The following is a 56,024-nucleotide window of genomic DNA, read 5'->3' as shown; positions in this document are numbered from 1 at the left end:
CATTCGACGACGATCTCCTCGAACGTGATCGTGACCGACTCGGTGGCCGGGGACGACTCGCCCGCCTTCAGGGAGGGGCCCTCCCACTTGGAGGCCCAGCCCTGCATCAGCTGGATGCGGCGGACGGTGTTGCCCTCGGTGTCCTTGATCTCGATGGTGAGGTTCTGCCGCGCGGTGTTGACGGCGCCGTTGTTCAGGGTCTCCTTGATCCACTGGGTGAACTCGCTGCTCTGGTCGAGTCCCCGCGTGATCGTGATCTCGCCGGCCTGCCGGGCACCCGGCTGCTTGCGGATGATCTGCTTGCCCTCCGCGGTGACCTGCTTGACCTCGACGACATCCTCTTCGACGGTGAACCCGCTGATCTCCTGGATCGACTCCACCAGGTACCCGCCGAGCTGCACGCCGAAGACGTGGGTGGAAAGAGCATCGCCCGTTGCCATGACTGTCTGTCAACCTTTCCTTGCGGACCCGCGGGTCACTCGTCGATGAGGCTGGTGGTGTCGGAGAACTGGGCCAGCCGGAAGACCACGAACTCGGCGGGCTTGACCGGCGAGACGCCGATCTCGCAGACGACCCGGCCCTGGTCGATGGACTCCTGCGGGTTGTTGTCGCGGTCGCACTTCACGTAGAACGCCTCGTCGGCGGTACGGCCGAACAGGGCGCCCCGGCGCCATTCCTCGGTGAGGAACGCGGTGACGTTGCGGCGGATGCTGGACCACAGCCGGTCGTCGTTGGGCTCGAACACGACCCACTGGGTGCCCAGGAGGATGGACTCCTCCAGGTAGTTGAACAGGCGGCGCACGTTCAGGTAGCGCCAGGCCGGGTCGGAGGAGAGCGTGCGGGCGCCCCAGATCCGGATGCCGCGGCCGGGGAAGGCCCGGATGCAGTTCACGCCGATCGGGTTCAGCAGGTCCTGCTCGCCCTTGCTGAGGCGGAGCTCCAGGTCGACCGCACCGCGGATCACCTCGTTGGCGGGCGCCTTGTGCACACCGCGCTCGGCGTCGCTGCGCGCCCACACACCGGCGACGTGACCGCTCGGCGGGACGGTGGTGTTGCGTCCGAGGGCCGGGTCGAAGACCCGCACCCACGGGTAGTAGAGGGTGGCGTACCGGGAGTCGTAGCCCGCCTCGTCGTTGCGCCAGGCGCGCACCTGCTGGGCGGACAGCCCGGGCGGGGCGTCGAGGACGGCCACGCGGTCGCCCATCTGCTCGCAGTGCGAGATGACGGCGAGCTGCACGGTGCGCACGCCCTCGGCGTCGATGTCGCCGCGCTGGTGGGCACCCATCAGATCGGGCACCGCGACCATGGTGATCTCGTCGATGGTCTCCAGGCCGCCGAACCCGGTACGGGCCGCCGCGTCACCCACGTACTCGGCGGGGTCGATGCGGGCCAGCTCCCCGGAGCCGTCGGAGGCGGGCACGCCGGCGGCGTCGGGGACCGCGAGGGTCTGGGCGACGGGCTTGGCCTGGGTGGCGCCGCGCTGCTCGGTGACCTCGATCAGCTGGGAGGCGCGGGCCTGGGTGACCAGGTATCCCTTGACGTTCTTGCGGGTGGAGGCGTCGTACGTCTCCACCACCTCGCCGCCGCGCCGGACCAGGAACTTGAAGCGGTCCTCCGGCGGGTTCTCGCCGTCCACGTCGGCGACCTCCACCGACACTCCGGTCACGCCGGGCCTGGCCGCGATCAGGAAGCCGCCGATCTCGACCGGTGCAGCCGCCTTCGGCTGCCGGCCGCCGCCGGCCGACGGGCCCGCGGGGGCCTCGGCGGTCCCGCCGATGCGCACCACGTAAGCGGCGCCGCCGCCGTTGGAGAAGTACCCGTAGAGCGCGTGGGCGAGATAGGTGCCCTCGGTGAAGCCGCCGAACACCTGGGAGTACTGGTCCCAGCTCGTGACCAGCGTCGGCGTGTGGAACGGCCCCTTCTCGGCGAAGCCGACGAACGCGGCGACGGCCGTGCCGACCCCTTCGATCGGTCGGGCACCGGACTGCACCTCCTCCACGTACACGCCCGGGGTGAGGTACGTCGGCATGCTCGCTCCTTAGCGTCCTTGCGGTCACCTGTGTCCAGGCCGAGTCTGCGCGGCGTGCCGGCGGAGCGGCAGGGACCTGCGGACCTGCCCGGGGGCAACACGTCTGCCTTTACGGACGCCCCGGGGTGACCGTCCCGGCGTCACCCGCCGTTGCCCTCGCGCTGCCCCTTCGGACCTGGACGCCCCGTCCGCCCCCGCGGTGAACTGGAGAGCCGCAGCATGGGCGCCGACGAGGAGGCAGCAGGTGCAGACTTCCAAGCCGCGCACCGGCCGGAGCGAGGACCGGGAACCGGAGCGCGGCCAGGCCGGCGCCCGACGGGAGACGTCCGGGAACGGCGCCGCCGCACCGCCCCCGCTCACGGCCGACGCGCTCCGGGCCGCCCAGGTCGCCGCGGGCAACGCCGCGGTGACCGGCATGATCGCCCGCCGCGCGCGCACCACGCAGGCCCCGGAGCAGCCCGGCACCGAGGTGCACGACGTCCTGCGCTCGGCCGGCAAACCGCTCGCCGGGCCGGTGCGCCGGGAGATGGAGTCCCGGTTCGACACCGACTTCTCCGGCGTACGGCTGCACACCGGCGCCGCGGCCGCCCGCTCGGCCCGTGCCATCGGGGCGCGCGCCTACACCTCCGGCAGCCACGTCGTCCTCGGCGACGGCGGCGCCGACAAGCACACCCTCGCCCATGAACTCACCCACGTCGTGCAGCAGCGGCAGGGTCCGGTCGCGGGCACGGACCACGGCAACGGCCTGCGCGTGTCCGATCCCTCGGACCGCTTCGAACGGGAGGCCGAGGCGAACGCGCACCGCGTCATGGCGGGCCCCGCGCCCGTGCAACGGGCCGAGGAGGACACGGCGGCGCCCGCGTCCTCCGGTGCGGCGGTGATCCAGCGCAAGGGCACGGAGGAACTCTCGGGCCAGCTGCCGGCCGCCGAGGCCGGCGGCAAGTCCCTGTCGTCCTTCCTCAAGTCCTTCTCGCGCGCTCCCGCGCAGGAGTCCCCGGAGCTGGCGGAGATCCGCCAGGCCATCGCGGAGTACGACCGGGATCCCAAACGTGACCCCATGTACTGCGCGCAGCAGGTGGTCGGCATGCTGCTGGCGGTCAGCAGCGCCGAGGAGAACCTCGAGGGGAGGCCCGAACGGGAGACCGCGTCCGCCAGGAACTTCCTGACCGCGGCCCGCACGGCCCTGAAGGCCGAGAACGACCGGGTGACCGAACAGATCGGCCGGGACGCCGACTTCCCCGCGGAGGCCCGCGCCCCCTTCGAGGCGATGACCGCGAACGGCATGCTCTGGAACGAGGAGGCCTGGGCCGACAGCGCCCTGGCGTTCGCCATGAGCGGGCCGAGCTACTTCCGCGAGCTGTCCGAGCTGAACCGGGCCGGCATGGCCAACGAGATCAGGACCCGTGGGCGCAAGGACTGGATGAGCGGCGTCGAGCAGGCGCTGGGCACCGCGCTGCGGCAGAGCGTGCTGGTCCACTACACCAAGGACGAGGAACGCGCAGAGCAGTTGAAGCAGGCGGGCCACATCAAGTCGAAGACGGAGCTGCTGAAGGCGGACCCCAAGGCGCCCAACAACTCCGAGGGCTACGACACCCACGTCCTCGCGAACGAGGGCTTCGTCTTCTTCTTCCTGGAGGCGCCGGGCAGCGAGTTCCGCGACACCCGGTTCGGGAAGGTCCGTTTCGAGATCCCGCTCGCGGACTCGCCCCTGGAGTCGCAGGGCTGGCTGATGCTCAGCGACTTCGCCCAGCGGGAGTACCCGACGATCAACGCCAAGCCCGCCGACCCCGCGGCCACCAAGAGCGAGCTGGCCACCCGCCCGGAGAAGATGCCCGCCGAGTTCTCCCTGCCCGTGCGGAACTTCGACCTCGGAGCCGCCAAGGCGGCGATGGACGACGACAAGTTCATGGAGCGGCACGCCAACGAGCAGGACCCGAACCGGGCGAGCCAGATCCTCTTCTCCATGACCCAGGCCGCGGCGGACGAGCACAGCACGATGACCTACGGCTCCGGCGACCGGAAGAAGCAGTACAAGGAGCGGCTGCGCTCCAACACGCTGAGGGGCAGGGACATCATTCCCGGTCTGGTGGACCGTGCGGTGCTGGAGATCATGCGCATCGAGGAGGTCAACCCCGCGCTGGCGGAGCGGCTGAAGAACATGTCCGGTGCGGAACTGATGAGGTTCCTCCTCAAGGACCTCCTGCGTCCGCAGGCGATGCTGCCCAACAGCGTGGACCTCAGCAACGCCACGATGCGGGTCAAGTCCTGACGGGCCGGCGGGACGCCGCCGGCCCTACGCGCCGGTGGCGTCCGTCAGGTACGGCCCGAACTCGCCCTCCAGGACCAGGCGTCCGAGCTTGCGGTACTCCTGGGCGATCGCGGTGACCGTCTGCCGCATGGTGAGCGGCTCGCCGGACTCGGCCGCGAGGTAGGCCGCGGTGACCGCGCAGGCGCGGATCGAGCCGCCGGCGAGTTCGAAGCGGTCGGCGCAGAAGGCGAGGTCCAGGTCGTCGCCCCGGGGCAGCCGGTCGCCCAGGCACCGGTCCCACAGGGCGAGACGCTGGCCGGCGTCCGGCACCGGGAAGTCCGCGACCACGTCCAGGCGGCGGGTGAACGCCTCGTCCAGGTTGGCCCGCAGGTTGGTGGTCAGCACCGCGATCCCGTCGAACGACTCCATGCGCTGGAGCAGGTACGCCGATTCGATGTTGGCGTGCCGGTCGTGGGCGTCCTTCACCTCCGAGCGCTTGCCGAAGATCGCGTCGGCCTCGTCGAAGAGCAGGACCGCGTTGACCGCCGACGCCTCGGTGAAGATCCGCTCCAGGTTCTTCTCGGTCTCCCCGACGTACTTGTCGACGACCGTGGACAGGTCCACCACGTACAGGTCCATGCCCAGGTCGGCGGCGACGACCTCGGCGGACATGGTCTTCCCGGTCCCCGACTCGCCGGCGAACAGCGCGATGACCCCGCGCCCCCGGCCGCCGCCGGGCCGCATCCCCCAGCCCCCGAGCACCTGCTCACGGTGGCGGGCCCGCAGCGCGAGCTCCCTCAGCCGGCGGTGCGTGGTCGGCGGCAGCACCAGATCGTCCCACCCGACCCCCGGCTCCACCCGCCGGGCGAGCCGGTCGAGCCCCGCACCGTTCTGCGCCCGTACGGCGCTCCGCAGGTCGTCGGGCCCCACCGGCCGTCCGTCGAGGGCGGCCGTCCGCACCGCCGCGTCGGCGGCCCGCCGCAACTGCCCCGAGTCCAGCCGGTGCGCGGCGACGGCCCGGGCGAGTTCCTCGACGTCACCGGTGACGGCGTCCCCGGCGGCCCGGTCGAGCGCGTGCCGCCACCGCTCGGCCTGTCGTTCCACGGAGGGCGCCTCGACGTCCAGCACGACCGGGGTGTCGGCCGCCCACGCCGGGTCCCAGCCGATCGTGCCGTGGGTGAACAGGGGGATGCCGCGCAGTCCGGCGCACAGCGACGAGAGCGTACGGGCCCGTTCGGCGGGTTCGCCGGGCAGCGCCGTCAGCGGGCCGAGGACCACACCGGCGCCGGTCAGCCGGGCTTCGCGGGCGAGCACCCGGGCGAGTGCCGGCACGTCGGCCGCGCGCCGGGCGAGCGCCGCCGTGTCCAGGACGAGCGGGCGCAGACCGGCCGCGTGCAGGGCGGCGGCGGCCAGCCCCTCGGCGTCACCGCCCCGGGCGCGCAGGTGGACGTGACCGGCGCCGGTACCGGCCGCGGCCGCCGCGCGGTGGACGTCCGCGGCATCGGCGGTCGGGTCCTCCCGCACCTCGCCGAGCACCCCGGCCAGCCGGGCGTCGGGCCGCGTGTCCCCGAGAAGGTGCGCGGTGACCCGGTCGGGCACGACCAGGACACGGGACAGCGGCGGCCGTTCCGGTTCGCTGACCTCCACCAGACCGTGGTCGATCAGCGGCGCTCCGGGCGCGAGACGGAACCGGGCGCGCGAGGCGCCGCCGAGTCCGCACAGCTCCAGCGCGAGCCCCACCGTGGGCCGACGGCGGGTCAGGTCGTCGTTGAGATAGCCGTAGAGCCGCTCGAACCGCGCGTCCAGGTCGGGTGCCGTCGCGACCAGCAGCAGATCCAGGTCGAGCGGGGACAGCCCGAACCGCCCTGCGAGACCGTCCAGCACGGACCCGGCCGGCGGCTGCCAGGCCTCCTGGGCGGGCACGTCGAGCCCACCCGGCTCGTCCAGGATCCGCACCGCCGCCTCGGGGGTGAGGTACTGGCCACGGTAGGGATCGTCCGGATCGGGATCGAGGGCGCGCCGCACCGCCACGGCTTCCCGCACCCGCGCCTCCACGACCCCGAGCCGCGCCCACAGAGGATCCACTCCCGTGTCCTCGACCACGGGTTCCACGGTGTCCGTCACGCCTGTCGGTCCCCCCTGCGCCGCCGTCGGGCCGGAGCCGGCGGCCGTTCACGGGGCCCGGTGAACCCGTCGCGGCCGGGGTCGGTGACCTCCGTGTAGCGCAGCCGGCGGCCCGGGGTCGCCTCCTCGCCCCCGCGGGCGGCGGTGCGGACGACGAGGCCTTCGGTGACGGGCGGCGCGGCGGCCCGGGTCACGCCGGCGAGCGGCGCCCGCACGCGCACGCCGAGGGACGCCTTCAGCTCGCCGCCGAGCGCCGACCAGACGTCCGCGGCGGCCGGCGCGTCCGTGCCCGTCCCGGCGGTCTCCAGGCCCACGGTCAGGCCGAGTCCGGCGAGCGAGCCGGTGAGCAGTCCGGCGGGCAGCGTGTCGTGGGCGACCAGCTCGCCGAGCACCTGGGACAGCAGCCGGTGCTCGTCCTGCGGGCGGCTCGCCCACGCCGTGACCAGGTAGGTCAGGTGGAACCAGCGCGGCGGGGAGCGCCGGGCGACGAGGTGTCCGTCCTCGTCGTACACCTCCCCGGCACCGGTGCCGCGTCGTACGGCGTCCTCGCGGATGTCGTACAGGAAGACGCAGACCGTCGGGGCGCTGCGGCGGGCCGCCCAGTCCCGGGTGGGGGCGTCGAAGACCACCTCGACGCCCGACGCCTCCAGACCGCTCTCGGCGAGCAGCCGCCGCAGTCCCTCGTCGACCTCGTGGATCACCGGCGGGTCACCTCGTCCGGCGGCTGCACACTGCCGTTGACGACCAGGAAGTCGGTCTTCACCGGGGAGAATCCGGGTCCGCGGGCGGTGATGGTGCGCGGCCCGGTCTGGTCCTTGGCGAGGATGAGCAGCTGGCCGATGAACGTGCCGTCGCTCTTCGGGATCGTCGGCGCGGCCGCCGCGGTGATCCCCGGGTTCCACGTGAACCTCACCGGCACTCCCGGCGGGAAGTCCTTGCCGCGCACGGAGGTGACGAAGCCGGGCTTGCCGATGTCCGGCACCGCGACGATGCGCGGCTGGAGGATGCGCAGCCGCTCCTCGGCCGTGTTGTCGTTCCTGTCCGCGTCCGTGCCGGTGGTGGTGAGCACTCCGGTGACCCGGCCGGTCATCGCCTTCTTCGGGCTGAGCACGACCCGTACGACGGTGCTCGCGCCCGGCGTGAGGTCGGGCAGCGCGCACACCCAGTCCCGGTCGCAGCCCTCGGGCGGCCCGCTGTCGGGCAGGCCCGGGGGCAGGCCGATCCTCAGCCGCAGTCCGGTGGCCAGCGCGTTGCGGCCGTTGCTGACGGTGTACGTCACCACGACGCGCCCGCCGACATAGCCGGGGTTCGGCTGGGCCGTGACCCGCACACCGGGCCCGGCCTCCGGCTCCTCGGGCGCCGGGGGCACCGTGGGGGTCGGGGCGGGCGTGGTCGGGGTCGGGGGCGGCGTGGGGGCCGGGGGCGGGGTCGGCGTGGGAGGCGGGGTCGGCGTGGGAGGCGGGGTCGCCTCGCGCACCGGCACCACGGTCCGGCCCGCGTTGTCGCCGGGCTGCGGATCGAGGACCGTGCCGGTGACCGACCAGTCGACCGGGGCGTCGCCGGGGGTGAGTCCGGTGAGCGTGACGTCCACCGGCACGGTGGTGCCGGGTTCCACCACGCCCAGGCCGCACTGGAGCGAGGAGGCGTCGCAGGTGCCGCCGGGCCGGCTGATCCGGGTGACCTGCACGCCGGTCGGCGGCACGACGGTCAGACGGGTGCCGGGCGAGGCGGCGGGGCCGTTGTTGACCACGTCGACGCGGACCGTGGTGGAGTCGCCGACGGTGACCTCCGGCGTGGTGCCGGGCGCCCGGACGGCGAGGTCCACGGACTGCTGGACGGTGGGTTCCTTCTGCCGGCCCGCGAGTTCGGTGGTGAGCGGGGTGATGCCGCCGGAGGCGACGTCCAGGATGCTCAGCTTCTCGGGGCTGTTGACCGCGGCCCCGGTGCGGGAGCTGAACAGCAGGCTCCGGCCGTCGGCGGTCCAGGCGGCGTCGCGCGGCTGGTGCGGCCCGGTGGCCGTGGTGTCCGGCAGTTCCCGGCCGCAGGCGCCGGACCGGCCGCGGGCGGCGGCGGGCAGCAGCACCTGGCAGTCGTCGCCGGACACGGACGTCAGGAGGATGCCGTTCTCCTCGTCGATCCGGCCGGCGCCGTTCTTGCGGTTGAAGGCGATGCTGCGCCCGTCCGGGGAGAACGCCGGGCTGTCGTCGATGACCTCGCAGTCGCCCGGGCAGTCGGTGTCGCTCAGGTCGTGCTGCCGCGTCAGGTCGTTCACCGGCACGGTCCACACGTGCTTGTTGCCGCCGCCCCCGTTGATCACCATGTTGCGGGTGAAGGCCAGGGTGGTGCCGTCGGACGACCAGGTGGGCTGGGCGTCCTGGCCCTGGAGCTGTCCGGCCGGCGGCACGATCTCGCCGGTGATCGCGCCGGTGGCGACCTCAGCGACGAGGATGCGGCTGGCGCCGGCGGCGTCGCCGACGCCGCCCGGCGAGGTCCGGGTGAAGGCGAGGTACTTGCCGTCCGGGGAGAACGTCGGGTCGGTGTCCCAGTCGTTCGCGCCGCGTCCCGCGAGCGGCAGCGGCGCCGCGCCGGAGCCGTCGGCGTCGGCCATCCAGATCCGCTCGATGCGTCCGTCGGCGCCGTCCTCGAAGCGGGTGAGGACGATCCGGCGCCCGTCGGGCGTGTAGTTCTGCCGCTCGGTCCACGGGTCGTGGCCGGCCGCGGGCCGGAACAGCGGGTCCTTGGCGGGGTCGGTGTTGGTGTCGGCCGCGGGATCCTCCTCGAGGATCGTCAGCCCCAGGTCGCGCGGGTCGGAGCCGTCCGTGCGGGCGTCCTGGAGCGTCACCACGTGCGGGCCGGCCGCCGAGGTGCGCTCCACCACCGCCCCGCCGCCGTCCGGGGAGCCGAGCCAGGTGGGCGAGAGGACGTCCCGGTCCTCGTTGAGCACCAGCCGGGGGACCTGGTCGGAGTGGGCGGTCGAGCGGAACACGTGGTCCCAGTCGCCCTCGCACTCACAGGTGATCTCGGGGCTCAGGAACAGCACGCCGTCCCCGTCGGGCAGCCACGCTGCCCCGTGGGCCCGCCAGGTTGCCCGCGCGCCCCCGAACAGCGGCTCGTCGGCGGTCCCGTTCGTGATCCGCAGCCGGGTCACGGACTGCCCGTAGACGGTCGTGGTGGCGGTGTACGCGATCCAGTCGCGGTTGACGTCGTCGTCGACCGGGTTCCAGGCCGGCTCCGAAGCCGTGCCGTTGGCAGGGCCGGTGATCCGGGTGGCCGTTCCGCCGCCGAGCGCCCGCACGTAGATCTGCCGGCCGACCAGCGGGTCGCCGTCGTCGGCGTACGCGATGCGCCGCCCGTCGGGGGAGACCGTCGGGTCCTCCTCGTTCGCGGACGTGTCGGTCAGCCGGGTGAGGCCGGTGCCGTCGGTGCGCACCAGCCACAGGTCGCGCTGGGTCCCGCCGCCCGGTCCCGCGGACCCGGCCGCGTCGAACACCACCGACCGGCCGTCGGGGGTCAGCTGGGGGTGCGCCGCGTCCATGCCGCTGGTGAGCCGTCGTACCGAACCGTCGGCGGCCCGCAGATAGATCTGCGGGTCCTTCTCGTCGCGGCGGCCGGCGAAGACCATCTGGTCGCCGAGGGCGGACGGCTGCGTGTCGTAGTGGACCGGGCCGTCACCGAACAGCGGGGTGCTGGAGGTGGTGGAGGCGACCTCGCCGAGGCTGCGGTGGCCGGTGCCCGCGTACGCGACCCGGGTCTCCGCGGCGTCGGCGGCCGTCCCGGGCTCGGCGCTGCCCGGCCCGGCCGCCGCTGTCACCCCGAGCAGGGGGATCAGCAGCAGGAACGAGGCGCCGAGTCTCCCCAGGCGGTACCGCCCGCCGGGGCCAGCGGTTTCCATCACGGTCCCCTTCGCAGTCTGGTGCGGCATCTGGATGTGCCCCTGCCACCGTCCACCGGCCGCGTGCGGGACGGCAGGGCCCGGGGGCCGCACCCGGGGGAAGCGCGCGGTGTGCTTTCGGGCACCGCCGTCTTCCCCTCCGCCGTCGGGCGGTCCGTCGAAGGGACCTGTCAGATCAGTCCGTTGCGCAGCGCGTAGCCCACCGCGTGGGCCCGGTTGCGCAGTTGGAGCCGCGTGATGATCTCGTGCAGGACGTTCTTGACGGTCCTCTCGGAGTACGAGGTCTTGCGGGCGATCTCCGCGGTGTCCAGGCCCTCCGACACCAGGCGCAGCATGTCCGCCTCGCGCGTGGTGAGCGTGGACAGGGACAGGGCCCCGGGGTCGAGCCCCGAGCGCTGGAGACTGCCGACGTGGCCGAGCAGCTCACCGAGCAGATCGCCGGGCAGCACCCCCTCGCCGTTGGCCGTCGCCAGGACCAGCCGCACGAGCTGGTCCTGGTCGGCCTCGGCGCGGCGCAGCACCGCCGACACACCGCACTCGATGACGCGTTGCAGCCCGCCGCCCCCGAGGGTGCCTATCACCAGGCCGGTGCGGGTGGTGCTGTTGTACCGCAGCCGGTTCAGCAGGGCGGCCACGTCGTCGTCGATGCCGTCCACGACCACCAGCGAGACCTGGGCCCGCTCCGCGTCGACGTCGTCCACGAGTTCGATCTCGGGGCGCTGGCGTAATTGCTGGACGACGCCGGCCCGCAGCACCGGGTCGGCGGCGTAGACGGCCACGCTCGCCCGGGCCGGTCGACCGGAGCGAGAGGTGCGGTGGATCGAGCCGGTCCGGACGAGATCATGTGTCGTGGCGTCGGACATGACAGGACCGTTCTCCTCTGCGCGGAACATGGGACACCTGTTTTCATGAGTCGGTGGGGGGTTGGGTGATACAGCGGGAGGCGATCACAGGTCAGTGGTGCGCCGAAGACGGCTCGCCACAGTAAGAGGCCATCGTGACAAGTGAGTTGACGGTGGATTGCCGGGCAGCGTCACTGCCCGCGCATTGCCCTCCCGTCCCTCCCCGGCCGGTCGGGCTCCTCCTTACGGTGAGGGCGTGACGCCTTCCGCAGCCTCTTCCGGTCCCGGTGCGCCCGGCCTCGACATCCCGGCCGTGACCGTGACGCCGGGTGACATCGCCACCACCAGCCTGACCGTGCGCAACGACAGCGACATCGTCGAGGCGTACGACCTGAAGGTCGTCGGCGACTGCGCCGCCTGGACCACCGTGGAACCCGAGCGCGTCTCCCTCTACCCCGGCACCTCCGAGACGGTGACGCTCCGTCTGGCGCCGCCGCGCTCCCCGGAGGTCCGGGCCGGCGAGTCGCCCCTCGGCGTACGGGTCCTGCCGAACGAGCACCCCGAGTCGGTCAAGGTCCTCGAGACCACCGTGCACGTCGGGGAGTTCCACGAGCTGAAGACCGAGCTCGCCCCCCGCCGCCGGCGTGGCTGGCTGCGCGGCCGCTATCTGCTGGCCGTGCGCAACCAGGGCAACACCCCGGTGCAGGTGCGCTTCGCCCCCGGCCAGGCCGGCGAGGAACTGGGATTCGCCTTCGCCCCGGCGGAGCCGAAGCTGGAACCCGGGGAGTCGACGGAGGTCCGGCTGCGGGTCCGCACCGCCAAGCCGGTGTGGTTCGGCAACCCCGTGGTGTGGCCGTTCACCGTGGACACCCGCGAGACCGGCGAGCAGGAGGAGACGGCGGAGACCCGCTGGGACGAGTCCGTCGTCCGCTCGCCGCTGGACGCGGAGTTCGTCCAGATACCGGTCTTCCCGAAGTGGCTGCTCGCCGTGCTCGCCGCGCTGCTCGCGCTGTTGCTCGCCTGGTTCGCGCTGGTCCGTCCCGCGGTGCGCAGCGCCGCCAAGGAGGCGGCCACCGAGGCGGCGCAGGCGCGCACTCCCCCGGCCGGCGAGCAGGCGGGCGGGGAGTCCCCCGGCACCGGCACCGGTGCCGGTACGGGCAGCCGGCCCGGTGGCGGCCAGGAGTCGGGGGCGGCGACCGGACCGGGCGGAGGCGGCGGAGGCTCCTCGGCCGAGGGCGGCACCGCGGCCGGCGCCGGTCAGCAGAGCTCGGCGACCATCGACCTGAAGACGGGCACCGGGCAGACCAGGACCGGCACCTACGAGGTGCCCGCGGACAGCGTCTTCGGGGTCACGGACATCGTCGTCGCCAATTTCCAGGGCGACGAAGGGGTGATGACGATCACCTTCGGCGACCGCAAGATCACCACGATCGCGCTGGAGACGTTCCGCAACCAGGACTACCACTGGGTCACCCCCATCAAGATCCCCGAGAACGACACGGTGACCATCAACGTGACCTGCGCGAAGCCCGGTACACCGGCCACGGGCCGACAGGCGCAGGAATGCCACGAGGTCCTCAACGTGAGCGGAGTGCTCAGCCGCACCACCGAGTGAATCGGACGCTCCCTTTCCGACTCATTCTCGATCGCTGGCGACTACATCTGTAAAGCTCCGAAACCCTTTCGGCCTGAAATCGATAACCCGGGTCTCAAAAGCAGCACCCGACGGCTCCCGTCACACACACCGGATGTGGCACGACTCACTGACGGCGAGAACCCCAGGTCTCTGACCTGGGGTTCTCGCCGTCAGCGCCGCTCCTCGACGTCAGCGCCGCTCCTCGACGTCGGCGGGGGTGCGCGCGGAGGCGGGGGCGGGACCGGAAGGGGGTTGCCAGCCGAGGACCGTGTCCAGGGCCCTCATCGCGACCGCCCGCGGCGTGGCCCGTACCGCGAGGTTCCGGACGGACACGGCGAGGGGGTGGGAGATCCGGGCGAGCTCACCGGTGCGTCGGGAGCGGCGGCCGATACGGGTGGTTCGCCCGCGTCTTGCCTTCGTGTAGGCGGCGAGCGCGGCCGGTACGTCGGTGTCGCGCGGTGCGAGGAGGTGCGCCACGACGACCGCGTCCTCGATGGCCTGGCAGCCGCCCTGGCCCATGTTGGGCGTCATCGCGTGGGCGGCGTCACCGAGCAGGGCCACCCGGCCGGCGTGGAACCGGGGCAGGGGCGAGGCCAGTTCGTGGAAGTCGTGGTGGAGGATGCCGACCGGGTCGGGGTTCCGCCGGTCCAGCCGGTCCAGCAGCGCGGGTATCGGATCGTGCCACGCGCCGAAGCGCCGGGTCAGCTCCGCGTGGTGGTCGGCCGGCCGCGCGGCGGGGCCGGTGACGGCGGTGGCGTACACGTAGATCCTGCCGTCGACGAGGGGAACGACGCCGAACCGCTCGCCCGGGCCCCAGGTTTCGGCCGCCTGCTGGGGAGGCAGGCCGGCGCCGGGCACCACCGCCCGCCATCCGGCCTCACCGGCGTGCCGCAGTCCGGGGTGCCGGGGGAAGAGCTGTCCGCGGAGCACGCTGCGCATGCCGTCGGCCGCCACCACGACGTCGGCGTCCAGGTCGCCCGCCGTCGTGCGCACGACGACCGTGCCCTCGGCGTCGTCCACACCGGTCACCGACACGCCGAAGCGCACGACGCCCGGCGGAAGGGCGGCGGCGAGGGCGTCGATCAGGAAGCCGCGGTGCACGGCGCGCGCGGAGAGCCCGTAGCGGGCGGACAGAGCACCGCTGTCGGACCGGCTCAGCCACACGCCGTCGGGTGTGCGCAGCCCGACCGGACCGGGCAGGGCGTCACCCGCCCACGTCTCGGGGCCCAGGCCGATCGATTCCAGAGCGCGCAGTGCGTTGGGGGCGAGCACGATGCCGGCGCCGGCGCCCGTGAGGGCGGAAGCCCGTTCGCACACGGTCACGCGCCATCCGCGGCGGCTCAGGGCCACCGCCGCGGCCAGGCCCCCGACGCCGCCTCCGGCCACGACAGCATGACGAACACCCATGCCGAACGCCTCCCCACTCGCCGACGCGCTGCCTCTACAGGTGTAGAGGCCGATACCCCGCACTCTACACCTGTAGAGTGCGGGGGTGTCCCTCCCCGATCGCCGAGACCTGATCGCCGACGCCGCCATCAGCACCGTGGCCGCCGCCGGGCTGCGCGGGCTGACCCACCGCGCGGTCGACGCCGCCGCGGGGCTGCCGGCCGGCAGCACGTCGTACTACTTCCGCACGCGCAGTGCTCTGATCAGCGCCTGCTACCTCCGCCTGGCCGAACTGTCGGTCGCCGACGTGGACCGGTGGGAGGCGGAGCACGGGCGCCCGGACCCGGACTCCGCCGCGGAGGCGCTGGCCGCGCTGCTGCACCACTGGCTGACGGTGGAGCGGGACCGCCAGCTCGCCCGCTTCGAACTCAGCCTGGAGGCGACCCGCCGCCCGGAGCTGCGTGCCGACCTGCGGACCGCCGGCCTCGCGGCACGGTCCAGGGCAGCCGCCCTGCTCGCGGCGCTCGGCGCCCCCCGTCCGGCGCCGGCCGCGGATCTGCTCGTCGCCTGGACCGACGGCCTGCTGTACGACCGGCTCGCCGGCGCCACGGCCGCGACCCGCCCGGCGCCCGAGGTGACCGAGCTGACCCCGGTCGTCCGGCGGATGCTCGCCGCCGCGCTCTCCGTCTGACTGCCGCCCCTGCGCGTCGGCGCCCTGCCGCTCGACCGGGGCTCCAGCACGGCGGCCCCCAGGGGACGAGGCGCCCGTGATTCCTCGTTTCCGCCGAGCCCTGACGTGCGGCTCGGGTGACGGCCTCAGCGTGATCGACGGATGCCGGCGCATCCCGCGCAGCCGGGCTCGTCCGCGCTCGCGCGCACGCCCCCCGCACCTGCCGGCTGCCCAGGACGAGCGTCGTCCGTGCGTCACGAAGACACCGCGGCGGGGTGGCGCCGACCCGCGCATCGCCCCCGAACCCCAGGGAACCGCAGCCCGGACGGGGTCCTCCGCGGCCCCCTGCTGGACATCACGAGACAGGTCGAGACGCGTCGGCGCCCCTGCCTGACCGCGGGTCAGCGGCTCTTGCCCGCGGGCTCCAGGATCGCCACGCACTCCACGTGGTGCGTCATCGGAAAGATGTCCCGACAGGATGGATCTCGCACAACACCAGGTCAGGGGCCGTTTTCTGCTCCACCGAAGGGCCCTTCGTACGCACGGAGCGTCAAACGGGCGTCACGCCCAAGGGCCACGTCCTGGTCGGTCGTTGCCGGTGATTTCAGGACCCCTGCCAGTACAGCCGGCCGCTTGGCCTCCACGGCCCAGTGGCCAGACCACCCGATGAGCGAAGTGGTCAGTTGTCGGGTTTCTTCTTCGAGCGCCGAGGGGCGGCGGCCTGGGTGGGGCGAGCGCCGGCCTCGGTCTGCTGGGCGTACACGGCGTTCGTCACGAGCTCGCGCGCGTATGCGGCGTCCAGTCGGCCAGGACGGAAGAGGATGCGGTACATGATCGGCGCCACGACACGGTCGATCAGCAGTTCCGTCTCGGGCACCGGCTCCCCCCGCTGCACCGCACGGGCCAACACGACGTCGATCTGCTCTGCGGCATACGCCGAACACTGACCGGCATTGGTTCCGTCGGGGTCGCCGAGCAGGGCGTCCCGGATGTAGGCGCGCCCGGGCGGCGAGGCCATCTCGTCGAGGAACTGTTCCGCCCACGCGTCGAGATCGGCCCGCAGGCTTCCGAGATCGGCCGGATCCGTTTCCGGGCGCAGTCGTTCGACGGCCACGTCGGACAGGAGTTCCTGCAGGTCGCCCCAACGACGGTAGATCGTGGAGGGGGTCACGCCCGCCCGAGTGGCCACCATCGGGACCGTGAGCGCGTCGCGGCCCACCTCCTCTACGAGTTCACGTACCGCCGCATGGACGGACTCCTGTACGCGTGCGCTGCGCCCGCCGGGGCGAGCCATGGGCCTGGGACTCATGCGATCCACCTTAATGCGATTTCGTTGCTTCAAGGCGGTGGCCGGCGTCGGCGGCCCGCGGGGCCACGCATCCGGGCGCCCGAGCACGGCGGACGCCCCTGCAGCGACGCGACCGCGTGCCGGCCGGAACGTCCGCCTTCCCTCAGGCAGCGAGGGGAGCGAGCCGCCCCGCACCGGCCACCGACTCCTCGTAGACCCGGCCCACACGGAGCACCGTCGCGTCGTGGAAGGGGCGCGCCATCAGCTGCATACCGATCGGCAGTCCGGCGCGGTCGTGACCGACCGGCAGGGTGAGGGCCGGGACACCGGTGATGTTGGCCGGGGCACAGAGGCGGACGTAGCTGTCCGACACGGACTCGGTCGTGCCATCGGCCCACTCGACGGCTTCCTGCCCCGCCTCGGCGGCGGTCATCGGCACCGTCGGCGCGGCGAGGACGTCGATTCCGTCGAACATGCGAGCCCAGGCGTCCCGCATCATGGTGCGGGCCCGCTGGGCGCGGAGGTAGTCGCCCGCAGAGGTGAGTTCGCCGGCCTCCAGCAGGATGCGAACGTCCGCCGCGTACAGGTCGGGGGTGGCCCGCAGCGACCGCTCGTGGTAGGCGGTGGCCTCGGGAACCATCAGCCCCCACTGAACGGCCTGGATGTAACGCGCCATCGGGATCTCGACGTCGATGAGCTCCGCCCCCAGCTCCGCCAGCCGCTCGATCGCGCCGCGTACGGACTCCTCGACCTCGGGCGTGACCCGGTCGAAGTAGTGGTTCCGCGGTACGCCGACCTTCAGTCCCCGCAGGTCGCCTCCCGGGAAGCGGTCCGGCATCGGGCCGGACACGCTCGCCGGGTCGCGCGGGTCGTGGTCGGCGGTCGCCGACAGCACCAGCGCGACGTCCTGGACGGTGCGGGCGAGAGGGCCCACGTGGTCCAGGGACCAGGACAGCGAGGTCACGCCTGTGCGTGGGACCAGGCCGTAGGTCGGCTTGAGGCCCACCACGCCGTTCAGGGCCGCGGGGACCCGGATGGAACCGCCCGTGTCCGTGCCCATGGCGAACGTCGCCCCTCCGGCGGCGACAGCCACCGCCGAGCCGCCGCTCGATCCGCCCGCGACCCGGCTGTGGTCCCAGGCGTTGTTCGTCTGCGGGGTGGTCAGGCCGTAGGCGAACTCGTGCGTGTGCGTCTTGCCCAGGAGGACGGCCCCGGCGGCGCCCAGCCGTTCGGCCACCCGGCTGTCGCGTTCCGCCACGTGCCTTGCCCGGACGTGCGAGCTCGCCGTGGTGGGCATCCCCTCTGCGTCGATCAGATCCTTGAGCGCCATGGGGATCCCGTGCAGCGGCCCGCGCGGTCCGCTTCCGGAGATCTCCTGTTCGGCGCGGACCGCTGCGGCCAGGGCCGCGTCGGCGACGACGGTGACGTAGGCGCCCAGCCGTCCTTCGACGGCGGCGATACGGGCGAGCACCGATTCGGTGAGTTCGACGGGGGACAGCTCCCGTGCGCGCACCGCACGGGAGGCTTCGGTCAGCGACAGCTCAAACGGTTGCATCGGCGTTCCCCTGTCCGGCTCGGTAGGAGGACGCGGGAGGGGTCTCGCCGAAATCGAGCTCGCGCAACGTGCTGATCACGGAGTGGATGTGGTTGGCCGTCATGGCCACTCCTTCGTGTCGGTCGTCCCCGAGGGGGAGCCCCGCCCGTAGCGCCCCTCGGGCTGCCTCTCGGGGGGTGAGTTCGCTGGTCATGGCTTCCTTCCGGATCTGTGCGGCGCGACGGGGCCGGGTTGGTACAGGCCCCCCGACCACCGTAAAAGCGAATCGTTTGCTTTAGTCGATCGTAGGATCTACGGTGACTTAAAGCAAACCAATCGCTTTTAGCACGGGAAGGACCCTCATGCAGAGCGTCCCCGCGGGCCTCGCGCCTCCCCGCACCTCCCCATCCGGACGTCTGCCGTTCGCATTGCACGCCTCGATCCTGATCGCGCTGCTCGCCGCATCCAGCGCGCCGACCCCGCTGTATCCCCACTACCAGGCTCAGTGGCAGTTGTCGTCCCTCGGCATCACCGTGGTCTTCAGCGCCTACGCTCTGGCGCTCCTGATCACACTGCTGACGACCGGAACCCTTTCCGACCATGTCGGACGCCGCCCCGTGCTCCTGGGCGCGCTCGCGGTCCAGGTCGCCTCCATGGCACTGTTCGCGACGGCCGGCGGCCTGACCACCCTGATCGGCGCCCGCGTGCTGCAGGGCATCGCGACTGGCGCGGCGACCAGCGCGGCAGGTACGGCCCTCCTCGACCTGGAAGATCCCGCCCGGCCGGGTCGCCCCGCTCTGGCCAACAGCATCGCGCCGGTGACGGGCATGGCGGCCGGTGTCCTGGCAGCCACCCTCATGGTGCGCTTCGCCCCCGTCCCGACGATCACGGTGTACGCGGCCCTGATCGCCGTGTTCGCCGTGCAGGCCATCGCCCTTGTCTCGACGTCCGAGACCGTCCGCCGCCGTCCCGGAGCACTGCGCTCGATGCGGCCCCACCTGGCGCTGCCGTCGGCGGCCGCCCACGCTCTCCTGCGCAACGGCGCCGGCGTCGTCGCCGTCTGGGCACTCGGCGGCTTTTACTCGTCCCTGGGACCGGGCTTCACACGGCTCATCTCCCCCGGCGGACCCGAATACGCCGGCGGCATGGTCTTCTTCACGCTGACGGCCGTCGCCGCCCCGACGGTGTACTTCACGCGCAGGATGCGTGCCGACGTCTCCGCTCTCCTCGGGAGCTGCGCGGTGATTCCGGCGGCCGTCCTGACCCTGGGTGCCCTCCATCTCGCCGGCCCCGTACTTCTCTTCGCCGGGGCGGCGCTGGCCGGGTTCGGCTTCGGAGCCGTCTCCCAGGGTGCGCTGCGCGCGGTCGTCGACTCGGTCCCGGCCCGGAAGAAGGGCGGCACGCTCGCCTCCTATTACGTACTCAGCTACCTGGCGATGAGTCTGCCCGCCATCGGCGCCGGCGCCCTCACCGCCGGCTTCGGGCTGCGTGCGGCAGCACTGGCCCATGCCGGCTGCGTGGCCGTACTGGCGACCGTCGCAGTCGCGACGCTGACCGCGCCGCTGCGCAGTCGGCGCCGGACACCGTCCCCGGACGCCCACTCCCGCCCGGCAACGAGCAGCTGCACATCCGCCTCACCCGACACACCCGCTCCAGACGTCTCCGTCCTCGCGACCCACAACAGGTAAGGAAGATCGCCGTGTTCACCTCATCGCGAACGACCAAGTCCCCTACTCCCGCCGCCTCTTCCTGGACGGTGGGCAACCACACCGTACGACGCATCGACGAAGTGGTCCTGCCCGCCCAGACCGGTCCGTGGCTGCTGCCCGGGGCAACCACCGACCTCGTGAGCCGGACTCCCTGGCTGAGCCCCGAATTCGCCGACGAACAAGGCGTCCTGCGCCTGGCGAGTCACAGCTTCGCCGTCGAGGTGGACGGCATGCGGGTGCTGGTGGACACCGGCATCGGAAACGGGAAGCGGCGCGCCAACCCCGCCTGGCACAACCTGAACAGCGACTACGAAGCACGGCTACGGGCGGCGGGCTTCGCGCCGGAGAGCGTCGACGTCGTGGTCCTGACCCACCTCCACGCCGACCACGTGGGGTGGAACACGCGTGCCCAGGGCGACGACTGGGTGCCCACCTTCCCGAACGCGCGCTATCTCACCTCACGCACCGAGTGGGACTACTGGGCGGGTGTCGACATGGAGGAGGCGCGTCGGCAGATGTTCCGGGACTCGGTCCATCCCGTCCGGGAAGCAGGTCTGCTCGACCTCATCGATGTCGCGGACGAGGGCACGGACGTCGCGCCGGGCATCCGTCTGCTGCCCGCCCCCGGCCACACACCGGGGCAGGTAACGGTGGAACTGAGCAGCCGTGGCGAGACCGCATTGGTCACCGGCGACAGCATCCACCACCCGGTCCAGATGGCGCATCCGGAGCTCTGCAGCTGTGTGGACGTCGCTCCCGAACTCGCGGCCAGGACCCGGAACCAGGTGCTCGGCTCACTGGCCGGTACGTCGACTCTCCTGCTGGGGAGCCACTTCCCGCCGCCGACCGCCGGACACGTGCTACCCGAGGACGGCGGGTACCGACTGGTCCCGGCTCCCTCAGGGGTCACGCCCATCGGCGGCTGAAGCGGATCGGAGCACCCGGGACGTGCCGCGCACCGAGTCGCACCGAGTCCGTGCGGGTGACGTCCTGGGCGTCCGCGACCGGACGGCCCGGAGCGACTATGAGGCTCCTCCGGCATGCGTTCCGTCGTCACCGGAACTCTCGGCGTCCGCGACAGACAGCCGGCGCACGGTGGACAGCCGCATCAGCGGGGGAGTCCAGCACGGTCCTGTCACCCAGTCGGGCAGCGTTGCCGGGCTGACCTTCCACGTGGATCACGTCGATCGCCAGTAGCTCCAGTAGCTCCAGCACAGAGAGGGCACCGCGCGCTCCTGCACTCGGCCGACCCGTTCCCGCTCCGGCTCGGATGACGGGGGTGCCGTGGGCAACGCGAGTCGGCTGCCCCGGGGCAGCCGTGCCGCACAGCTACGCACGCCTGATGGTCACGGCACCCCGGAATCCATATCCGGCGAGGTCGACGTCGCGTCGAGCGACGGGGACCGGCAAGAGGTATGCGTCGACTCAGGTGTCCCCGTCGCCGCGTTGGCGCAGGGGGCGTCGATCGCATCGGCGCCGGGTACGTGACGCCGGGGTGAGGCACCCGGCGTCACCCGGTGACCCGAGCCAGGAACTCGAGCGGAAAGCCTGCGGCTGCGATCCGGTATCCCGCGTCTGAAGGGAGCCACGCCTTCCCGTGCACAGCGGCCCATTCCGACTTGACCTGAGCAGGTACGGACCGCGCGTGCCCTGCCCTCACGTCGTCGAACGTCAGGAAACGGGGAACCAGACCGCCAGGCGCTTGGCGATGACCGCTACATCGATGTTGTCCTGCGCGACGTCCTCGACGAACGGGCCGGCCACGGAGACGGGCGGCGGGACGATACTGGCACTGACGCCGTTGAACCGCAGGAAGACGCGCATGGCCAGCCAGGCAGTGCGCTTGTTGCCGTCGATGAGTGCGTGATTACGGGCGACGGAGTGCAGCAATGCCGCAGCCTTCTCGTGCAGCGTGGGATACAGCTCGGCTCCGAACACGTTCGTCCGGGGCCGCTCGATCGCTGACACCAGAAGGCCCATGTCACGCACACTGTGCTCCGTACCGTTGACCGTACGGGCGACGGCCAGGATCTCGTCGAGCTGGATGTAGCGCACATCGGTCACTTCAGGTAGTCCAGAATCTCCGCATCACTGTCCATGAGCTCGGCCAGAACGTCATCGACCTTCAGCTCGGCCCGGTTCTGGGCGTCACGGATGGCCTCGATGGCGAGTTCCTGCTTGCTGCGGCCCTCCCGACGAGCCCGCTCGGTGAGCTTCGCGTCAAGGTCGTCGGGGAGTCGAAGTGTCATCGCCATGCGACCATGATACCAGGCCGGTATCAACGGCGCTCTCGCTCCGTGAGCGCGGAACCAAGCGGTCGCCGGCACAACGTGAAGGCGCGGTGGAGACGCCGTCATGAGCGTCGTCCGAGCGTCAGAAATCCCCGAAGAGACACCTGGAGGCGTCGCCCCGGTGCAGCGCGTTCCTCGCGAACTCGCAAGCCGGAGAGCTCTCAAGGATCGACCCGCCCGATTGAACCGCTGCACGGAGGGAAACAGGTCGAGCAACCCACCAGAGCAACAAAACCGCAGGTCAGGAGCCCTTCGCGGCCGGTTCGAGGATCGCCACGCACTCCACGTGGTGCGTCATCGGGAACAGGTCGAACGCCCGCAGCGTCCGCACCCGGTACCCGCCGTCCCGGAAGTACCCGAGGTCCCGCGCCAGCGCGGCCGGGTCGCAGGCCACGTACGCGATGCGCCGCGCGCCCAGGGACGTCAGGTGCTCCACGGTCGTGCGGCCGGCCCCCGCGCGCGGCGGGTCGAGGACGACGAGGTCGACCTCGGTGATCCCGGTGCGCGGCAGCACGCTCTCGACCTTGCCCTGCTCGATCCGCACCCGGTCGAAGCCGGCGAGGTTGTGCCGGGCGTCCTCGACGGCCCGCTTGCCGGACTCGATGCCGAGCACCGCGCCCTTCTCGCCGAGCCGGTCGGCGAGCGCCCCCGCGAACAGGCCGACGCCGCAGTACAGGTCGAGGGCGGTCTCGCCCTTGCGCGGCAGCAGGCCCTGCATGACCGCGGTCACCAGGGTGTCCGCCGCCTTCGGGTGGACCTGCCAGAAGCCGCCGTTGCCGACGCGGTAGGTACGGCCGTCGGCGCGCTCGCGGACGAAGGGGCGGCCGTGGACCCGGTGGATCCCGCCGTCCTTCTCGCCGACCCGCAGGACGGAGACGGGCCGGTCCAGCTCCACGAGCGGCAGCCGCGCGCCCGGCCGGGGCGTCAGGACGACCTGCCGGTCCTGCGAACCGGTCGCCGCGATCGCCTCGACGGAGGCCATGCCGCTCCAGTCCCGCTTCTCGACGCCGAGCTCACTGACGCCCTCCGCGGCGATCATGCAGTGGTCGATCGGCTCGACCTCGTGCGAGCGGTGGCGGCGCAGCCCGGCGTTGCCGTCGGCGTCCACCGCGTACTGCACGCGCGTGCGCCACTGCGGCACCCGGCCCGCCGGCACCTTGTCGCCCTCGGCCGGCATCACCGTGCCGTCCCAGCCGGCCTCCTCGGGCGTGAGGCCCGCGAGCCGGCGCAGCTGCTCGGCGACGACCTCGCCCTTCATGCGGCGCTGGGCGCCGGGCTTGGCGTGCTGCCAGTCGCAGCCGCCGCAGCGGCCGGGGCCGGAGAAGGGGCAGGGGGCCTCGACCCGGTCCTTGGACGCCGAGAGGATCTCCACCGCGTCCGCGCGCAGGAAGCGGGCGCCCTCCTCGCCCTCGGTCACCCGGGCCACGACCCGCTCGCCGGGCAGCGCGTGCCGGACGAACAGCACCTGGCCCGAGTCCGTACGGGCGATGCAGTGGCCGCCGTGGGCGACGGGGCCGATCTCGACCTCGTACTCCTCGCCCACCGGCGAGGACCCCTGCGAGCCCGCCTGCGACTTCTTCGGTTCTGCCTGCATGGCGGGGTGACTCCACAACGTCGAACGAGGAACGGCCGGACAACAGCCCACCAGTCTACGTGGCTGTCGTCCGGCCGTTCACCACGAGCCGGTCGGACCCGGCCGGCCCGGCGTCAGGCTCCGAGCCGTGTCAGGCCTGCGGGCCCGAGGAGCCCGGCGTCCCCGGGGATCCCGCCGGTCCCGAGCCGCCCGGGCCCGACGGTTCCTTCGTCCGGTTCTCGGCCGCGGGGCCGCGCCGCACCGAGCCCGGGGCGTTCCACTCCTGCCGCTTGCGGGCCCGCTTCCTCGCCGCCTCCGAGGACTGCAGCTGGTACGGCACCGAGGTCACCATCACGCCCGGCGTGAACAGCAGCCGGCCCTTCAGCCGCAGGGCGCTCTGGTTGTGCAGCAGGTGCTCGTACCAGTGGCCGACCACGTACTCGGGGATGATCACCGACACCGCGTCGCGCGGCGACTCCCGGCGCAGGCTCTTGACGTACTCGATGATCGGCCGCGTGATCTCGCGGTAGGGCGAGTCGAGGACCTTCAGCGGTACGTCGATGCCGCGCCGTTCCCATTCCTCGCGCAGCATCCTGGTCTCCGCCGGGTCGACGTTGACGGTGAGCGCCTCCAGGGTGTCGGAGCGCATCAGCTTGGCGTAGGCCAGGGCGCGCAGCGTCGGACGGTGGATCTTGGAGATGAGCAGGACCGAGTGGACGCGCGAGGGGCGGACGCTGTCGTCGCTCGGGCCCTCGGAAGCGACGAGCTCCGCGGCCACGCCGTCGTAGTGGCGGCGGATGGCGGTCATCGTCCCGTAGAAGATGACCATGCCGAGGAGGGCGACCCAGGCGCCGTGGGTGAACTTGGTGACGAGGACGACGACCAGGACCAGGCCGGTGAAGAAGGCGCCGAAGGTGTTGATCGCGCGCGAACGGACCATGTGCCGGCGCTGGGCCGGGTCGGTCTCGGCGGCCAGGTGGCGGTTCCAGTGGCGGACCATGCCGATCTGGCTGAGCGTGAACGACACGAACACGCCGACGATGTACAGCTGGATCAGGCGCGTGGAGTCGGCGCCGTAGATCACGATCAGCAGGGTGGCCGCGCCGGCCAGCAGCACGATGCCGTTGGAGAACGCCAGGCGGTCGCCGCGGGTGTGCAGCTGGCGCGGCAGGTAGCGGTCCTGGGCGAGGATCGAGCCGAGCACCGGGAAGCCGTTGTAGGCGGTGTTGGCGGCGAGGAACAGCACCAGGGCGGTGGCGGCGGCGAGCACGAGGAAGAAGAAGCTGCCCGCGCCGAAGACGGCCTCGGCGACCTGGGTGATCACCGGGTCCTGGACGTAGCCGGAGCCGACGGCGACCCCGTTGTGCAGGAGGTCCACGGCCGGGTTCTCGGCCATGCGGACGTCGGTGACCAGGGCCAGCACGATGATGCCGCAGAACATGGTGACGGCGAGCAGGCCCATCAGCGCGAGGGTGGTGGCCGCGTTCCTGGACTTGGGCTTGCGGAAGGCCGGCACGCCGTTGGAGATCGCCTCCACGCCGGTGAGCGCGGCACAGCCGGAGGAGAAGGCGCGCAGCAGGAGGAAGAGCAGCGCGAAGCCGGCCAGTCCCTGGTGCTCGGGCTTGATCGTGTACTCGGCGGTCGGCGCCCGCATGGTGTCGTCCAGGACCAGTCCCCGGAAGGCGCCCCACAGGATCATGAGGAAGACGCCGCTGACGAACACGTACGTCGGGATCGCGAAGAGCTTGCCGGACTCCTTGACGCCCCGCAGGTTCATCAGCGTCAGCAGGACGACGACGGCGACCGCGCAGGCCACCTTGTGCTCGACGACGAACGGGACCGCGGAGCCGAGGTTCTCGATGCCGGAGGCGATGGAGACGGCGACGGTCAGGACGTAGTCGACGAGCAGCGCGCTGGCGACGGTGAGGCCGGCCTTGGGGCCGAGGTTGGTGGTGGCCACCTCGTAGTCGCCGCCGCCGCTGGGATAGGCGTGGACGTTCTGCCGGTAGGAGGCCACCACGGTGAACATCAGGACGACGACCGCGACGGCGATCCACGGGCTGAAGTGGTAGGCCGACACACCCGCGATGGACAGGACCAGCAACACCTCCCCGGGCGCGTAGGCCACGGAGGAGAGCGGGTCGGAGGCGAAGACGGGTAGGGCGATGCGCTTCGGCAGGAGCGTTTCTCCGAGCCGATCACTACGCAGAGCGCGCCCGATGAGGATCCGTTTGGGCACGTCGGTCAGTTTGGACACAACAGAGCATCGTAGGCCTTCGAACACGGGACCGCCCACTTGCCACCCTCTCGTGGACATCCCTTCTCCCACGACCGGGCCGGCCGTCCGGCCGTGGCCGGTTTTCTCCCGTTGCGTCCGTCCGGCGGCACGCATGCCGTTCGACCCGTGGGACGGATGCGGCGGGTCCGGCGGCGAGGGGCCGGCGGCCCGGTGTTGCCGCTACGTTGGACCCGGGCCCTCGGCGGCGGTCCCACGACCCCCGGGCGGGATCAGGCGCGGGATTCCCCGGCATGATGGTGCCCGGTGGTCCGCATGCGAGCCGCCACGTGTACCCGGGCGAGCCGAGAGAGGAACATGAGCACGACAATGACACGGGCCGGAGAGCCTGTGGGGAGCGTGGTGTAGGGCCATGCACATCGTCATCATGGGCTGCGGCAGAGTGGGCTCCGCCCTCGCCCAGACCCTGGAGCAGCAGGGGCACACGGTCGCCGTCATCGACCGGGACCCCACCGCCTTCCGGCGTCTGGGCTCCTCCTTCGGCGGCCGCCGGGTCACCGGGGTCGGCTTCGACCAGGACACCCTGCGCGAGGCGGGCATCGAGGAGGCCGGCGCCTTCGCCGCCGTCTCCAGCGGCGACAACTCCAACATCATCGCCGCCCGCGTCGCCCGCGAGATGTTCGGCATCGAGAACGTCGCCGCCCGCATCTACGACCCCCGCCGCGCCGAGGTCTACCAGCGCCTGGGCATCCCGACGGTGGCCACGGTCCGCTGGACCGCCGACCAGATGCTGCGCCGGCTGCTCCCCTCGGGCGCCGAGCCCCTGTGGAGCGACCCCACCGGCGGCGTCCAGCTCGCCGAGGTGCACGCCTCCGCCGCCTGGGTCGGCCACAAGATCAGCGCGCTGCAGGAGGAGACGGGCGTCCGGGTGGCGTTCCTGACCCGTCTCGGCGAGGCGATCCTGCCCACCTCGCAGACGGTGCTCCAGGAGGGCGACCTGGTGCACGTGATGATGCGCACCGACGAGGTCGAGAAGGTCGAGGCGTCGTTCGCCGAGGGCCCGAAGGAGGCCGGTCACCGATGAGGGTCGCCATTGCCGGGGCCGGTGCCGTCGGCCGCTCGATCGCGGGCGAACTGCTGGAGAACGGCCACGAGGTCCTGCTCGTCGACAAGGCGCCGACCGCCATCTCGGTCGAGCGCGTCCCGCAGGCGGAGTGGCTGCTGGCCGACGCCTGCGAGATCACGTCACTGGACGAGGCGGCGCTCCAGCGCTGCAACGTCGTGATCGCCGCGACGGGCGACGACAAGGTCAACCTGGTCGTCTCCCTGCTCGCGAAGACGGAGTACGGCGTCCCGCGCGTCGTCGCCCGGGTCAACAACCCGAAGAACGAGTGGCTGTTCAACGAGGCCTGGGGGGTGGACGTCGCCGTCTCCACGCCCCGCCTGATGTCGGCCCTGGTCGAGGAGGCGGTGAGCGTCGGCGACCTGGTCCGGCTGCTGCGCTTCAGCCACGGCGACGCCAACCTCGTCGAACTGACCCTCCCCGAGGAGTCGGCCCTGGCCGGCACCCAGGTCGGCGACGTGGAGTGGCCGGAGGACACCTCCCTGGTCACCATCATCCGCGGCACCCGCGTGCTGACGCCGTCCCGCGAGGACTCCCTGGAGCCGGGCGACGAGCTCCTGTTCGTGGCCGCCCAGGCGCGGGAGGAGCAGCTGGAGGACCTGCTGTCGGTCCGCCGCGCGGACACGGACGGCTGAGCCGGCCCGCCGCCGGCGAGGACGCGGCCCGGCCCGCCCCGTGACGGGGGCGCGGTCCGGCCCACGACGAGGAGGGGCGCCCGGAGATCTCCGGGCGCCCCTCCTCGTCCCACCGCTGTGGCTAGTCCTCCCGGCGGTGCCGGCCGCCGGCCGACTCGCCCCGCTCCTCGGCCGCCGCGGCCTCGCGCTCCTCCTCGGCCTTCTCGGCCGCCTCCATCTCGGCGAAGACGTCGATCGGCGCCGGCGCCTTCGCCAGGAAGACCCAGGTCAGCCACACGGCCAGCAGGAACGGCGGGATCTTCAGCGCGACCAGCACCCAGCCCAGCTGCGTCGTGTCGGCCCACCAGTACAGCGGGAACAGGATCGCGCACTTGCCGAGCAGGATGAGTCCCCAGGCCCAGCTGGCCTTGGCGTACGCCTTCTTGCGCCCGGGGTTGCGGGTGCGCCAGGAGAGGTTCTCCTTGAAGACCGGGCCGAGGATCAGCCCGAGCAGCGGCACCCCGCACAGCGTCGTGACGATGTACGCCAGCGACAGGCCCAGCGTGTAGAGCATGCCGGGCAGGTAGAAGTCCTTCGCGTTGCCGGTCATCATCGCGAACACGACACCGAAGGCGACGCCGAAGACACCGCTGAAGGCGTGCTTGACGGTGTCCTTCATCGCCAGGCGGACCACGACCAGGACCAGCGACACCGCGAGCGCGGCGATCGCGGACATGTGCAGGTCCTTGTTGATCGTGTAGATCGTGACGAAGAGCAGGCCGGGCAGCACCGTCTCGACCATGCCCCGCACCCCGCCGAACGCCTCGAAGAGCGCGGCCTCCGTCACCGCCCGGGCGTCGTCCTGCTGAGTGTCTTCGGTCGGCTTGTCGAGCGACGTCACCGGCTACTCCCTACCGAGGGGTCTCAGTTCGTACTTCGGGTTGAACAGCACCCGGCGGCCCCGGCTCATCGAGACCCGGCCCGATGCTATGAGGCGGCGCCCCGGTTCTATCCCCGTGATGGAACGCCTGCCGAGCCACACGACGTCCAGCGCCGCGGAGCCGTCGAACAGCTCGGCCTCCAGGGCGGGGACTCCGGCACGCGGCCGCAGAGTGACCGTGCGCAAGGTACCAGTAACCGTCACTATCTGCCGGTCCTGACAGTCTCCGATCCGGGTGCAGCCGGCGGTCTCCGCGTCCTCCCGCAGCTCCTCGGACTCCAGGTCCTCCTGCGACGAGGAGAGCCGGTCCAGCATGCGCCGGAACCGGCCCGCCGGCTTTTCGGAACGAGGAACAGCACTCATATCAGAAGCGTACCGGGGCGCACCGGCACGGCCGCAGCCGCGTGCCCCGCCGGGCCCGGCTCGCTTCCCGGACCGGCGCACCGCCCCGATGGGGCGCGGAGGCGCCGGGGCCGCACAGGCGGAAAGGGCCGCACCCCGAGGGGTGCGGCCCTTGTCCCGTACCGGTCAGCGGACCTCGGTGATCTCCGGTCCGCGCTGGAGCTGGCCCATGCCGCCGGAGAAGCGGGAGCCGGCCTCCTCCTGCTGGACGCCCTCGGGAACCATCTGGGCGTCGTTCGGCAGCTTGAGGACGATCGGGTCGCGGGGCGCCATCGGGCCCTCGCCGCGGACCACGACCGTGTCCCGGAAGATCTGCTCGAGCAGGCCGGCCGCCTGCGGCTGCACCGCGCCCTGGCCCGAGATCACGCCGCGCAGGAACCAGCGGGGGCCGTCCACGCCGACGAACCGCACGACGTGGAAGCCGCCCGTGCCGTCCGGCAGCTGCACCGGGACCTGGGCCCGCAGCTCCCAGCCCAGCGGGCCCTCGACCTCGTCGACGATGCCGCCCTGCTGGGTGATGCCGGAGCCGATCTCCTCGCGCACCTCGCCCCAGATGCCCTCGCGCTTGGGCGCGGCGAACGCCTGGAGCTGGATGGCGCTGTCGCGGAGCACGACGGTGGCCGCGACGATCGCGTCGCCCGCGACCTCGACCCGCAGCTCCATGCCGTCGACCCCGGGCACGAACAGCCCGCCGAGGTCCACCCGGCCCTCGGCCGGGTCGCGCACCTCCGAGCTGTCCCACGGCCCGTCGGGCCGCGGCTCCGGCTCGAGCCGCACGCGCTCGCGCTCGCCCTCCACGTCGTCCGCCTCAGTGTCGACACTGTCGACGACCTGCTCGGCCTCGCCGGCCGCGTCCTCGGCGGCACCCTTCTTCTTGCGACGTCCGAACACGTCACTGTCCTTCCCGGTCGGATACGACCGAAGCGTATCGATTCCCACCCGTCGCGCCGCCCACGGCGGCCTGACCGCTTGTGCCGCCCCCGTCGCCCACGGCGGCATGGCCGCCGGTGGACCCGAAGCCCCCCTCGGCCCGCGCCGAGCCGGGAAGCTCCGCGACCTCCTGGAAGCGGACCCTCTCGACCTGCTGGACGACCAGTTGGGCAATCCGGTCGAAGCGCTCGAACCGCACCGACTCGCGCGGGTCGAGATTCACCACGATCACCTTGATCTCCCCACGGTACCCGGCATCAACCGTCCCCGGGGCATTCACGAGGGCGACGCCGCACCGGGCGGCGAGCCCCGACCGGGGATGCACGAAGGCCGCGTACCCCTCGGGGAGCGCGACGGACACCCCCGTGGGCAGCACGGCCCGCTCCCCCGGCGCCAGTTCGCGGCTCTCGGTGGTCCGCAGATCGGCCCCCGCGTCACCGGGGTGCTCGTACGCCGGGAGCGGTACGTCGGGGTCGACCCGCCGGATCAGGACGGGTACGGGAGGGCGGCTCACGGGTTCACCTCGAAGGCACGGACGCGCCGGACCTGGTCCGGGTCGCTCATGGCGGCCTGGATCTCCTCCTCACGACCGTGGTGGACGAAGTGCTCGACCTCGACCTCGACGAAGAGGGCGTCGGCGCGGACGGCGACGGGCCCGTCGGGGCCGCCGATCCGTCCGGTGGCGGTCGAGTAGATCTTGCGGCCGGCCACCGCCGTCACCTCGGCCTCCAGGTGCAGCGTCGTCCCGACGGGCACGGGCCGCACGAAGTCGGTCTCCAGCCGGCCGGTCACGGCGATCGTCCGCAGCAGCCAGTTCAGCGAGCCGAGCGTCTCGTCCAGCGCGCTGGTCAGGACCCCGCCGTGGGCCAGCCCGGGCGCCCCCTGGTGGGCGGGCCGCACGGTGAACTCGGCGGTGACGGTCACGCCCTCCCCGGCCCTCGCCGCCAGGTGAAGGCCGTGCGGCTGCCCGCCGCCGCACCCGAAACACTGTTCGTAGTGCGCACCGAGGAGCTCGCCGGGAACGGGAGCGTCGGGGTGCCGAACCGGTTTCACGGCGTCGGCCGGGGGCTGCAGAGCTGCGGAAGTACCACTCACAGCCGCAGACCTTACCCGCCCGTCCGGAGCCCTCCGCCACCCCGACCGGCCGTGCTGCGCGCCGGGGCCCCCTGGCCCCGGACGTACCGGGACACCGTGCCAAGCTTGGCTCCATGCAGCTCTCCGCCACCCCTTACGAAGAACGCCTCACCGCCCCCCGCTCGTGGTGGGTCGTCTCGTTCCTCGTGGGCGTCTCCTTCGCCCTGATCCTGCTGCCGTTCGGCACCCTGCCGATGCTCGGCGGCCTGGTCGGCGGCACCGCCGCCGCGGCGGTCGTGGCCAGCTCCTACGGCTCCGTGCGCATCCGGGTCGTGGGCGGCTCCCTGATCGCGGGCGAGGCGAGGATCCCGGTCACGGCGCTGGGCGAGGCGGAGGTGCTGAGCCCCGAGGAGGCGCGCGCCTGGCGCACGCACAAGGCCGACACCCGCGCCTTCCTGCTGCTGCGGGCCTACATCCCCACCGCGCTGCGGGTGGAGGTCACCGACCCGGACGACCCGACGCCGTACCTCTACCTGTCGACGCGGGAGCCGGAGCGTCTGGCGGGAGCGCTGCGGGCGGCGCGGGAGACGGCGGCCTAGGCGAGGGCGCGGGGGACGGCGGCCTAGGCGAGGGCGCGGGGGACGGCGGCCTAGGCGAGGGCGCGGGGGACGGCGGCGTGGGCAAAGGTTTCGCCCGCGCCGTGCAAAGACTTCTCAGTCGCCCGGTTCCTCGCGGCGTGCGCCGCGTCCCGCGGGACTCCCGCCCTCGACGGGGACCGGGTCGGCCGGCTTCTCCAGGGGCGGGAGGTCGGGCAGGGCGTCCCAGGGCACCTGGATCGTGCGCAGGTCGGCCCGGACCTTCGCGGCCAGCTTCCTGGTGTCCCGCCGGTTCATGAGCGCGCCGACCGCGGCGCCCACCAGGAAGGGCATCAGGTTCGGCAGGTCGCGCACCATGCGCTTCATGATCTGCTGGCGCAGTTCGCGCCTCATCTGACCGCCCAGCGCGGCGTTGACCGAGGCGGGCTTGAGCACGTCGATCCCGCGTTCGCCCGACCACGAGCGCAGATACGCGGTGCTGCGGTCCACGAGGTTCCCGGGCGGTCGTACGCCGTACACCTCGTGCAGTTCGGCGATCAGCTTCAGTTCGACCGCCGCGACGCCGGTGATCTCCGCGGCGAGCTCGGTCGGCATCGCGGGCGGCACGGGCAGCATGGCCGCCGCGCCGACGCCCGCCCCGACGGTGGACGTGGCGTTCGCCGCGCCCGCCACGAGCTTGTCGGCCAGTTGTTCCGGACCGAGGCCGGGGAACTGCCGGCGGAGCGTCTGCAGGTCCCGTACGGGGACCCTCGGCGCCATCTCGATGATCCGGTCGGTCAGGTACGCCAGGCCCGCTCTGGCCCGGCTGCCGCCCTTGCGGACGCCTTCCCTGGCGACGTCCAGGGCCTTGCCCCGGATCGCCGCCGCCCTGCGCCTGGCGACGGGCGCGACGCCCCGTGCCGGGGCCGGGAGGTCACCCCGGTCGTCCGCGGGTTCGAGCGAGGCCGATCCCGCGGGGGCCACTGCCCCGCCGGATGAGCCCCGCTCGTCGTCACGCACGCCGTGAGGGCCGTCGGACGGCCGCTTGTCCGCTCCCCGCAGGGGGAAGCGGCGCTTCCGAGGAGGGGTCGAGCCAGTCACGGCCGACCCGCCCTCAGTCGCAGTCGCGGCAGATCGGCTGGCCGTTCTTCTCCCGGGCCAGCTGGCTGCGGTGGTGCACCAGGAAGCAGCTCATGCAGGTGAACTCGTCCTGCTGCTTCGGCAGCACCCGGACGGCCAGCTCCTCGTTGGAGAGGTCGGCGCCGGGCAGTTCCAGGCCCTCCGCGGCCTCGAACTCGTCCACGTCGACAGCGGAGGCGGACTTGTCGTTCCGCCGGGCCTTCAGCTCTTCAAGGCTGTCGGAGTCGACGTCGTCGTCGGTCTTGCGTGGGGTGTCGTAATCGGTAGCCATTTCGCCTCTCCCCCTCTGGGTGTCTGCGGTGTCTCCAGCGCACGTAACGCGTGAGAGGCCGGACTTGTGCCCGCCTCGAGGCGGAGATTTTGCCTCACATCAAGGTCTGTTACTCAATCGACACCCAACCGGACTCCTCACGGGTGATCGGGTTGGATGGCGATGGGGACCGTACACGGTCCGAATGTCGCACTACAAAAGCGCCTCACCGTGTACTTCCCGTGATCAGGACCCCCGAAAACCCGGAGTTTCCGGGCTTTCCGACGGCCGCCATGATCACGGAGAGTGGACGGCCGGAAATTCTCCCCTGTGATCGATCACACACGGCGGGGCCGGATCGCAACCCGGAAAATTCCGCGCAAAGCGAACAAGCCCGCGTGTGTCGGCGACATGGTCTCAGAGAGGCAGGGTGACGCGCATCACGAGCCCCCCTCCCTCGCGCGGATGGGCCGTGATGTGGCCGCCGTGCGCCCGCGCCACGGACCGCGCGATGGACAGCCCGAGCCCGACCCCCTTGTCACTGCCCGTGCGCTCGGTGCGCAGCCGCCGGAAGGGCTCGAAGAGGTTGTCGATCTCGTAGGCCGGCACGACCGGCCCGGTGTTGGACACGACCAGGACGGCCTGGCCGTGCCGGAGCTCCGTGGTCACCTCGACCCAGCCGTCCTCGGGGACGTTGTAGCGCACGGCGTTCTGCACGAGGTTCAGGGCGATGCGCTCCAGCAGCACGCCGTTGCCCTGGACGACCGCCGAGGCGCGTTCGCCGCGGATCTCCACGCCCTTCGCCTCGGCCTCGCCGTGCACCTGGTCGATGGCCTGACCGGCGACCTCGGCCAGGTCGACGGGTTTGCGCTCGACGATCTGGTTGTCGCTGCGGGCGAGCAGCAGCAGGCCCTCCACCAGCTGCTCGCTGCGCTCGTTCGTGGCCAGCAGCGTCTTGCCGAGCTGCTGGAGCTCCACGGGCGCGCCCGGGTCGGAGAGGTGCACCTCGAGAAGCGTGCGGTTGATCGCGAGCGGGGTTCTCAGCTCGTGGGAGGCGTTGCCGACGAAGCGCTGCTGTGCGGTGAAGGCGCGCTGGAGGCGCTCCAGCATGTCGTCGAAGGTGTCGGCGAGCTCCTTCAGCTCGTCGTCCGGTCCGTCCAGCTCGATACGGCGGGACAGGTCCGAGCCCGCCACCGCGCGCGCGGTGCGGGTGATCCGGCCCAGCGGGGACAGGACACGGCCGGCCATCGCGTAGCCGAAGGCGAAGGCGATCACGGCGAGGCCGAGGAGGGCGAGGAGCGAGCGGCTGAGCAGGTCGTCCAGGACGATCTGGCGCTGGTGGTCGATGCAGTCGCTGATCGCCGCGTTGAACTCGCCGAGCGTCAGCCCGCTCGCGTTGTTGATGTTCGGGCAGTTCTCACTGGAGACGCTGATGTTGGTGCCACCGACGATCTTGAACAGCGGTGCGTTGCCCGTGTTCACGGCCTGGGCGGCCAGCAGGTAGATGATCGACAGCAGCAGGATCCCGGCGATCAGGAACATCCCGCCGTACAGCAGGGTGAGCCGTATGCGGATGGTCGGGCGCAGCCAGGGGAACGGCGGCTGGGCCCGCCTGGGGTCCCAGGTGGGCTTCGGAGGCGCCTGAGGAGGCGCGGGTGTCGTCGCCACGGGGATCAGATCCGGTAGCCGGAGCCGGGGACGGTGACGATCACCGGGGGCTCACCGAGCTTGCGGCGCAGGGTCATGACGGTCACGCGCACGACGTTGGTGAACGGGTCGGTGTTCTCGTCCCAGGCCTTCTCCAGGAGTTGCTCCGCGGAGACGACGGCGCCCTCGCTGCGCATCAGCACCTCCAGGACCGCGAACTCCTTCGGCGCGAGCTGGACCTCCTTGCCCTCGCGGAAGACCTCGCGGCGGTTGGGGTCGAGCTTGATGCCGGCGCGCTCCAGGACGGGCGGCAGGGGCACGCTGGTGCGGCGGCCGAGGGCCCGCACGCGGGCGATGAGCTCGCTGAAGGCGAAGGGCTTGGGGAGGTAGTCGTCGGCGCCGATCTCCAGTCCCTCGACGCGGTCGCTGACGTCGCCCGACGCCGTGAGCATCAGCACGCGCGTGGGCATGCCCAGCTCGACGATCCTGCGGCAGACGTCGTCGCCGTGCACGAGCGGGAGGTCGCGGTCGAGGACGACCACGTCGTAGTCGTTGACACCGATGCGCTCCAGGGCGGCCGCACCGTCGTACACGACGTCGACGGCCATGGCCTCCCGGCGCAGTCCGGTGGCCACCGCATCCGCGAGCAGCTGCTCGTCCTCGACGACGAGTACGCGCACGTCGCTGGTCCTTCCTGTATCCACCCGCGTAGCGCTGCGTGAGCGCACGCGAGCAGGGGGGTTGACGGGTGTGTGGGTTCCATCCTGCCCTTTTCGGCCATAAGTCGGCGGTAAGGCGGGTGGGCGGACGCCGAAGGGCCGGTGTGCGGCCGGGGAAGGAGCGGTGTGCGGCCGGGGAACGCGAGATTTTCTCGTGCGGTTGAGGTTTCCCCGGAAGGGAGCGGGGGGAGGACGGGTTTACACCCCGCGATCACGCTCTGCATGTGCCGCAACACCATGTGGTACTCCGACCCGTTTGCCGCAGAGCGGGCGTGGGTGTCCGGCACCGTCGCCGCCCAGCAGGGCAGCGTGCTGGGCATCCGCCGGAGACGTGATCGCCCCTTCCCAACCGGCACACCCCCGTGCCACCGACCCACGACCCTAGGACGAGGGGGCGCAGCATGGACGCATTCACCGCAGGACTTCTGCAGCGCATAAAGACGACCGAGTCCGACCTGACGCGGGCTCGTGACGAGGGCGACGACTTCCTCGTCGAGGTGGAGCAGGGCGAGCTCGACGACCTGCGCCGCCTCGCCGCCGAGCACGGTGTGGAGGTCGGCGCGTCCGGCGTCTGAGCAGTCACGCGTGACGGAGGGGCCCCGGCGAATCCAGCGCCGGGGCCCCTCCGCGCGGTCGGCGGCGGCTCAGTCGTGCCAGGCGCCGAAGTCCTCCAGGAGCCGCTGGAGGGGTTCGAAGACGCCCGGGGTGCCCGCGACCGCGAGGTCGCGCGAGGGGCGCTCTCCGGGGCGCCCACCGGTCAGCGCGCCCGCCTCGCGGGCGATCAGGTCGCCCGCGGCGAGGTCCCAGGGGTGCAGCCCGCGCTCGTAGTAGCCGTCGAGGCGGCCGGCGGCCACGTCGCACAGGTCGACGGCCGCGGAGCCGCCGCGCCGGATGTCCCGCAGGAGCGGGATCAGCCGCTGTGCGACGTCGGCCTGGTGGGCGCGCACCTCGGTGACGTAGTTGAAGCCGGTGGAGACCAGGGCCTGGTCGAGGGGCGCCGTGGGCCGGCAGGCGAGGGCGCGCTCGCCCTCCCAGGCGCCGGTGGCCCAGGCTCCCCCGCCGCGCACCGCGTGGTGGGTCTCGCCGCGCATCGGTATCCCGACGACGCCGACGACGGTCTCCCCGTCCTGTTCGGCCGCGATGGAGACGGCCCAGGTGGGCAGCCCGTAGAGGTAGTTGACCGTGCCGTCGAGCGGGTCGATGATCCAGCGGACGCCGCTGCTGCCCTCCGCGGAGGCGCCCTCCTCGCCGAGGAACCCGTCGTCGGGCCGGTGCTCGGAGATCAGGCCGGTGATCAGTTTCTCGGCCGCGATGTCCATCTCGGTGACCACGTCGATGGGGCTCGACTTGGTGGCGGCGACCGCGAGGTCGGCCGGGCGGCCGTCCCGCAGCAGCTCGCCGGCCCGGCGGGCGGCCTCCTTGGCGAGCTCGAGCAGGTCGGTGTGCAGGGGGTCGGTCACGGCGCTCCTCACGCGTAGGGGCTGTCGGCGCCCGCGGCGGCGGGGCGGGGGGCGCGGGCGGGGCAGCAGCCGACCGGGCAGAGGTCGTGGCTCGCGCCGAGCGTGCCGAGGGCGCACCGGGTGACGTCCCGGCCGCTCTCGGCCGCGGCCCGCTCCAGGACCAGCTCGCGGACGGCGGCGGCGAAGCGCGGGTCGGCGCCCACGGTGGCCGAGCGGCGCACCGGCAGGCCCAGCTCCCCGGCCTTGGCGGTGGCCTCCGTGTCGAGGTCGTACAGGACCTCCATGTGGTCGGAGACGAAGCCGATGGGGGCCATCACGACGGCCGGCGCCCCGGCGGCGTGCCGCTCCTCGAGGTGGTCGCAGATGTCGGGCTCCAGCCACGGGATGTGCGGGGCGCCGGAGCGGGACTGGTAGACGAGCTGCCAGGGGTGGTCGACGCCGGTGCGCTCGCGGACGGCGTCGGCGATCAGGCGGGCCACGTCCAGGTGCTGCCGGACGTAGGCGCCGCCGTCGCCGTGGTCCTCCACGGGGCCGGAGGTGTCGGCGGCGGTCATGGGGATCGAGTGGGTCGTGAACGCGATGTGGGCGCCGTCGCGGACGTCCTCGGGCAGGTCGGCCAGGGACCGGACCACGCCGTCGATCATGGGCTCCACGAAGCCCGGGTGGTTGAAGTAGTGCCGCAGCTTGTCCACCCGGAGCGGGGGGAGACCCTCGGCCTCCAGGGCGGCCAGCGCGTCGGCGAGGTTCTCGCGGTACTGGCGGCAGCCGGAGTAGGAGGCGTACGCGCTGGTGGCGAGGACGAGGACGCGGCGGCGGCCGTCGGCGGCCATCTCGCGCAGCACGTCCGTCAGGTACGGGGCCCAGTTGCGGTTGCCCCAGTAGATCGGCAGGTCCAGGCCGTGGTCGGCGAAGTCCTTGCGCAGGGCGTCCAGCAGGGCGCGGTTCTGGTCGTTGATGGGGCTGACCCCGCCGAACAGGAAGTAGTGCTGACCGACTTCCTTGAGGCGTTCCTTGGGGATGCCGCGCCCGCGCGTCACGTTCTCCAGGAACGGGACCACGTCGTCCGGGCCTTCCGGGCCGCCGAAGGAGAGCAGGAGCAGGGCGTCGTAGGGGGTGGCATCGAGCGCGTCTGGCATGTCTCGATCCTGCCACCCGGCACCGACAGCCGGAAAACACCGGGGGGCGTACGGGTGCGGTGCCGGGCCGCGCGGGCGTGGTGCCGGTCGTCGCGCGGGCGTGGTGCCGGGGTGCCGCCCGCCCGGAGTGGTCCGTGAGGGGTGCGTTAGGGTTGCCTAACTCGTAAGCTGTAAGAGATCCCTTCACGCCTTACCTGCACTGTCGCGCTCCTTGCACGCCTTGCCGAGTCCCCAGAGCCGCCTTCCCTCGCGCCGTGCCGAGCCGTACCCCGCACGCGTGACCGGACCCCACCGGAGACCCCCGTGCCCAGCCCGTACCGCGCTCTGTTCGCCGCCCCCGGCTCCAGGGCCTTCGCCGCCGCGGGGTTCCTCGGCCGGATGCCCCTGTCGATGATGGGCATCGGCGTGGTCACGATGGTCTCCCAGCTCACCGGGCGCTACGGCCTGGCGGGCGCCCTGTCGGCGACCATCGCGCTGGCGGCGGCGGCTTTCGGGCCGCAGATCTCCCGTCTGGTGGACCAGCACGGGCAGCGCAGGGTGCTGCGCCCCGCGACGCTGGTCGCGCTCGCCGCCTCGGCGGGGCTGCTGCTGGCCGCGCACTTCGACTGGCCGGACTGGACGCTGTTCGTGTGCGCCCTGGGCATCGGTTCCGTGCCGAGCCTCGGCGCGATGGTGCGGGCCCGCTGGGCGGCCCTGTACCGGGGGACCCCGCAGCTGCACACCGCGTACTCCTTCGAGTCCGTGGTGGACGAGGTGTGCTTCATCTTCGGGCCGATCATCTCCATCGGGCTGTCCACGGCCTGGTTCCCCGAGGCCGGGCCGCTGCTGGCCGCCTGCTTCCTCGCCGTCGGCGTCTTCTGGCTGACCGCCCAGCGGGCCACCGAGCCCGAGCCGCACCCGCGCGAGCGGCACGGCGGCGGCACCGCCCTGCGCTCGCCGGGCCTGCAGGTCCTGGTGACCACCTTCGCGGCGACCGGGACGATCTTCGGCGCGGTCGACGTGGTCACCGTCGCCTTCGCCGACGAGCAGGGCCACAAGGGCGCCGCCAGCGTCGTCCTGGCGCTCTACGCGGCGGGGTCCTGCACGGCGGGCCTGGTGTTCGGCCTCCTGCGTCCCAAGGGGAACCCGGAACGCCGCTGGCTGCTGGGCGTGTTCATGATGGGCGTGAGTATGATCCCCCTCCTACTGGTCGGGAACCTGCCGTTTCTGGCCGTGGCGCTGTTCGTTGCGGGTCTGGCCATCGCTCCCACGATGATCACCACCATGTCCCTCATCGAAGAGCACGTACCTCGCGCGCAGCTGACCGAGGGCATGACCTGGGTGAGCACCGGGCTCGCCGTCGGCGTCGCGCTCGGCTCGTCGATCGCCGGCTGGGTCATCGACGCGGCCGGCGCGCGGGCCGGGTACGGGGTCCCGGCGGTGGCCGGGGCCGTCGCGGTCGCGGTCGGTTTCCTGGGGTACCGCCGGCTCACCAGGCCGGCTCCGGGTCGGGGAGGCACCGTTGAGCAGCACAGCGAGCGGCAGGAACGGCACATGGCGTAACTGGGGCGGCAACGTCACCGCGCGCCCCGCGCGGGAGGCCGCGCCCGCCTCCGTCGACGAGCTGGCCGCGGCGGTGCGCCGGGCCGCCGAGGACGGGCTGCGGGTCAAGGCGGTCGGCACCGGGCACTCCTTCACCTCGATCGCGGCCACCGACGGCGTGCTGATCCGCCCTCACCTGCTGACGGGCATCCGGCACGTCGACCGGGAGAACATGACCGTCACGGTCGAGGCCGGCACCCCGCTGAAGAGACTCAACGTGGCCCTCGCGCGCGAGGGCCTGTCGCTCACCAACATGGGCGACATCATGGAGCAGACCGTCTCCGGGGCCACCAGCACCGGCACCCACGGCACGGGCCGCGAGTCCGGCTCGATCGCCGCCCAGATCAGGGCGCTGGAGCTCGTCACCGCCGACGGCTCGGTCCTCACCTGTTCGCCGGAGGAGAACCCGGAGGTCTTCGCGGCGGCCCGGATCGGCCTGGGCGCCCTCGGCGTCGTCACCGCGATCACCTTCGCCGTGGAGCCGGTCTTCCTGCTCACCGCGCGCGAGGAACCGATGCCGTTCGACAGGGTCCTCGCCGACTTCGACGAACTATGGGCGGAGAACGAGCACTTCGAGTTCTACTGGTTCCCGCACACCGGCAGCACCAACACCAAGCGCAACAACCGCAGCGCCGGCCCCCGCAGGCCCGTCGGACGGTTCGCGGGCTGGTTCGAGGACGAGTTCCTCTCCAACGGCGTCTTCCAGGCGGCCCAGTGGGTCGGCCGGGCGGCGCCCGCCACCGTCCCGGCGATCGCCCGGATATCCAGCAGGGCGCTGTCCGCGCGCACCTACACGGACATCCCGTACGAGGTCTTCACGTCCCCGCGCCGCGTCCGGTTCGTGGAGATGGAGTACGCCGTCCCGCGCGAGGCGGTGACCGGGACGCTGCGCGAACTGAAGGCGATGATCGACCGCTCCCCCCTGCGGATCAGCTTCCCGGTGGAGGTGCGCACCGCGCCGGCCGACGACATCACCCTGTCCACCGCCTCCGGCCGCGACAGCGCCTACATCGCCGTCCACATGGTCAAGGGGACGCCGTACCAGAGGTACTTCACCGCCGCCGAGCGCATCTTCACCGCGCACGAGGGCCGGCCGCACTGGGGCAAGGTGCACACGCGGGACGCGGAGTACCTCGCCGGGGTGTATCCGCGCTTCGGGGAGTTCACGGCGCTGCGGGACCGGCTGGATCCCGACCGGCGTTTCCAGAACGACTACTTGCGGAGGGTTCTGGGGGCCTAACGGCCCCGGTGGGCGCCTGGTTCCGTATCGGCGGATTGCGTGAAGTACGCCACGTTCAAGATCCCCGAATCCGGGCATCGGGCGGCCAAGTCGCACTCCTTGCCAGAAGTTGGGCGGCGCGCCGATCCACGCACGTGGTCCGAATGGAGTACTGTTGCGAGCCCTGGGTCCGGCCTCCCGCCAGGGTGTCCGGAGCCTTGCCGGACCGCCAGGAGGGGGCTAGTTGCACAGGGTGACGATTTTGGTCACTTAGCGTGGCGAAGAGGTAACCGTGCCATAACGGCGACCCAGGGCCCGTGCCCGACACGCCGGGCAACACGGCAAGGTTGTGGCAGGCTGCACCCGGGCAGGCCACACTCGACTAGCGGAAGCAGCGACGCACGTGACGTCGGCAGGCACCACCCGGGAGGTCCCCATGCCCGAACTGCGTGTCGTGGCCGTCTCGAATGACGGCACACGGCTGGTGCTGAAGGCTGCGGACAGCACGGAGTACACGCTTCCGATCGACGAGCGTCTGCGCGCCGCCGTCCGCGGTGACCGTCCCCGTCTCGGCCAGATCGAGATCGAGGTCGAGAGCCATCTGCGCCCCCGTGACATCCAGGCGCGCATACGGGCCGGTGCCACGGCGGAGGAAGTCGCGCAGATGGCCGGCATCCCCGTCGATCGCGTCCGTCGCTTCGAGGGCCCCGTGCTGGCCGAGCGCGCCTTCATGGCGGAGCGGGCCCGCAAGACGCCCGTCCGCCGGCCCGGTGAGAACGCGGGGCCCCAGCTCGGCGAGGCCGTCCAGGAGCGGCTGCTGCTGCGCGGCGCCGAGAAGGACACCGTCCAGTGGGACTCCTGGCGCCGCGACGACGGCACCTGGGAGGTCCTGCTCGTCTACCGGGTCGCGGGCGAACCGCACTCGGCGAGCTGGACGTACGACCCGCCGCGGCGGCTCGTGCAGGCCGTGGACGACGAGGCGCGTTCGCTGATCGGCGAGTCCGACGACCTGGCCGCTCCCGAGCCCAGCTTCCCGTTCGTCCCGCGCATCGCCCGGCTGCCGCGCGACCGTTCGATGGACCGCGCCCTCGAGCGGCCGAGCCTGCCCGCGCAGGCGTCCGAACCGGCCGAGGAGAACACCGGCGAGCGGGAGAGGGACTCGCTGACCAGCCTGCTGGAGGCGGTCCCGAGCTTCCGGGGCGACCTGGTCGTTCCCGAACGCCCGTCGGAGGAGCCGGAGGAGCCCGTCGAGGAGCCGGTCGTGGAGGAACCCCCGGCGTCCGCCGCGTCCGCCGGTTCCGCCTACGCGGACGTCCTCATGCCGCGTTCCGTCGGCGCCCACCGGGACCGTCTGATCGGCGCCACCGACCGCCAGGCGGAGGCCGACGGCGTCCGCCCGGGCCGCCGTGCGGCGGTGCCGAGCTGGGACGAGATCGTGTTCGGCACCCGGCGCAAGAACAAGGAGTAAGCCACCGCCGGGTGACTCGCCCGGGGTGGCCGCCGGGTTGCGGGAACCGGTGCGCACGAGAAGACATACGTAAGGCGGGGCCGCATCTGTTCGATGCGGCCCTCCTCAGGTTCCTCTCCGGGTCCTCTCCGTGCCTTCCGTCAGCGGGTCACTGGGGGTCGGGTCCCACGGCGACCGGCCGGGACGGGTCCGACGACCACTCCGACCACGAACCGACGTACAGGGCCGCCGGGATGCCCGCCACCGCCAGCGCCAGGACCTCGTGGGCGCCGGAGACGCCCGAGCCGCAGTACACGCCCACCTGCCCGTCGTCGCCGGCTCCCAGCGCCTTGAAGCGGGCCGCCAGCTCCTCGGCGGGCAGGAAGCGGCCGTCCGGGCCGACGTTCTCGTTCGTCGGCGCGGAGACGGCGCCCGGGATGTGTCCGCCGACCCGGTCGATCGGCTCGACCTCGCCCCGGTACCGCTCCCCCGCGCGGGCGTCGAACAGCACGCCGGAGCGGGCGAGCGCGGCGGCGCCGTCCGCGTCGAGGAGGCCGCCGGCCGCGGGCGCCGGCGCGAAGTCGCCCCCGGCGGGCCGCGGTACGTCGACCGAGAGGTCCCCCTCCCAGGACGGCAGCCCGCCGTCGAGCACCCGCACGTCCGGGTGACCCGTCCAGCGCAGCAGCCACCACGCACGGGCCGCCGCCCAGCCCTGGCCGCCGTCGTACACCACCACGGGGCGGGCCGCCGACACGCCGGTCCGGCGCATCGCCGCGCCGAACTCCTCGATGTCCGGCAGCGGATGGCGGCCGCCCGCGCCGGGCGTACCGGCCAGTTCCCGGTCCAGGTCGACGTAGACGGCACCGGGCAGGTGCCCCGAGGCGTACGCGGCCCGGCCGTCGAACGGCGGTTCCCCGGCCGCCTTCGCCACGCTGAGCTGCCAGCGGACGTCGAGGACGACCGGCGGGTTCTCCCCCGCCAGGGCGCTCGCGAGTTCGGATGCGGAGATGATGGCGTTCATGGCCCCCATCCTCGCGCACGGGGTGGCCCCGGCGACCGTGTCCGGCTACTCTCCTCGACCGGACGGGCTCGATCACGGGGCGTACGGGAGCGGGCACACGCCGTACAACTGATCGACATCTGTCGGCGAACGCGCGGACACGGACAGGAAGCGGCACACCGGGCATCCTCCCGGCACGGGCCGCGGGGCGGCGGCGCGCCCGGAGCGCGCGGCGCCCCGGGCGGTGCGAGCATCGGCCCGGGGGCCGGAGGGCGGCAGCGACACGGCCACCGCGAGGGGCCCGAGGAGAAGGTGACGATGACCGAGGCACGTGGATCGGCCGGTTCGGACGGCGAGGCACACGCCCGGTACGCGCCCGGCGTGCCCTGCTGGGTGAGCCTGATGGTGCACGGGCTGACCGCCGCTCAGGAGTTCTACGGCGAGCTGTTCGGCTGGGAGTTCCGGCCCGGCCCCCGGCGGCTCGGTCCCTCCGTGCGGGCCCTGCTCGACGGACGTGACGTGGCCGGCCTCGGCCGGCTGCCCCCGGACCGCCGGCCGCCCACCGCCTGGACCCCGTACTTCGCCTCGGACGACGTGGACGCGACCGCCGACACCGTGCGCTCGTGCGGCGGCACGATCGGGGTGGGCCCGCTGGACGCCGCCGAGGCGGGACGCCTGGCCATCGGTTCCGACCCCGCGGGCGCCGTCTTCGGCGTCCGGCGGGCGCCCGCCCGCCTCGGCACGGACCTCACCGGCGGGCCCGGCACGCCCGTCTGGCACGAACTGCTGACCTTCGAGTCCGCGCACGTCGCCAAGTTCTACGAGACGGCGTTCGGCCACGAGCGGGAGCCGTCCGTCGCCGCCGGCCCCGACCACGTCACCCTGCGCGCCGCCGGCCGCCCGGTCGCCGCCGTCCGCGGCGTCGGCCCGGCGCCGCTGCGGGAGCGGGGACCGCACTGGCTGACGTCCTTCGAGGTCGCCGACGTCGACGAGGCGGTCGCCCTCCTGAACGGCCTGGGCGGACGGGTCCTCGCACCGGCGCACGACACCGCGCACGGCAGGACAGCGACGGCGGCCGACCCGGAGGGCGCCCGGTTCGCGCTGGTGCAGGGGCCGCGCTGACGGGAACGGTGCGGTGGCTCCGGCGGCTGCGCATCCCTCGGTCCGTCCCCACGGCCGTCCGTGTACGGACGGTTCAGCGGTGGGGCGGTACCGGGAACGCGCACTCCGCCCAGACGGTCTTGCCCGGGCCGTCCGGGCGCGGGTGCCAGTCCCAGCGGGTCGCGAGCTGCGAGACGAGGAGCAGCCCGCGGCCGGTCTCCTCGGCGCCGGCGCCGCCCTCCGGGAGGGCGGGACGGCGGGGGTGCTGTTCGGTGCGGGTGTCGGTGACCTCGACGCGCACGGTGCGGCCGTCGGGGGCGGCGTGGAGGCGGAGGTGGAAGTCCCGGCCGGGGACGTGCCCGTGCCGTACGGCGTTCGCGGTGAGCTCGGCGACGATCAGCACGAGCGCGTCGTGCGGGTCGGTGCCGTACGGGATCCCCCACGCGTCCAGGCGGACGGCCGCGAGACGGCGGGCGAGGCGGGCTCCGCGGGGTGTGGAGGTGAAGCGCATCCCGAAGGTGCGGTCCGGTGGCGCGGTCGCCCTCAAGGGCGCGCAAGGGGCGGCGGGTCGGGTGGTGTCAGCCGGATTGACGGGGTTCGTCGTCATGTCCCTCACGGTCCCGTCGGTCGCGTGGCGTGACCAGCGGTGACGCGGTGACAGGGATCTGCTGTACGTGAGGTGTACGCGCGTGTAGGCGCTGCGCGCCGTGACCGCGTCCCGTTCGGGGGCGTTGGGGCAGGGAGGCGGTGATGGACATGGCGGAGCGCAAGGGCGCGGCGACGGGGGCCGAGACGGTTCCCGGGGAGCGTGGGAACGACGGCGGGGCGGGCGCGGTCGTGAGTCTCGGGGACGGCTGGGACAACGACGACGGGGCCGGACGGCGGCCGGAGGACGAGGCCGGACGAGGGGTCGTCGTCGCGTTCGGGCAGACCATGAAGACGCTGCGGTTGCGGGAGGGGCTGGAGCGCGAGGAGTTCGGGCGGCGGATCGGGTACTCGGCGTCCACGGTCGCGTCGTTCGAGCAGGGGCGGAGGATTCCGTCGCCGAGGACGATCGAGCGGGCGGATGAGGTGCTGGGGGCGGGCGGGTTGCTGTGCCTGTGGAAGGAGCAGGTGGAGCGGGCGCAGTATCCGGTGTTCTTCCAGGGGATGGCTGCCTTGGAGAAGGAGGCCATTGAGCTGGTCGCCTACGACACTTTGGTGGTCAAGGGTTTGCTTCAGACCGAGGAGTACATGAGGGCCCTGCTGGGGATGCGGCGCCCTCCGCTGGACGAGGAGACCATCGAACAGCGGGTGGCGGCACGGTTGGCGCGGCAGGACATCTTTGATCGGCGTCCTGCCCCACTGCTGAGTTTCGTGCTCGACGAGGCGATCCTGCGACGTCCCTACGGAAGTAAGGCCGTACTGCGCGGGCAGTTGGAGCATCTGCTGTTGGTCGGCCAGAAGCGCAACGTCGAGATCCAGGTCATGCCGGTCGACCGCGAGGACAACGCCGGTGTGAACGGCCCCTTCACCGTCGTCACACGCAAGGACGGCAAGAAGTTCGTGTACGCCGAGGCACAGGGGATCGGCTCTCTGCAGACCGACTCGGAGCAAGGGGTTCTGGCCGCCGCCCGTTATGGGATCATCCGATCACAGGCTCTCAATCCGCGAGAGTCGCTGGAGCTCATCGAAGGGTTGCTGGGATCGCTATGAACAACGCTGAGTCCTCGACCGTCGCCTCCGACCTCGCCTGGTTCAAGAGCAGTTACAGCGGAACCGAGGGCGGCGACTGTGTCGAGATCGCGTCCGATACGGCAGTCGTGCACGTCCGTGACTCCAAGGCCGTCGCCGGGCCCGTGCTCACGGTGTCCCGTTCGGCGTGGGCGGGCTTCGTCGGGCTGGCCGCGTCGGAGCGGAGCGTCTGACGCCCGTACGGTCGTGAGAGCCCTGCCGGTCCGGGTCTCGGACGGCAGGGCTCTCACGTTCGCTCTCGGCGACCGGACCGGGCCGCCCGCGTCCAGGAATAGCCGCGGGCCCGCCCCGTGTTGCCGCGAGCATGACGACGAACGCACCGCGGCCCGAGGTGCTGCGCTACACCGCCTTCTCCAGCGACCCCGCCGGCGGGAACCCCGCCGGCGTCGTGCTGGACGCCACCGGTATGGACGACGGCGACATGCTGGCCGTCGCCGCCGAGCTCGGGTACTCGGAGTCCGCGTTCCTGACCGCGAAGCCGGAGGAGCGGACGTACGGCATCCGTTACTTCAGTCCCAAGGCCGAGGTGCCGTTCTGCGGGCACGCCACCGTCGCGACCGCCGTCGCGCTCGCCGAGCGGATCGGCCCCGGCGAGCTGGTGTTCGCGACGCGCGCCGGCACCGTGCCGGTGGAGGTCACCGAGGAGGGCGGGACGGTCAGGGCCACGCTCACCAGCGTCGAGCCGCACGTCGAGGAGATCGCCGAGGCCGACCTCGCGGAGGCGCTCGCCGCGCTGGACTGGCCGGCCGCCGACCTCGATCCGGCCTTCCCGCCGCGCGTCGCGTTCGCCGGCGCCCGCCACCTCGTCCTCGCGGCGGCGACCCGCGCCCGCCTCGCGGACCTCGCGTACGACTTCGCGCGCCTCGAGGCCCTGATGCACCGTCTGGACCTGACGACGGTCCAGTTGGTGTGGCGGGAGTCGGCCGACGTCTTCCACGTCCGTGACCCGTTCCCCGTCGGCGGCGTCGTCGAGGACCCGGCGACCGGCGCCGCGGCCGCCGCGTTCGGCGCGTACGCCCGTGAGTTCGGCCTGGTCCCCGAGGACGCCGTCCTCACCCTGCACCAGGGCGAGGACCTGGGCCGCCCCGGCGAGCTCACGGTGACGCTGCGCGCGGGCGACCCGCGCGTCCGGGTCGGCGGCGAGGGAGCCCGCATCGGCTGAGGGCCGGGGCGCCAGTGACGCGCCGCGAACGGCTTCGCCTGCCGAACGGGGTCAGACGGACGTGACCGGCAGCACGTCCGGGGACAGTGCCGCCGCGCGGGCCGTCGCCGCCGTCATGCGGCGGCGGTGGTGGCGGCGGCACAGGACCTCGTACCCGATGGTGTCGGCCTGGTTGACGTCGCCGACGACGACCTGGGCGCCCTCGACGACCATCACGCCCCCGACGGTCCGGGCGTTGTGCGTGGCGCGGGCGCCGCACCAGCACAGGGCCTCGACCTGGAGGACCTCGACGCGGTCCGCGAGTTCGACGAGCCGCTGGGAGCCGGGGAACAGCTTGGAGCGGAAGTCGGTCGTGATGCCGAAGGCGTACACGTCCACGCCGAGGTCGTCGACCACGCGCGCGAGCTGGTCGATCTGTTCCTCCGCGAGGAACTGCGCCTCGTCCGCGATCACGTAGTCGGCCCGGCCGCCGTGCGAGAGGTGGTCGACGAGGTAGGCGTACAGGTCCTGCCCGTCCTTCACCTCGACGGCGTCGGTGACCAGGCCGAGGCGGGAGGACAGCTTGCCCTGGCCCGCGCGGTCGTCACGGGTGAAGATCACGCCCTGCAGGCCCCGCGCGGAGCGGTTGTGCTCGATCTGGAGAGCCAGCGTCGACTTCCCGCAGTCCATGGTTCCGGAGAAGAACACCAGCTCGGGCATGGGGAGTTGAGCACCTTTCGGCGAGGGGTCGGGGAGCGCGGGTCAGGAGCGTACTTCGAGCAGGGGGACGAGCTGCTCCGCGGGGGTCATCGAGCCGTGGTTGCCGACCATCGACGACTCCTTCGGCTCCCGCTCGGAGGCGATGAGCAGGACGTCGTCCCGGGCGGCCGCGATCACGTCGCCGAGGCGGGCGTGCACGCGCTCGTCGACCTGGCCGGGCCGCCCGAACCAGCCCGCGGCGACGGCCTCGTCCCGGGAGGCCACCCAGAACTGCTCGCCGAGCACCTCGCGCCAGCAGGTCAGGACGTCGTCCTCGGCGCCCGGTACGGCGTAGACGTGGCGGGCGCGGCCCTCGCCGCCCAGCAGGGCGACTCCGGCGCGCAGTTCCCAGTCCTCGTCGAAGTCGATGCGGTGCTGCTCGTCGAAGGGCACGTCGACCATGCCGTGGTCGGCGGTGACGTACAGCGCGCTGCGCGGCGGGAGCTGCTCCGCCAGGCGCTGGACCAGCCGGTCGACGTGCATCAGCTGGCCGCGCCAGGTGTCGGAGGCGACGCCGTGGCGGTGGCCGGCGCCGTCGAGTTCGGCGTAGTACGTGTAGACCAGGGAGCGGTCGCCGGCCGCGAGCTGCTCGGCCGCGACGTCCATGCGCTCCTCGCCGGTCAGACGCCCGAGGAACGTTCCTCCGCTGAGGGCCACCTTCGTCAGCGGGGTGTTCTGGAAGGTGGGCGAGGAGACCTGCGCGGCGTGCACGCCGGCCGCGTCGGCCAGCTCGAAGACCGTGGGGTACGGCTGCCAGGGCTCCGGCGGTGTCCAGGGGTGCCAGCGGAGCTGGTTCATCAGCTCGCCGGTGGCGGGGTTGCGCACGGTGTAGCCGGGCAGGCCGTGGGCGCCCGGCGGGAGGCCGGTGCCGACGGAGGCGAGGGAGGTCGCGGTGGTCGCCGGGAAGCCGGCGGTGATCGGACGTCCGGTGCCGCCGCGCGAGCTGCCGAGCAGCGCGTGCAGGTAGGGCGCCTCGTCCGGATGGGCCTGGATCTGCTCCCAGCCGAGGCCGTCGATCAGGAAGACGCAGTTGCGGTCGGCCGCGGTCAGTTCCGGGATCGCCGCGGTCATGCCGGGGACGCCCATGCCCGCGGCCAGGGTGGGCAGCAGGTCGGCGAGGGAGCCCGAGCCGTACTCGGGGACGGGAGCGGAGGAGACGGCGAGGGGTTCCGGGTGGTCCCAGGAGGCGAGCTGGGACATCAGCGGGTCAGGTCCGCGGTCGCCTCGGAGAGCGACTGGGCGAAGGCGAGCGCCTGGCGCACCGTCTCCGGCCCGTCACCGGCCTCGCTGACGCGCAGGCTGAGGTCGTCCGCCGTCGAGCTGCCCGTGTAGCCGTGGTCGGCGTCGCAGTTGGGGTCGCCGCAGGCGGCCGGCTCCAGGTCGATGCGGGAGACGGCGCCCCAGCCGATGGTCAGCACCACCTCGCGCGGCGGGGTGCCCGGCGTGTACGACTCCGGGTTGGCGACCACCCGGCTGACCACGACCGACGAGATCCGGTCGAGCTTCACGGACTCGGTGGAGGTCGTGGCGTACGGCGTCGGGGAGGTGGTGTCGGCGGCCTGCTCGTCGGTGTGGCTGACGATGAAGCGGTTGCCGGTGAGGACCAGCACCGTCACGTGCCGGCGCACCTCGTTCTGGTCGAAGGTGGTCTCCTGGTGGACCAGGTACGACCGGATGGGCTCGCCGCCCACGGCGGCCTCCACCGCCTCGGCCACGAGGGCCGGGTAGTAGCCGCTGCGCTCGATCGCCGCACGCAGCCCCTGGGTCGTCGTACTGGTCTTGGCCATGCCGTCCATCCTACGGGGACCCGCTGACTGCGAGGGACCGCCCGGAACCGCCGGACATCGCCGCTCGCCGCCGGACCTCGTCCGCCGCCGGGCCCCGCTCGCCGCCGCTCCGGTGCGCCGGGAGGCCGCGTCAGTACGCCGGGAGCGTCCGTGGGCCGAGGTCGTCGCGGACGGGCGGCGGGGCGAGCCGGACCGAGGCGCCGAGGACGCTCAGGCCGTGCGGGGCGACGACGACCGGCTCCAGCGTGACCGCGACGACCTCGGGGTGGTCGTCGACCAGCCGGGACACGCGCAGCATCAGGTCCTCCAGGGCGGGGGTGTCGACGGGCGTCGAGCCGCGCCAGCCGAACAGCAGCGGTGCCGTCCGGATCGAGCGGACCAGGGAGGTGGCGTCGCGGTCGGTGACGGGGATCAGGCGGTGCGCCATGTCGCCGAGCAGCTGCGAGGCGGCCCCGGCGAGCCCGAACGAGAGGACGGCTCCGGCCGCCGGGTCGATGACCGCGCGGACGACGGTGTCGACCCCGCGCGGGGCCATCGCCTGCACGACCGGACGCACCTCCTGGGGCGTCCCGAACAGCTCGGTCAACTCGGCGTAGGCGCGCCGCAGCTGTTCCTCGTCCATGAGGTCGAGCCGGACGCCGCCCAGGTCGGCGCGGTGCCTGAGGTGGGGGGCGGTGGCCTTGAGCGCCACCGGGTAGCCGAGGTCGGCGGCCGCCCGCGCGGCCTCGTCGGGGGTGGCGGCCGGGGTCGCCCGGCGCACGGCCATGCCGTACCGCCCGAGCAGCTCGCGGGTCTCGTCCGCGCCGAGGGTGAGGCCCTGTCCGCGCGCGAGGAGCCCGCCGATGAGCCGGGCGGCGCCCTTCTCGTCGATGTCCTCGTGCTCGGGGACCCTGCCGGGGTCGGCGGCCTCGCGGCGCCACTGCGCGTACTTCACGGCCTCGGCGAGGGCGCGGACCGCGCGTTCGGCGGCGGGGTAGGCGGGGATGAGGCGGGTGCCCTCGGGGGCCTCGGGCACGGGGGCCGGTCCCGGGCCGGTGTCCGGTGCGCCGGCGTCCGCCGTCGCCGCACGCGCGCGTGGGGCGGTGCTCGCGGCGGCCGACAGGGCCTGCGCCAGACCGCCGAGCTCGACGTGCACGACGAGCACCGGCTTGGCGGGGCCCTTGGCCGCGGCCGAGCGCAGCGCCTGGGCCAGCTCGGCGTCGCCGGGCGAGGCCTCGCCGATCGCCGGGATCGCCGTCACCACGACCGCGTCGCAGGTGTCGTCGGCCAGGGCGCGCGCCAGCGCCGCGTGGAAGTCCTCCGCCGAGGCCTCCGTGGTCAGGTCGAGCGGCGGCAGCGGACGCAGTCCCTCGGAGAGGCACGCGTCGTACGACAGCAGCCCCAGGGACTCGGAGTTGCCCAGGATGGCCACCCGCGGTCCGCCCGGCAGCGGCTGGCGGGCGAGCAGCAGGCCGGCGTCCACCAGTTCGGTGATGGTGTCGACGCGGATCACGCCGGCCTGCCGCAGCAGCGCCGACACCGTCGCGCGCGGCAGCCGCGTGGCCCGTACGGCGTGCCCCTGGGGGGCGGAGCCGGCGCCCTGCACCACGACCAGTGGCTTGGCGGCCGCCGTACGGCGTGCGAGGCGGGTGAACTTGCGCGGGTTGCCGATGGTCTCCAGGTACATGAGGGCGACGTCGGTGTCGGGGTCGTCGTACCAGTACTGCAGGACGTCGTTGCCGGAGACGTCGGCGCGGTTGCCGGAGGAGACGAACGTCGACACGCCCGTGACGCCGGTGACGCCTCCGCCGCGCCGCTGCAGCCGCGACAGCAGGGCGATGCCGATGGCGCCGGACTGGGCGAACAGGCCGATGCGTCCGGGGCGGGGCATCTCCGGCGCCAGGGACGCGTTCAGCCGTACCTCCGGGGAGGTGTTGATGATGCCGAAGGCGTTGGGCCCGATGATCCGCATCCCGTACGCACGCGCCTGCCGCACGAGTTCGCGCTGGCGCTCGCGTCCGTCGGGGCCGCTCTCGGCGTAGCCGGCGGCGAGGACGACGAGTCCCTGCACGCCGTGTTCCCCGCACTCGGCGACGACCTCGGGCACGTGCTCCGCCGGGACGGCGACGACCGCGACGTCCACGGGCCCGTCGATGTCGCGCACCGAGCGGTGGGCGGGGACGCCGTCGAGCTCCTTCAGGTCCTCGGGGAACGCCTTGTTCACCGCGTGCAGGCGGCCGGTGAAACCCGCCTCCCGGAGGTTGCCGAGGACGCTGCGGCCGACGCCGCCGGGGGTGCGTCCGGTCCCGACGACGGCGACCGAGCCGGGCACCAGCAGCCGCCGCACGGAGCGGGCCTCGGCGCGCTGCTCCCGCGCGCGCTGCACGGCCAGGGCGCGCTCGGTGGGCTCGAGGTCGAACTCCAGACGGACGACGCCGTCCTCGAAGCTGCGCTTCTGGGTGTACCCGGCGTCGGTGAACACCTTGATCATCTTGTTGTTGGCGGGGAGCACCTCGGCGGCGAACCGCCGGATGCCGCGCTCGCGCGCGACGGCCGCGATGTGCTCCAGGAGCGCGGAGGCCACGCCCCTGCCCTGGTGGGCGTCCTGCACGAGGAAGGCGACCTCGGCCTCGTCGGCGGGCGCCGAGGCGGGCAGGCCGCCGGCGCCGATGCGGTCGTAGCGCACGGTGGCGATGAACTCGCCGCCGACCGTGGCCGCGAGTCCCACCCGGTCCACGAAGTCGTGGTGCGTGAAGCGGTGGACGTCCTTGGCGGACAGGCGCGGGTAGGGCGCGAAGAAGCGGTAGTACTTCGACTCGTCCGAGACCTGCTCGTAGAAGCTGACCAGGCGCTCGGCGTCGCCGACGGTGATGGGCCGGATGCGCGCGGTGCCGCCGTCGCGCAGCACCACGTCGGCTTCCCAGTGGGCGGGGTACTCGTGCCGGTCCGGGGCGCTCTGCATGGGGCCCAGAGTACGGCTCGCGCACGACAACGGCGCGAGGCAGTCTGTGGAGGACGGGAGGCCGGGCCGGGGCCCGGGCGGCCGGACGGGAACGGGACGCGGGACAGGGACACAGCACCGTTCCCGGCACGCTCCACGTGTGGAACACTGGTCTAGACAACCCTGAGCACTGAAGGGCAGCAACACATGGCTGAGCGCCGCGTCAACGTCGGCTGGGCCGAGGGCCTCCATGCCCGCCCCGCCTCCATCTTCGTACGGGCCACCACGGCCGCGGGCGTCCCGGTGACGATCGCCAAGGCGGGCGGCACCCCCGTCAACGCGGCCTCCATGCTGGCCGTCCTCGGTCTGGGCGCCCAGGGCGGCGAGGAGATCGTCCTCGCCTCCGACGCCGAGGGCGCGGACGTCGCGCTCGACCGGCTGGCCAAGCTGGTCTCCGAGGGGCTCGAGGAGCTTCCCGAGACCGTCTGAGCCCCGCGGCGCACAGGGAGCCGCGTCGCCCTTCCCGGGCGGCGCGGCTCCGCCGTTTCGGCACGGTCGCGCTCCGGCGCCTTCACGCGGCCTCGCGAAGAAAATCAGCCCGAGCACGCCGAAAAGGAAAGCACGCGCACACGAAGAGCGCGCCACCAGGAATTCACGGCGCACCACGAAAAGGGCAGCGGAAATCCACGTCCGCCGAATAACCCCTCTTTGTATACGGCCCTCGTGTTAATGGCGTGGGCCCGACATGTTGACGACGTGTTGCGAAGTCCTCACACGGTCCGGGCGGTCGCCGCCCGGGAAGCGCGGCCGGTGCGCGGCGGACGAGCGCTCGGTGTGCAGCGCGGTGATCGCCCGCGCGCGCTCGCCGTCGCCGCGCGCGACGGCGTCCACGATCGCGCCGTGCTCGGCCCAGGAGTCCACCGGGTCGGCCGGCGCGTCCACCGCGTACATCCAGGCGATCTTGTGGCGCAGCTGGGTGAGGGTCGAGGTCAGGGCGTGGCTGCCGGAGGCCTGCGCGAGCGTCTCGTGGAACCAGCCGCCCAGGGAGCGCAGGTCGTCGCTGTTGCCCCTCCTGGCGCGCTCCTGACCCAGCCGGACGAGACCGCGCAGCACCTTCAGGTGCGCCTCGGTGCGCCGCTGGGCGGCCCGGGCGGCTCCGAGCGGCTCCAGGAGCAGGCGCATCTCCAGCAGGTCCGCCGCCTCCTGCTCGGTCGGTTCGGCGACGCACGCGCCCGCGTGCCGCCGCGTCACGACGAAGCCCTCCGCCTCCAGGGTGCGCAGGGCCTCCCGGACGGGGACGCGCGAGACGCCGTAGCGGCGCGCGAGGACTTCCTCGGTGAGGCGGCCGCCACGCTCGTGGACACCCGCGACGATGTCGTCCCGGATGGCCGTGCACACCGAGTGCGCCGGAATACGCATGACCGACCTCCGCCTTAATCCCCGTGAAACGCCGACGAGCGACGCGTGGTCAAAGACTCTATTGCAGCGGGCCGGAATTTCCGACGGCGGGCCGGAATCCAGGGATATTTTTTGGACAGCGGAGCGCAGGAAACGACGAAAGCCCCGGCCGGGAAGGCCGGGGCCGGGACGATCCGTCGCGGTGCGTCGTCAGACGTCCACGCCGTGCTTGCGGAGGTAGGCGACCGGGTCGATGTCCGAGCCGTACTCCGCACTCGTGCGGGCCTCGAAGTGCAGATGCGGGCCGGTGACGTTGCCGGTCGCGCCGGAGAGACCGATCCGCGTGCCCGGGGCGACCTCCTGCCCCACCGAGACGCTGATCGACGACAGGTGACCGTACTGGGTGTACGTCCCGTCGTGCATCCGGATCACGACCTGGTTGCCGTACGCGCCGCCCCAGCCGGCCTCGACGACGGTGCCGAGCCCGACCGCGTGCACGGGCGTGCCGCTCGAGGCGTGGAAGTCGATGCCGGTGTGGCTGCCGGAGGACCACAGCGAGCCACCGGACCGGTAGCTCGTGGAGACGTAGGAGCCGGTGATCGGCGACACGAAGGTGTTGAGGCGCTCGCGCTCGGCCGCGCGGGCGGCGCGGGCCCTGGCCTCGCGCTCCTTCTCGACCTTCGCGGCGGCCAGGGCGGCCGCCTCCTTGCGCGCGGCCTCCTCCCGGGCGGCCTGCTTCTGCGCGGCGACCTGGTCGTCGATCTGCTCGGCCACGGAGTCGCCGATGGTGACGACGGGGATCAGGCCGGTCTGCTCGGAGGAGGTCTCGGCGGCGAGAGCCGGGGTGGAGGCGACGGTTCCGATGACGCCGGTGGTGGTGAGCGCCGCGATGCCCGCCGCGCGGGCGGTGGTGCGCTTCGTCCGGCCGGGACGACGGTGCTTCCCGGTGGCGCAGGTGAACGCCATGAAGTTGAGCGGTCCTTTCCTTCCCTCTCGCCTACCGGGTTAGCTGACGGGTTCGGAGCAGGAAGGTCTCCTACGGGCCCCCTCGCGGCACGCGCGGGCGTCCGATTCACCCCAGGGACTGCACAGGTGTGGGTCCCCGGCTCCCCTGGCTCGCGCCGTACGGGGACTCGGCGATGACTGTCCGGTGCCGCGGGTGCGGCGCACTGCCCGACGAACAGCCCGGACGAAACTAGACGCGCCCGCCGTCCGCGCCCAAACGCAACGGGGGTTTTGTAGCGCATGCCACAGGGCAGACAGGCAGCCTCTCGCTCAATTCGGACATCGAAGGGGCCCTGACGACCCGTCGGTCACCAGGGCCCCTCACGCGCGCGTGCCGCGGTGGCCGGGCGTGCGGCCGCGGTCCCTACTCCGCGGGAACGACCTTCACCTCGCCGATGCCCAGGGCCTCGACCGGCTCCTTGATCCGGGCGGCGTCACCGACGAGGACGGTCACCAGACGGTCCACCGGGAAGGCGCTCACGACGGCCGCGGTGGCCTCCACGGTGCCGGTCGCGGCGAGCTGCTGGTACAGCGCCGCCTGGTAGTCGTCGGGCAGGTGCTGCTCGACCTGGTCGGCCAGGGTGCCGGCGACGGCCGCGGCGGTCTCGTACTTCAGCGGCGCCACACCGACCAGGTTCTGCACGGCGACGTCGCGCTCGGCGTCGGTGAGTCCCCCCGCGGCGAGGGTGCGCAGCACCTTCCAGAGGTCCTCCAGCGCGGGACCGGTGTTCGGGGTGTCCACGGAGCCGCTGATGGCGAGCATCGCGGCGCCCGTGCCGTCCGGCGCGGAGCGCAGGACCTGCCCGAAGGCGCGCACGCCGTAGGTGTAGCCCTTCTCCTCGCGCAGGACGCGGTCCAGGCGGGAGGTGAGGGTGCCGCCGAGGCAGTACGTGCCGAGCACCTGGGCGGGCCACACGCGCGCGTGCCGGTCGGGGCCGACGCGGCCGATCAGCAGCTGCGTCTGGACGGCGCCGGGGCGGTCCACGATGACGACCCGGCCGGTGTCGTCGGCGGTCACCGGCGGCACGGGCCGCGGCTGGGCCGGGGAACCCGTCCAGGCGCCCAGGGTGTCGCCGAGGAGCGCGTCCAGGTCGACGCCCGTCAGGTCGCCGACGACCACGGCGGTGGCCGTGGCGGGACGGACGTGCTTCTCGTAGAAGGCGCGGACCGCCGCGGAGTCGATGTTCTCGACCGTCTCCGCGGTGCCCTGGCGCGGACGCGACATGCGCGCGTCGGCCGGGAACAGCTCCTTGGACAGCTCCTTGGCGGCGCGCCGGGACGGGTTGGCCAGCTCGTGCGGGATCTCGTCGAGGCGGTTGCGCACCAGGCGCTCGACCTCGCTGTCGGCGAACGCGGGCGCCCTGAGGGCGTCGGCGATCAGGCCGAGGGCCTTGGCCAGGCGGGAGGCGGGGACCTCCAGGCTGAGGCGGACGCCGGGGTGGTCGGCGTGCGCGTCGAGGGTGG

The 56,024-nt window shown here is 72.8% G+C and carries 52 protein-coding genes and 1 riboswitch (3 of these 53 running past the window's edge); of the genes, 17 read left to right on the top strand and 35 right to left on the bottom strand.

Translation table 11 applies throughout. From position 1 onward, the window contains the following. A protein-coding gene (locus tag ACH4F6_RS16620; protein ID WP_397960869.1) for a hypothetical protein crosses the window boundary here: on the bottom strand, positions 1-3 show its 5' portion. The gene continues 501 nt to the left of window position 1, outside the view; only the first 3 of its 504 coding nucleotides appear in the window; it begins with the start codon at positions 1-3; its stop codon lies beyond the left edge, outside the window. Further along, positions 1-440, bottom strand: partial view of a phage tail protein gene (locus tag ACH4F6_RS16615; protein ID WP_041127466.1) — the 5' portion only. 1 nt of this gene lie to the left of the window's left edge; only the first 440 of its 441 coding nucleotides appear in the window; it begins with the start codon at positions 438-440; only part of the stop codon is in view: it crosses the left edge, with 2 bases visible at positions 1-2. Before ACH4F6_RS16615 ends, ACH4F6_RS16620 begins: the two co-directional genes overlap by 4 nt. Positions 441-475: 35 nt before the next feature. Next, positions 476-2,029 (bottom strand): phage tail sheath family protein, encoded by a 1,554-nt coding sequence (locus tag ACH4F6_RS16610; RefSeq protein ID WP_397960868.1) that lies wholly within the window; start codon positions 2,027-2,029, stop codon positions 476-478. A 244-nt stretch (positions 2,030-2,273) separates the two neighbouring features. Between ACH4F6_RS16610 and ACH4F6_RS16605 the strand changes: the two genes are divergently transcribed. After that, positions 2,274-4,298, top strand: a complete 2,025-nt coding sequence (locus ACH4F6_RS16605; RefSeq protein ID WP_397960867.1) for a DUF4157 domain-containing protein — start codon at positions 2,274-2,276, stop codon at positions 4,296-4,298. Between the two features lie 24 nt (positions 4,299-4,322). Here the strand turns inward: ACH4F6_RS16605 and ACH4F6_RS16600 are convergent, their stop codons facing one another. From ACH4F6_RS16600 to ACH4F6_RS16585, 4 genes are all read right to left on the bottom strand, one after another. Beyond that, the gene (locus tag ACH4F6_RS16600; RefSeq protein ID WP_397960866.1) at positions 4,323-6,401 is read right to left on the bottom strand and encodes an ATP-binding protein; all 2,079 of its coding nucleotides are present in this window, start codon (positions 6,399-6,401) and stop codon (positions 4,323-4,325) included. Continuing rightward, entirely contained in the window at positions 6,398-7,102 is a 705-nt protein-coding gene (locus tag ACH4F6_RS16595; protein ID WP_397960865.1) for a DUF4255 domain-containing protein, read from the bottom strand. Before ACH4F6_RS16595 ends, ACH4F6_RS16600 begins: the two co-directional genes overlap by 4 nt. Then, on the bottom strand, positions 7,099-10,293 hold the full coding sequence (locus ACH4F6_RS16590; RefSeq protein WP_397960864.1) for a hypothetical protein: 3,195 nt from the start codon (positions 10,291-10,293) through the stop codon (positions 7,099-7,101). The genes ACH4F6_RS16595 and ACH4F6_RS16590 overlap by 4 nt, the downstream gene beginning before the upstream one ends. Positions 10,294-10,463: 170 nt before the next feature. Further along, the gene (locus ACH4F6_RS16585; RefSeq protein ID WP_397960863.1) at positions 10,464-11,156 is read right to left on the bottom strand and encodes a LuxR C-terminal-related transcriptional regulator; all 693 of its coding nucleotides are present in this window, start codon (positions 11,154-11,156) and stop codon (positions 10,464-10,466) included. Between the two features lie 235 nt (positions 11,157-11,391). On the opposite strand from ACH4F6_RS16585, the gene ACH4F6_RS16580 reads away from it, so the two are divergent. After that, positions 11,392-12,750 (top strand): hydrolytic protein, encoded by a 1,359-nt coding sequence (locus ACH4F6_RS16580; protein ID WP_397960862.1) that lies wholly within the window; start codon positions 11,392-11,394, stop codon positions 12,748-12,750. Positions 12,751-12,960: 210 nt separating this feature from the next. Here the strand turns inward: ACH4F6_RS16580 and ACH4F6_RS16575 are convergent, their stop codons facing one another. Continuing rightward, positions 12,961-14,178, bottom strand: coding sequence for an FAD-dependent monooxygenase (locus ACH4F6_RS16575; RefSeq protein ID WP_397960861.1), 1,218 nt, complete (start codon positions 14,176-14,178; stop codon positions 12,961-12,963). 85 nt (positions 14,179-14,263) lie between these two features. On the opposite strand from ACH4F6_RS16575, the gene ACH4F6_RS16570 reads away from it, so the two are divergent. Next, the gene (locus tag ACH4F6_RS16570) at positions 14,264-14,848 is read left to right on the top strand and encodes a TetR/AcrR family transcriptional regulator (protein WP_397960860.1); all 585 of its coding nucleotides are present in this window, start codon (positions 14,264-14,266) and stop codon (positions 14,846-14,848) included. Positions 14,849-15,506: 658 nt separating this feature from the next. Here ACH4F6_RS16570 and ACH4F6_RS16565 read toward each other — a convergent pair. The 3 genes from ACH4F6_RS16565 to ACH4F6_RS16555 form a co-directional block, all read right to left on the bottom strand. Continuing rightward, complete coding sequence (locus tag ACH4F6_RS16565) at positions 15,507-16,136, bottom strand: TetR/AcrR family transcriptional regulator (protein ID WP_397960859.1); 630 nt, start codon at positions 16,134-16,136, stop codon at positions 15,507-15,509. Positions 16,137-16,278: 142 nt separating this feature from the next. Further along, entirely contained in the window at positions 16,279-17,670 is a 1,392-nt protein-coding gene (locus tag ACH4F6_RS16560; RefSeq protein WP_397960858.1) for an amidase, read from the bottom strand. Next, positions 17,657-17,863 (bottom strand): hypothetical protein, encoded by a 207-nt coding sequence (locus tag ACH4F6_RS16555; protein WP_356792578.1) that lies wholly within the window; start codon positions 17,861-17,863, stop codon positions 17,657-17,659. The genes ACH4F6_RS16560 and ACH4F6_RS16555 overlap by 14 nt, the downstream gene beginning before the upstream one ends. Positions 17,864-18,011: 148 nt before the next feature. On the opposite strand from ACH4F6_RS16555, the gene ACH4F6_RS16550 reads away from it, so the two are divergent. Then, a complete protein-coding gene (locus tag ACH4F6_RS16550; protein ID WP_397960857.1) occupies positions 18,012-19,337 on the top strand; it encodes an MFS transporter in 1,326 nt (441 codons plus the stop codon). An 11-nt stretch (positions 19,338-19,348) separates the two neighbouring features. Beyond that, positions 19,349-20,284 (top strand): MBL fold metallo-hydrolase, encoded by a 936-nt coding sequence (locus ACH4F6_RS16545; protein WP_397960856.1) that lies wholly within the window; start codon positions 19,349-19,351, stop codon positions 20,282-20,284. Between the two features lie 745 nt (positions 20,285-21,029). Here ACH4F6_RS16545 and ACH4F6_RS16540 read toward each other — a convergent pair. The 4 genes from ACH4F6_RS16540 to ACH4F6_RS16525 all read right to left on the bottom strand — a co-directional run bounded on the left by ACH4F6_RS16540 (position 21,030) and on the right by ACH4F6_RS16525 (position 25,479). Next, positions 21,030-21,422, bottom strand: coding sequence for a type II toxin-antitoxin system death-on-curing family toxin (locus tag ACH4F6_RS16540; RefSeq protein WP_397960855.1), 393 nt, complete (start codon positions 21,420-21,422; stop codon positions 21,030-21,032). Beyond that, complete coding sequence (locus tag ACH4F6_RS16535; protein ID WP_037672007.1) at positions 21,419-21,613, bottom strand: ribbon-helix-helix protein, CopG family; 195 nt, start codon at positions 21,611-21,613, stop codon at positions 21,419-21,421. Before ACH4F6_RS16535 ends, ACH4F6_RS16540 begins: the two co-directional genes overlap by 4 nt. A 277-nt stretch (positions 21,614-21,890) precedes the next feature. Next, positions 21,891-23,243 (bottom strand): class I SAM-dependent RNA methyltransferase, encoded by a 1,353-nt coding sequence (locus ACH4F6_RS16530; protein ID WP_397960854.1) that lies wholly within the window; start codon positions 23,241-23,243, stop codon positions 21,891-21,893. Positions 23,244-23,373: 130 nt separating this feature from the next. Continuing rightward, complete coding sequence (locus tag ACH4F6_RS16525; protein ID WP_397960853.1) at positions 23,374-25,479, bottom strand: APC family permease; 2,106 nt, start codon at positions 25,477-25,479, stop codon at positions 23,374-23,376. Between the two features lie 391 nt (positions 25,480-25,870). Between ACH4F6_RS16525 and ACH4F6_RS16520 the strand changes: the two genes are divergently transcribed. Together ACH4F6_RS16520 and ACH4F6_RS16515 are read left to right on the top strand one after the other, a co-directional pair. Next, positions 25,871-26,542 carry a potassium channel family protein gene (locus tag ACH4F6_RS16520; RefSeq protein ID WP_397960852.1) on the top strand — a complete coding sequence of 224 codons (672 nt, stop codon included), beginning with the start codon at positions 25,871-25,873 and terminating at the stop codon, positions 26,540-26,542. Beyond that, the gene (locus ACH4F6_RS16515) at positions 26,539-27,216 is read left to right on the top strand and encodes a potassium channel family protein (protein ID WP_397960851.1); all 678 of its coding nucleotides are present in this window, start codon (positions 26,539-26,541) and stop codon (positions 27,214-27,216) included. Before ACH4F6_RS16520 ends, ACH4F6_RS16515 begins: the two co-directional genes overlap by 4 nt. Positions 27,217-27,337: 121 nt before the next feature. Here ACH4F6_RS16515 and ACH4F6_RS16510 read toward each other — a convergent pair whose 3' ends face one another. The 5 genes from ACH4F6_RS16510 to ACH4F6_RS16490 form a co-directional block, all read right to left on the bottom strand. Then, entirely contained in the window at positions 27,338-28,096 is a 759-nt protein-coding gene (locus tag ACH4F6_RS16510) for a DUF3159 domain-containing protein (protein ID WP_397960850.1), read from the bottom strand. Positions 28,097-28,099: 3 nt separating this feature from the next. Next, positions 28,100-28,498, bottom strand: coding sequence for an OB-fold nucleic acid binding domain-containing protein (locus ACH4F6_RS16505; RefSeq protein ID WP_397960849.1), 399 nt, complete (start codon positions 28,496-28,498; stop codon positions 28,100-28,102). Between the two features lie 165 nt (positions 28,499-28,663). Then, positions 28,664-29,428, bottom strand: coding sequence for a DUF3710 domain-containing protein (locus tag ACH4F6_RS16500; protein ID WP_397960848.1), 765 nt, complete (start codon positions 29,426-29,428; stop codon positions 28,664-28,666). A 1-nt stretch (position 29,429) separates the two neighbouring features. Beyond that, positions 29,430-29,981 carry a dUTP diphosphatase gene (dut, locus tag ACH4F6_RS16495; RefSeq protein WP_397960847.1) on the bottom strand — a complete coding sequence of 184 codons (552 nt, stop codon included), beginning with the start codon at positions 29,979-29,981 and terminating at the stop codon, positions 29,430-29,432. Next, positions 29,978-30,562: a PaaI family thioesterase gene (locus tag ACH4F6_RS16490; protein WP_397960846.1), complete on the bottom strand. Its 585-nt coding sequence runs from the start codon at positions 30,560-30,562 to the stop codon at positions 29,978-29,980. Before ACH4F6_RS16490 ends, dut begins: the two co-directional genes overlap by 4 nt. Positions 30,563-30,675: 113 nt before the next feature. Between ACH4F6_RS16490 and ACH4F6_RS16485 the strand changes: the two genes are divergently transcribed. Then, positions 30,676-31,140, top strand: a complete 465-nt coding sequence (locus ACH4F6_RS16485; protein ID WP_397960845.1) for a DUF3093 domain-containing protein — start codon at positions 30,676-30,678, stop codon at positions 31,138-31,140. 114 nt (positions 31,141-31,254) lie between these two features. Here ACH4F6_RS16485 and ACH4F6_RS16480 read toward each other — a convergent pair whose 3' ends face one another. From ACH4F6_RS16480 to ACH4F6_RS16465, 4 genes are all read right to left on the bottom strand, one after another. Beyond that, positions 31,255-32,217, bottom strand: coding sequence for a hypothetical protein (locus tag ACH4F6_RS16480; RefSeq protein ID WP_397960844.1), 963 nt, complete (start codon positions 32,215-32,217; stop codon positions 31,255-31,257). A gap of 13 nt (positions 32,218-32,230) precedes the next feature. Beyond that, on the bottom strand, positions 32,231-32,527 hold the full coding sequence (locus ACH4F6_RS16475) for a DUF4193 domain-containing protein (RefSeq protein ID WP_003993510.1): 297 nt from the start codon (positions 32,525-32,527) through the stop codon (positions 32,231-32,233). A gap of 396 nt (positions 32,528-32,923) precedes the next feature. Beyond that, complete coding sequence (locus tag ACH4F6_RS16470; protein WP_397960843.1) at positions 32,924-34,174, bottom strand: sensor histidine kinase; 1,251 nt, start codon at positions 34,172-34,174, stop codon at positions 32,924-32,926. A 5-nt stretch (positions 34,175-34,179) separates the two neighbouring features. After that, entirely contained in the window at positions 34,180-34,833 is a 654-nt protein-coding gene (locus ACH4F6_RS16465; protein WP_266726523.1) for a response regulator transcription factor, read from the bottom strand. A 440-nt stretch (positions 34,834-35,273) separates the two neighbouring features. Between ACH4F6_RS16465 and ACH4F6_RS16460 the strand changes: the two genes are divergently transcribed. Then, positions 35,274-35,447 carry a hypothetical protein gene (locus tag ACH4F6_RS16460; protein WP_397960842.1) on the top strand — a complete coding sequence of 58 codons (174 nt, stop codon included), beginning with the start codon at positions 35,274-35,276 and terminating at the stop codon, positions 35,445-35,447. A gap of 69 nt (positions 35,448-35,516) precedes the next feature. Here ACH4F6_RS16460 and ACH4F6_RS16455 read toward each other — a convergent pair whose 3' ends face one another. Next, complete coding sequence (locus tag ACH4F6_RS16455) at positions 35,517-36,332, bottom strand: inositol monophosphatase family protein (RefSeq protein WP_397960841.1); 816 nt, start codon at positions 36,330-36,332, stop codon at positions 35,517-35,519. A gap of 8 nt (positions 36,333-36,340) precedes the next feature. Continuing rightward, positions 36,341-37,468, bottom strand: a complete 1,128-nt coding sequence (locus ACH4F6_RS16450; RefSeq protein ID WP_397960840.1) for a ferrochelatase — start codon at positions 37,466-37,468, stop codon at positions 36,341-36,343. A 303-nt stretch (positions 37,469-37,771) separates the two neighbouring features. On the opposite strand from ACH4F6_RS16450, the gene ACH4F6_RS16445 reads away from it, so the two are divergent. From ACH4F6_RS16445 to sepH, 3 genes are all read left to right on the top strand, one after another. Continuing rightward, positions 37,772-39,010: an MFS transporter gene (locus tag ACH4F6_RS16445; protein WP_397960839.1), complete on the top strand. Its 1,239-nt coding sequence runs from the start codon at positions 37,772-37,774 to the stop codon at positions 39,008-39,010. After that, complete coding sequence (locus tag ACH4F6_RS16440; RefSeq protein ID WP_397960838.1) at positions 38,970-40,289, top strand: D-arabinono-1,4-lactone oxidase; 1,320 nt, start codon at positions 38,970-38,972, stop codon at positions 40,287-40,289. Before ACH4F6_RS16445 ends, ACH4F6_RS16440 begins: the two co-directional genes overlap by 41 nt. Before the next feature lie 415 nt (positions 40,290-40,704). Beyond that, the gene (gene sepH, locus ACH4F6_RS16435) at positions 40,705-41,736 is read left to right on the top strand and encodes a septation protein SepH (RefSeq protein ID WP_397960837.1); all 1,032 of its coding nucleotides are present in this window, start codon (positions 40,705-40,707) and stop codon (positions 41,734-41,736) included. 148 nt (positions 41,737-41,884) lie between these two features. Here sepH and ACH4F6_RS16430 read toward each other — a convergent pair whose 3' ends face one another. After that, positions 41,885-42,736 (bottom strand): sulfurtransferase, encoded by an 852-nt coding sequence (locus ACH4F6_RS16430; RefSeq protein ID WP_397960836.1) that lies wholly within the window; start codon positions 42,734-42,736, stop codon positions 41,885-41,887. Positions 42,737-43,033: 297 nt separating this feature from the next. Here ACH4F6_RS16430 and ACH4F6_RS16425 point away from each other — a divergent pair, with 297 nt between their 5' ends. Further along, entirely contained in the window at positions 43,034-43,837 is an 804-nt protein-coding gene (locus ACH4F6_RS16425; protein WP_397960835.1) for a VOC family protein, read from the top strand. Positions 43,838-43,910: 73 nt separating this feature from the next. Here ACH4F6_RS16425 and ACH4F6_RS16420 read toward each other — a convergent pair whose 3' ends face one another. Further along, positions 43,911-44,423 carry an ATP-binding protein gene (locus ACH4F6_RS16420; protein ID WP_397960834.1) on the bottom strand — a complete coding sequence of 171 codons (513 nt, stop codon included), beginning with the start codon at positions 44,421-44,423 and terminating at the stop codon, positions 43,911-43,913. Positions 44,424-44,572: 149 nt separating this feature from the next. Between ACH4F6_RS16420 and ACH4F6_RS16415 the strand changes: the two genes are divergently transcribed. The 3 genes from ACH4F6_RS16415 (at position 44,573) to ACH4F6_RS16405 (ending at position 46,712) form a co-directional block, all read left to right on the top strand. Further along, positions 44,573-45,511 (top strand): Scr1 family TA system antitoxin-like transcriptional regulator, encoded by a 939-nt coding sequence (locus tag ACH4F6_RS16415; RefSeq protein WP_397961129.1) that lies wholly within the window; start codon positions 44,573-44,575, stop codon positions 45,509-45,511. Next, positions 45,508-45,723, top strand: coding sequence for a DUF397 domain-containing protein (locus tag ACH4F6_RS16410; RefSeq protein WP_397960833.1), 216 nt, complete (start codon positions 45,508-45,510; stop codon positions 45,721-45,723). The genes ACH4F6_RS16415 and ACH4F6_RS16410 overlap by 4 nt, the downstream gene beginning before the upstream one ends. A gap of 131 nt (positions 45,724-45,854) precedes the next feature. Next, a complete protein-coding gene (locus ACH4F6_RS16405) occupies positions 45,855-46,712 on the top strand; it encodes a PhzF family phenazine biosynthesis protein (protein ID WP_397960832.1) in 858 nt (285 codons plus the stop codon). Between the two features lie 51 nt (positions 46,713-46,763). Here the strand turns inward: ACH4F6_RS16405 and ACH4F6_RS16400 are convergent, their stop codons facing one another. From ACH4F6_RS16400 to ACH4F6_RS16385, 4 genes are all read right to left on the bottom strand, one after another. Further along, on the bottom strand, positions 46,764-47,411 hold the full coding sequence (locus ACH4F6_RS16400; RefSeq protein ID WP_397960831.1) for a thymidine kinase: 648 nt from the start codon (positions 47,409-47,411) through the stop codon (positions 46,764-46,766). Between the two features lie 42 nt (positions 47,412-47,453). Continuing rightward, positions 47,454-48,650, bottom strand: a complete 1,197-nt coding sequence (locus tag ACH4F6_RS16395) for an alkaline phosphatase family protein (protein WP_397960830.1) — start codon at positions 48,648-48,650, stop codon at positions 47,454-47,456. Then, on the bottom strand, positions 48,650-49,246 hold the full coding sequence (locus ACH4F6_RS16390) for a DUF5998 family protein (RefSeq protein WP_397960829.1): 597 nt from the start codon (positions 49,244-49,246) through the stop codon (positions 48,650-48,652). Before ACH4F6_RS16390 ends, ACH4F6_RS16395 begins: the two co-directional genes overlap by 1 nt. A 121-nt stretch (positions 49,247-49,367) precedes the next feature. Continuing rightward, entirely contained in the window at positions 49,368-52,178 is a 2,811-nt protein-coding gene (locus ACH4F6_RS16385; RefSeq protein WP_397960828.1) for a GNAT family N-acetyltransferase, read from the bottom strand. 186 nt (positions 52,179-52,364) lie between these two features. Between ACH4F6_RS16385 and ACH4F6_RS16380 the strand changes: the two genes are divergently transcribed. Further along, positions 52,365-52,646 carry an HPr family phosphocarrier protein gene (locus ACH4F6_RS16380; protein WP_397960827.1) on the top strand — a complete coding sequence of 94 codons (282 nt, stop codon included), beginning with the start codon at positions 52,365-52,367 and terminating at the stop codon, positions 52,644-52,646. 237 nt (positions 52,647-52,883) lie between these two features. On the opposite strand, the gene ACH4F6_RS16375 is transcribed toward ACH4F6_RS16380, so the two are convergent. From ACH4F6_RS16375 to ACH4F6_RS16365, 3 genes are all read right to left on the bottom strand, one after another. Further along, complete coding sequence (locus ACH4F6_RS16375) at positions 52,884-53,576, bottom strand: GntR family transcriptional regulator (protein WP_397960826.1); 693 nt, start codon at positions 53,574-53,576, stop codon at positions 52,884-52,886. A 189-nt stretch (positions 53,577-53,765) separates the two neighbouring features. Further along, positions 53,766-54,521 (bottom strand): M23 family metallopeptidase, encoded by a 756-nt coding sequence (locus ACH4F6_RS16370; protein WP_397960825.1) that lies wholly within the window; start codon positions 54,519-54,521, stop codon positions 53,766-53,768. 13 nt (positions 54,522-54,534) lie between these two features. Then, positions 54,535-54,704, bottom strand: a riboswitch (cyclic di-AMP (ydaO/yuaA leader). Positions 54,705-54,924: 220 nt separating this feature from the next. Beyond that, a protein-coding gene (locus ACH4F6_RS16365; RefSeq protein ID WP_397960824.1) for a M16 family metallopeptidase crosses the window boundary here: on the bottom strand, positions 54,925-56,024 show its 3' portion. The gene runs 289 nt beyond the window's last position; only the last 1,100 of its 1,389 coding nucleotides appear in the window; its start codon lies beyond the right edge, outside the window; its stop codon occupies positions 54,925-54,927.

The sequence above is a fragment of the Streptomyces sp. NPDC017936 genome, from assembly GCF_044328485.1.
Classification (GTDB): domain Bacteria; phylum Actinomycetota; class Actinomycetes; order Streptomycetales; family Streptomycetaceae; genus Streptomyces.
Note: the sequence above shows the minus strand (reverse complement) of the source record. Positions and strands in the feature narration are given on the sequence as shown.

Coding starts and splice junctions, on each gene's coding strand:
- ACH4F6_RS16610 (WP_397960868.1), bottom strand. CDS start 2,029: ATGCCGACGTACCTCACCCCGGGCGTGTACGTGGAGGAGGTGCAGTCC.
- ACH4F6_RS16590 (WP_397960864.1), bottom strand. CDS start 10,293: ATGGAAACCGCTGGCCCCGGCGGGCGGTACCGCCTGGGGAGACTCGGC.
- ACH4F6_RS16585 (WP_397960863.1), bottom strand. CDS start 11,156: ATGTCCGACGCCACGACACATGATCTCGTCCGGACCGGCTCGATCCAC.
- ACH4F6_RS16575 (WP_397960861.1), bottom strand. CDS start 14,178: ATGGGTGTTCGTCATGCTGTCGTGGCCGGAGGCGGCGTCGGGGGCCTG.
- ACH4F6_RS16565 (WP_397960859.1), bottom strand. CDS start 16,136: ATGAGTCCCAGGCCCATGGCTCGCCCCGGCGGGCGCAGCGCACGCGTA.
- ACH4F6_RS16560 (WP_397960858.1), bottom strand. CDS start 17,670: ATGCAACCGTTTGAGCTGTCGCTGACCGAAGCCTCCCGTGCGGTGCGC.
- ACH4F6_RS16555 (WP_356792578.1), bottom strand. CDS start 17,863: ATGACCAGCGAACTCACCCCCCGAGAGGCAGCCCGAGGGGCGCTACGG.
- ACH4F6_RS16550 (WP_397960857.1), top strand. CDS start 18,012: ATGCAGAGCGTCCCCGCGGGCCTCGCGCCTCCCCGCACCTCCCCATCC.
- ACH4F6_RS16535 (WP_037672007.1), bottom strand. CDS start 21,613: ATGGCGATGACACTTCGACTCCCCGACGACCTTGACGCGAAGCTCACC.
- ACH4F6_RS16530 (WP_397960854.1), bottom strand. CDS start 23,243: ATGCAGGCAGAACCGAAGAAGTCGCAGGCGGGCTCGCAGGGGTCCTCG.
- ACH4F6_RS16520 (WP_397960852.1), top strand. CDS start 25,871: ATGCACATCGTCATCATGGGCTGCGGCAGAGTGGGCTCCGCCCTCGCC.
- ACH4F6_RS16515 (WP_397960851.1), top strand. CDS start 26,539: ATGAGGGTCGCCATTGCCGGGGCCGGTGCCGTCGGCCGCTCGATCGCG.
- ACH4F6_RS16505 (WP_397960849.1), bottom strand. CDS start 28,498: ATGAGTGCTGTTCCTCGTTCCGAAAAGCCGGCGGGCCGGTTCCGGCGC.
- ACH4F6_RS16485 (WP_397960845.1), top strand. CDS start 30,676: ATGCAGCTCTCCGCCACCCCTTACGAAGAACGCCTCACCGCCCCCCGC.
- ACH4F6_RS16475 (WP_003993510.1), bottom strand. CDS start 32,527: ATGGCTACCGATTACGACACCCCACGCAAGACCGACGACGACGTCGAC.
- ACH4F6_RS16460 (WP_397960842.1), top strand. CDS start 35,274: ATGGACGCATTCACCGCAGGACTTCTGCAGCGCATAAAGACGACCGAG.
- ACH4F6_RS16450 (WP_397960840.1), bottom strand. CDS start 37,468: ATGCCAGACGCGCTCGATGCCACCCCCTACGACGCCCTGCTCCTGCTC.
- sepH (WP_397960837.1), top strand. CDS start 40,705: ATGCCCGAACTGCGTGTCGTGGCCGTCTCGAATGACGGCACACGGCTG.
- ACH4F6_RS16430 (WP_397960836.1), bottom strand. CDS start 42,736: ATGAACGCCATCATCTCCGCATCCGAACTCGCGAGCGCCCTGGCGGGG.
- ACH4F6_RS16425 (WP_397960835.1), top strand. CDS start 43,034: ATGACCGAGGCACGTGGATCGGCCGGTTCGGACGGCGAGGCACACGCC.
- ACH4F6_RS16420 (WP_397960834.1), bottom strand. CDS start 44,423: ATGACGACGAACCCCGTCAATCCGGCTGACACCACCCGACCCGCCGCC.
- ACH4F6_RS16415 (WP_397961129.1), top strand. CDS start 44,573: ATGGCGGAGCGCAAGGGCGCGGCGACGGGGGCCGAGACGGTTCCCGGG.
- ACH4F6_RS16410 (WP_397960833.1), top strand. CDS start 45,508: ATGAACAACGCTGAGTCCTCGACCGTCGCCTCCGACCTCGCCTGGTTC.
- ACH4F6_RS16405 (WP_397960832.1), top strand. CDS start 45,855: ATGACGACGAACGCACCGCGGCCCGAGGTGCTGCGCTACACCGCCTTC.
- ACH4F6_RS16400 (WP_397960831.1), bottom strand. CDS start 47,411: ATGCCCGAGCTGGTGTTCTTCTCCGGAACCATGGACTGCGGGAAGTCG.
- ACH4F6_RS16395 (WP_397960830.1), bottom strand. CDS start 48,650: ATGTCCCAGCTCGCCTCCTGGGACCACCCGGAACCCCTCGCCGTCTCC.
- ACH4F6_RS16390 (WP_397960829.1), bottom strand. CDS start 49,246: ATGGACGGCATGGCCAAGACCAGTACGACGACCCAGGGGCTGCGTGCG.
- ACH4F6_RS16385 (WP_397960828.1), bottom strand. CDS start 52,178: ATGCAGAGCGCCCCGGACCGGCACGAGTACCCCGCCCACTGGGAAGCC.
- ACH4F6_RS16380 (WP_397960827.1), top strand. CDS start 52,365: ATGGCTGAGCGCCGCGTCAACGTCGGCTGGGCCGAGGGCCTCCATGCC.
- ACH4F6_RS16375 (WP_397960826.1), bottom strand. CDS start 53,576: ATGCGTATTCCGGCGCACTCGGTGTGCACGGCCATCCGGGACGACATC.
- ACH4F6_RS16370 (WP_397960825.1), bottom strand. CDS start 54,521: ATGGCGTTCACCTGCGCCACCGGGAAGCACCGTCGTCCCGGCCGGACG.